We start from the raw sequence: 56,534 nt of genomic DNA, 5'->3' as shown, positions 1-56,534 counted from the left end.
GGCCGAGACCAAGTCCGCCGACGGCAACAGCGTCACCAACGACAACGGCACCGAGACCAAGCACGCCGACTACGCCAACATCATCAACACCGCCGAGGACAGCGGCGAGGATTGGCAGTCGACGACAACGACAAAGGCCACACGTGTCACGGGCGCCCGCGCCGCCTCGACCAAGCGAGTCCTGAAAGTCCGCTACGTGATGAACAAGTGTCCGGACGCGACCGGCGCCTCCCACGGAACGCTGGACATCAGCCAGCGCATCACATCGACGAGCGGCACCACGGTCATCGGCGAGACCGCGACGCTCAACGCCCAGGTCATCGTCCACTTCGGCGACAACGCGCAGTTCGCGTCGGTCGAGGTCATCGGCACGTGGAAGTTCACGTCGCACACGGCGCATTCCAATCGCTCGGTCAGCGGCAATGTCTCAGCAAGCAACGGCCAGGTGATCGAGGGCCGCGCCTACGTCGACCTCTCGACGACGGTCACGACCGGCACCGACGACAACATCGCGGCCGGCGGTGGTCTGCTCGGCGCCTACATCGCCCATATCGTCGGCCATGACTACGTCATCGACATGATCGGCGCCGCTCGGGGTCGCCCGGAGGGCGGCGGCTGCGTGCGCATCGTGCCCAACGCCGACACGGTGCACGTCAAGCTGGGTGGCAGCGTCGCGATCGTCGCCCACCTGACCGACCACCACGACCAGACGTTCTCCGGCCCCATGTCCGCCATCAACACCTCGGGCCGCGTGAATCCGGCCGACACCCAGGCCGACACCGACGCGACGTTCACCTACTACGCACCGCTGGACGCCAAGGGCGGCGACACCGACATCGTCCGGCTGACGCACGCCTCCAAGCGCGGCAAGGGCCACGACGCCATGGTCAACGTCGTCATCGATCCCCGCAGCGGCTTCCCCCACCAGTACGACGGCACCTGGACGCGCGTCACCACCTACCTCGGGATCACCGTGACCGTGCACGGAACGGCCACCTACGTCCACAACCCGGTGTTCCCGGCGTATCTCGACGGGACGACGTCGATCCCCTACGACGTGGTGAGCGCGAGCGTGACGTGGGCGGTGACCAATCCGGCCGGCCCGTGTTCGGGTGGGGGCAGCGCCGACGCCACGCAGAACGACGCGATCGGCGCGACGGCGATGACGCTCGAAGATGTCAGTGCCAACCCCTACGCGCCGCACCCCGAGCCCCGACCGTTCTACTACTCGCTGCGCGCGCACGGGGATGCGATCCATCCCCCGACCTACCCCTGTGGTCCGACGACCGAGTCGATCGGCACCGACTACCTCGACATCGGCCACGTCAGCCCGATCGCCCCAGAATCCTCGTTTGACGACGTCGTCAAGAGCGACAACATCAACCTGCTCCACGGACACCTGGAGCACGACGAGTCGGGCCTGCACGTCGTCGATGACTGGAGCTTCACGGGCTCGGGTTGAGCTCAGTCCTCGCTGGCCGCCGCGCCCTGGACCTTGTTGAACGCGCAGCGGAAGCGCTCGGCCAAGCCTCCGCCGGCGGCGACGCCATCGGTGCCGTTGCGCTCGCCGGCATCAAGCGCACCATCGTCGCGGCGACGATCAACCGCCTCAAGCGCGGCGGCGAGCTCGAGCCGTTCGGCGAGGGTGTGCGCGTGCCGTTTGTGGCGCGCGACGGCGCGGCGGCTTAAACGAGGCGCGCTAGCGCGCGAAGCTCGGGCTCCGCAGCGTCGCCAGCGGCACCGTGCCCTGCGGGTTGAGCAACTCGATGTCGATGGCGTAACGGCCGGGGCGCGGCGGCGCCGCGACCCAGACGGGCCAGTCACCCTCGTCCTCGTCAGACGTGCCCGTGATCGTGATCGCGCGCTGCTCCCCCGAGCTGACGACCGGCACGAAGGTCCCCGCCGGCTCACCGTGCACGCGCCATCATGCACACCAAGATCCTCGGCGTATAAATCAAAAAGCAGAGCAACATAGTGGTACTCACCTTTAGGCCAGCTGTCAGGACGCGCTCAACACTGACTGCGGCTCGTGAATGCTGCCCGTGGCATCCAGGAGACGACCGCCAGCGCGACCCCGGCGCACGGCGACGATCTCCGACATGATCGACAACGCCGTCTCGGCGCTGGTCTGGCCGCCGAGGTCGAGGCCGATCGGGCCCGAGATGCGCTCCAGCGCGGTCGCGGCGACGCCGGCCGCCAGCAGACGCTCACGCCGCCGCGCCTGCGTCCGGCGGCTCCCGATCGCCCCGATGTAACCGGCCTCCGAGGCCAGGGCCGCGACCAGCGCCGCGTCGTCAAGCTTGGGATCGTGAGCCAGGACGCAGATCGCGGTCGTGCGGTCGATCGGCTCGAGCTCGGCCAGCGCGCGTTCCGGCCAGGCCACGATGGTCCGCTCAGCCGCGGGAAACCGCGCCGCCGTCGCAAAGCGCGAGCGCGGGTCGATCACGAACGAGCGCCACTCGGCCAGCGCCGCGACCGCGGTCAGCGCCACGGCGATGTCGACCGCGCCAACGACGATCAGCCGCGGCGGCGGCGCGACCACGTCGACGAAGAGCGTCGCTCCGGCAACGGTGTGCAACGCTCCGCGCTCCGACCACAGGGCCGCATGCGCAACCTCCAGCGCCGCCACGTCGAGCGCCGGATCACCCAGCGTGCCCTCGGGCTCGCCATCGGCCGGCACGAGCAGCTTGGCGCCGACGCGCGGGGCGTCTCGCAGCGCGGTGACGAGGACCGCCCGCCGCCCATCGCGCGCAAGCGCCGCGCAGCGCGCCTGCAGGCCCTCAGGGTCATAGCCCTCGACCCAGACGGTGATCTCTCCCCCACACGGCAGCCCGATATCCCACGCCTCACCGTCGTCGAGCCCGTAGTGCAGCAACTGCGGCACGCCGCCGGCCAGGACCCGTTCGGCGACCTCGACCACCGCACCCTCGACGCAGCCGCCCGACACCGCGCCGACGACCGCCCCACCGGCGGTCAACGCCATCTTCGCGCCGACCGGCCGCGGCGCCGAGCGCCGCGTCTCGACCACCGTCGCCAGCGCGACACGATCGCCCCCGGCGACCCAGCGGGCGATCGTGTCGTGGACGCTGCCGGCGGTCATGTCGACCTACCGTAGCCGCGTCCTCCCCCCTTCGAGCTCAGCCGTCGACCGGGCGCAACAGGTCGGCCTGGATCTCGGCGCCGGTCAGCGCGTGGTCATAGACCCGCACCTCGTCGATGCGACCGCGGAAGGAGGTCGCGGTCGAGACGCCACCGCCGATGCGCAACGCGCCGGCCGCCGCGACGATCGAGCCGCTTGCCCTCCGCGAGGAGATCCACTCACCGTTGACGTAGATCCGCACGCGATCGCCGCTGAACGTCACGGCGACATGGCTCCAGCGGCCCAGCGGCAAGCCCGTCTTGGCGCGAGCGCGCGCAACCGAGCTGGCCGTCGCGGCCACCGCGGTCCGCACGCTGCCGGCCGGTCGCCGCAGGTCGCTGGCATATAGCCCGTAGGCGGTGCCCCTACCGCGTCCCTTGAGCAGCACCAGGCGCTGGCCGCTGGCCGAGGTCGGCCGGACCCATGCCTCGAGCGTCAGGCCGTCGGTCAGCCGCAGTTGGGCGGAGTCCGGAACCGTCACGCGATCGTTGATGCCGTCGAAGGAGAGCGCGCGGGCGAAGCGACCATGGGCGGTGCGCGTCGCGCCGATGCGGCGACCGTCGAGGCCGTGGCCCGAGGCGTCGCGCACGGTGGCGCCCGAGGTCTCATCGAAGCCGAAGGCCGCCACGAGGCCCGACGATGTGGCGGTTGCCACGGCGGCCCCGAGGCCCGGGTCGGCCCCCGGCCCACCGCCGGGGATCGGGGTGCTGCTGCTCGGGACCTTGCCGATCGGCACCTTCCCGCTGCCGGGCAAAGAGCCGCCGCCCGCCGCCGGCGTCGGCGTGCCGCCGGTGCCGCCCGGCGTGCCGGGAACGGGCTGACCGTTGCCCGGCGCGCTGCCCGAGCCAAGCTCGAACGCGCCCGCATCCGGGCCCGCGCCGACGAAGCGGTTGCCGCCGTTGAAGTCCTCGGACGGGAAGTTGGTGGTGTCGCCGGCGTCGATCACCGGGCTCCCGCTCAGCGGCGTCCCGTCGGCGGCGAGCTTCAGCGACGAGACCTGCTTGTCGGTGGAACCGCACTTTTGCTCGGTCCACACGTTGTGGGAGTACGTCGCGCGGATCGCACCGCAGGCGCTGCTCATGCCGTTGCCCGCGTTGCCGACCCACGTTTGGGACTGGCCGACGTCGGCGTCGTCGTCGACCTGCACCTCCTGGCGGCCCGGGAACGTGTTGTAGCGGACGGTGGCGTTGGCGTAGTAGACGTCAAGCGCATAGGCGCCGCAACCGCTGATGCCGGTCATCGTGTCGCCGAAGACGTTCTGCTCGACGAGGAGGCCATCGCGCTCGTTGGCGCGGATGTTCATGCACTCGTTGTCGTAGAAGCGGTTGCGCACGATCTTGATGTTCTGCGGCACCTGATCCGGATCGCCGCAGTTGCAGAGCTGGATCGCGTCGGAGTGCGCCGCGGAGGTCGGCGCGCGCAGCCCGTGGATGATGTTGTTGGAGATCGTCAGCCCGGTGTTGACCTGCGCGGTGCGCGTCTGCTCGTAGATGTCGATCATGTCGCCGTTGGACCACGACGTGCCGCCCGCAGCGGGCTCGATCAGGTTGCCGTCGATCGTCGCGTTCACGCTGCCCTCGACGTAGATCATGTTGTTGATCGTGGCGCCGCGGATCGTGACGTTCGTGGAGCGGAAGATCTGGGCCGCGCCTTCGCCGGCGCTGCCGGTGATCCGGCCGCCGGTTACGGTCGGGCCGTTGGCGCCCGAGAAGTCGAGGTAGGACAGCTGCGCGTTGGCGTCCAGCTGGAAGGTCACCGCCTTCTGACAGGTGAGCTGTTGCGAGCCGTAGCTGCCCGCGGGAACGGTGACGACGTCCCCCGCGGCCGCGGCCGCGCAGGCCGTGTTGAACGAACGGCCGTTGAGCGGGACGGTGGCGGCGATTGCGGTGCCCGCCACGGCAAGGGACAACAGCGCGACCAGGGTGGTCGCAAGGGCGGACAGAACGGCGCGGATGGTGGCGCGGGGACGCCTCCTTCTCAGCACGAAAATCCTCCGGGGATGGACAGCAGGTCAGCAGCAGCCGGCGCGCGCCGCACTCGCGACGGACGTGTCCCAGCCACCTTCGGACGGAATCGACGCCAGGGAGGTCTGGACCCCCTGCCCCGTGCGTCGAGACGGGGACGTTTCTACCACACCTGTCGGAAGTTCAAGCGTCCCGGTCCCTACAGGTTTCCGGGGCGCAAGCCAGTCTCCTCCTTGGAGATCGGCGCCAAGTCGCCGGATTATGAGCGCTGGCAAGGGCTCAATGCCGAGATTCTTGCTTTCCGGAGCGACGCGGGCGAGCATGGGCCATGGCGCTCGACGCGCGGAGCACTCCGCGGCCCTGGCATGCGCTCCCGACCGATCTCGGGGCGCTCGTCTGCGCGGCGATCCCGGCGATCGCCGACGAGCTGGTCGACGTGCTCGGCCCCGCGATCCCCGTGTACCGCTCTCTGGAGGGCCCGTTCGGCCGTGACGTCGTCGCGGCGGTCGCCGACGCGCTGCACGACTTCGCGGGCGTGATCGAGCACCGTCCACCGACCGTCGGCGCCGATCGCGCGCTGTACGTCGCCGTGGGCGAGCGCTGGTTTCGCTCTGGCCACAGCCTCGACGACCTGCAGTCGGGCTACCACCTCGGGGCGCGCGTGGTCTGGCGTCGCATCGCCGCGGTCGCCACCGACGCGGGCGCCGAAGCCGAGACGGTGGCCGTCCTGGCCGACGCGCTGTTCGCCTACCTCGACGAGATCGCAGCGGTCACGGTCGAGGGCTTCGTCGCCGCGCAGGCCGCCGCGGCCGGCGAGCTCGAGCGCCGGCGCGCGCAGCTCGTCGCCACGCTGGTCGCCGATCCGACGCCGGAGCGTGCGGTGCTCGAGCGGACTGCGGCAGACGCCTCGTGGCCGCTCCCGCGCTCCGTCGCGGTCATCACGCTCGCCGCTGACCACGGAGGCTTGCGCGATCGGCGACTTCCCGGCGACCTGCTGATCGGCAGCGTCGACGGCGCCGCCTGTCTGATCCTGCCCGACCCCGACGGCCCGGGGCGCCGCCAACAGCTCGAGCTCGCGCTGCGCGGCCATGCGGCAGCACTGGGCTCGACGGTGGCCGCTGAGCACGCCGCGCGCAGCTGGGCGCGCGCTCGGGCCCTGTGGCGCCTGCTCGACCCCGGCGTGCCCGGCCTGCTGGTCGCCGACGACCACCTGCTCGAGCTCCTCCTCGCCGAGGACCCCTCGCTGGTCGACGACCTCGCGCGGCTGCGCCTTGCCCCGCTCACCGCGCTGGCACCCCGCTCGCGCGAGCGCTTGGAATCCACCCTGCTCGCCTACCTGCGCCACCGCGGCAACGGCCCGCGTATAGCCGCCGCCCTGCAGGTGCATCCGCAGACCGTGCGCTACCGCCTCGCCCGCCTCCGCGACCTCCTCGGAGCCGCGCTCGACGACCCCGAAGCACGCTTCGAGCTCGAGGTCGTGCTGCGCGCTCGGAGCGCAGCACGACCGTGACGAGCTCCGCTTAGCCGATCACGGACCGGACCAACGGCTCGTAGCCCGACTTGTGCCCCGTGCGATTCGGGTGGTAGCTGTCGCTGACCGGGTTGGAGAGGCCGTTGAGCCACTCCGTCGACGAGCACACCGCATGGCCCGTGAACGACGGGATCGCGTCCTTGAACGTGAAGCCGTGGGCCGCTGCCCGCGCCGCCGTCACGTTCTTCAACATGTCGGCGGTCTGGTTGAGCTTGGTCATCTCGTCGGTGCTGAAGAACGTCCCCGCGTTGCAGTCCACGCCCATGAACAGGCGCGGGTAGCCGAGGACCACGACGGTCGCGCTGGGCGCTCGCGTGTGGATCTGCGTGTAAACGCTGTCGAGCTGCGCCGGCAACGTGTTGTTGATGTAGTTCTGCGCCGTGGTGATGTTGCTGTTACAGCTCACCAGCGGGAGCGCGCACTGCGTGATGACGTTCGAGAAGCCAGCGTCGTTGCCGCCGATCGTGATCGTCACGATGTTGGTGGACGTGCTCAGCGACTGCACCTGGTTGGCGAGCACGTCGGTCGTCTTGGCTCCCGAGCACGCCACGAACGTCAGCGTCGTGTTCGGCCGGTCGGCCTTGATCAGCGCCGGGTAGGCGAAGGGGCCGCGCTGGCAGCCCGAGTTCAGGGAGTAGTCCCTGGTTCCCGTTCCCGACGAGTAGCTGTCGCCAAGGGCGACGTAGTTGTCGGCGAGCGCCGCCGCGGTGACCCCACCGCTGCACGCACACACGACCATGACGACTCCGATGAGCCGCCGCGTGATGGACCGCACCTTCTCCTCCTGTGTGTCGATCGAAATACCGCGACCGACCCTACGGGCGGCTCATCACACAGATCTTGTCACCGCGAGCACAAAATGCTCACGGACTCCTTAGCGTTGCGGAACCTCTTCGAGCTCGAGCGCCAGCCGCGGGACGTCGCCCCAAAGCTGCTCGAGGCGGTAGAACTCGCGGACCTCGGGGACGAAGACGTGGACGACGATGTCGAAGTAGTCCATGAGGATCCAGCGCGACTCGCTGACGCCCTCGACGCGGCGCGGGAACTGGCCGTGGTCCTTCTTGAGGCCTTCGTGGATCGCGTCGTGGATCGCCTTGGCCTGGCGGTCGCTGTTCCCCGAGCAGACGACGAAGAAGTCGGTGTAGCTCGACACGCCGCGCAGGTCCAGCACGGTGATGTCGACGGCCTTCTTGTCGGCGGCGTAGGAGGCCGCGAGCTGCGCGAGGCGCTCGGGGCTCAGCTCTTCTGGTGACTGGGGATCGGACATTTCAATGGTCTGACTGGGCAAGAGGACGCTTCCTCCATGGTCATGCTGATGGTGATGGGCTACCGACCGGGCTCCGGTAGAGCCCGTGCTGTGCGATGTACGCGGTGACCGGATCGGGCACCAGGTACCGGATGGGATGTCCGGCGGCCACCCGCCGCCGGATCAGAGAAGACGAGAGGTCGATGCGCGGCAGGTCGAAGAACTCGGCGCGCTCTGCTGCGCCAGGGACCGTCGCCAGCCGTTCCAGGATATCGGCCCGGCGCGCGCCCTGGCGCTCGGCGACGGCGAGGCGTGCCAGGGCCGCCACCTCCGCGGGCTCGCGCCACGTCGGGAGGCTGGAGGCCATGTCGCCTCCGACGATGAACGTCAGGTCGACTCCCGGGTGCAAAGCATGCAGTGCGCGCAGCGTATCGGCCGTGTAGGACGCTCCCCCGCGCGCGACCTCGAGGTCGGACACGGCGAGGCGGTCGTCGCCGGCGACGGCCAGCCGGCAGAGCTCCAGCCGCACCTCCGGGCCCGGGTCGTCGGCCGCCTCCTTGTGCGGCGGCGTGGCGACCGGCATCAGCAGGACGCGGTCGAGCTCGAGCTGGTCGTAGGCCTCTTGGGCGGCGAGCAGGTGCGCGAGGTGCGGCGGGTTGAAGGTCCCGCCCAGGATGCCGAGGCGATCACCCGGAGCAATCGCCATCGGATCAACCGCGGACGTGTCCGTCTCCCCGCACGACGTACTTGAACGAGCACAGCTCGCGCAGGCCGATCGGCCCGCGCGCGTGGAGCTTCTGGGTCGAGTTGCCGATCTCGGCGCCGAAGCCGAACTCGCCGCCGTCGGTGAAGCGGGTCGAGGCGTTGACGTACACGCAGGCGGCATCGACGCCGAGCTCGAAGACACGTGCCGCCGGATAGCTACCCGTGACGATCGCCTCGGAGTGGCCGGAGCCGTGGCGGTTGACGTGGTCGACGGCCTCCTGCACGGAGTCCACGATCCCGACGGCCAGGGTCAGCGCGAGGAACTCGGTGTCCCAGTCGGCGTCGGTCGCAGGCGTGACCGCGCCGTCCAGCGCGCGGACGCGTTCATCGCCGCGCAGCTCGACGCCCGCGTCGCGCAGCGCGGCGAGCGCGCCGGGCAGGAACGCGCCGGCGACCTCGGCGTGGACCAGCAGCGTCTCGGCCGCGTTGCAGACGCCGGGCCGCTGCGTCTTGGCGTTGATGATGATCTCGCGGGCCATGTCGAGGTCGGCGGCCGCGTCGACGTAGACGTGGCAGTTGCCCGACGCGGCGAAGATCATCGGGACGGTCGCGACCTCGGTGAGCGCCTTCTTCAGCCCCTCGCCCCCGCGGGGGATGATGAGGTCGACGAGCTCGTCCTGGGTCGCGAGCTCAGCGAGCTCCTCGCGGCCGCCGCCGGCGACAAGGCCGATCGCGCCGTCGGGCGCGTGCTCGGCGGCGATCGCCGCGAGGATCGCGTTGGAGTGCGCAGCGCTCGAAGAGCCCCGCAACACGATGGCATTGCCCGACTTCAAACAGAGCGCGGCGGCGTCGATCGTGACGTTCGGCCGCGCCTCGTAGACGACCGCGACGACGCCGAGCGGGGTCCGCGTCTTGGCGACATCCAGGCCGTTGGGCAACCGGAATCCATCGATCGCCTCCCCCACCGGATCCGGCAGAGACGCGATGTCGCGCACCTGCGCAGCGATCGCGGCGATCCGCTCGGGATCGAGCAGCAGCCGATCCAGCAACGCATCTGACAGCCCCGCCTCGCGCCCGGCCTCCAAGTCCCGCGCGTTGGCCTCGAGGATCTCGACCGTCCGCGCCTCCAGCGCATCGGCGATGGCGTTCAGGGCAGCGTCCTTCTCGGCCGTCGGCAGCATCGCCAGACGGCGCGACGCGGCGCGCGCAGAGCGGCAGATGTCGGTGACGGAGGCGACGGAGACGGCCATGGCTTAAGCGTACGGCACCGATGACGTGGTCTCTTGTGTCTTCCGTGTCACCGGGCATGGGTTCAACCCGGCCGGTCCGGGTACCGCAGACGACGTCGGCGCCACGCAATGGGAGGGTCACATGCCGTCGTTCGCTCGCCTGCTCGCCGCAGGGATCGCAGGGGTCCTGCTCACGGCCGCGCCCGCCGCGGCGCACCAGCATCCGCATCCGCCGCGACCCATCACCGGTCCGGCGCCCGGAGGGCCGGGGACCGATCCTGGCTTCCTCGCCTCCGACAAATCCGGCGTCCTTACCTCGACGACCCCCGACAGCAAGCTCTGGGCGACCATCCAGAAGGAGGGCGGCCTCGGCGAGATCTTCTATCCCGACCTCGCCACGCCGAGCGCCCGCGCCCTGCGCTTCGTCGTCAGCGACCGCGCCGGCGGCACGGCGAGCGCCGGTGAGGTCACGACCCGCCTGCTCGATCCCAAGAGCCTCACCTACGCCCAGACGGCCACCGACCCCCAGGGCCGCTGGCGCCTGACCACCACCTTCACCACCGACCCGCAGCGCGCGACCGTCCTGGCCGACGTGCGCTTCGCCGCACACGGGCGCGGCCGCTACGCGGTCAACGCGATCTACGAGCCGACCCTGGCCGACACGCGCACCGACGACTCAGCCTCGACCCAGCAGCGTGGCACCGTCCTCGCCGCGAGCGACGGCACGAGCGCCAGCGCGCTGATCGGCCGGCCTGCGTTCGCCGCGACCGCCAACGGCTACCGCGGCACGAGCGACGGCGACACCGATCTGGCCGACGGGCGCCTCGACTGGCAGTACTCGTCCGCCGGGCCAGGGAGCGTCGTGCAGACCGCGCAGCTGAGCCTCGACCGCCGCGGCCACGCGTCCCTCGCGCTCGGCTTCGGCGCCGACCCGGGCGCCGCGCTCGGCAGCGCCCGCGCGTCGCTCTCCCGGCCGTTCGGCGCCACGCTCTTCTCCTACGCGCGCGGCTGGCAGGACTACCTCGACGGCCTCAAGCGCCCCCCGGCCTCGCTGCAGGGCGCCGACCAGCGCCGCCTCTACAACGTCTCGGCCATGGTCCTGGCGGCCAGCGAGGACAAAACCCACCGCGGCGCCTATGTCGCCTCCCCCACGATGCCGTGGCGCTGGGGCAAGGAGGCGCCCTCGGGGCCCTACCACCTCGTCTGGTCGCGCGACCTCTACCAGATCGCCACGGCGCTGATCGCCGAGGGCGACGAGGCCGGGGCCAACCGCGCGCTGGACTGGCTCTTCGACGTCCAGCAGAAGCCCGACGGGTCGTTCCCGCAGAACTCCAAGCCCGACGGGACGCCGGTGTGGACCGGCCTGCAGATGGACGAGGTCGCGTTCCCGCTGATCCTCGCCCACCAGCTCGGGCGCACCGACGCTGGCACGTGGTCGCACGTCAAGCGCGCCGCCGACTTCTTGGTGTCCTACAAGGATCCGGAGACCGGGAACACCGCGCCGTGGTCGCCGATGGAGCGCTGGGAGAACCAGGACGGCTACTCGCCGGCGACGATCGCCAGCGAGATCGCGGGCCTGGTCTGCGCCGCGGAGATCGCCAAGGCCAACGGCGACACCACGTCAGCCGATCAGTACCTCGCCACCGCCGACGCCTGGCAGGCCAAGGTCAAGGACTGGACGGTGACCACCAACGGCCCGTACTCCAACGACCCCTACTTCCTGCGCCTGACCAAGGACGGCAACCCGAACGCGGGCACGCCCTACAGCACCGGCGACGGCGGCCCGTCAGCCGCCGACCAGCGCACGGTCGTCGACCCGAGCTTCCTCGACCTCGTGCGCCTCGGCGTTCTACCGGCCGACGACCCGACGATCACCAACTCCATGAAGGTGGTCGACGAGCAGCTCGGCGTCCAGACCGACCGCGGCTTCTTCTGGCACCGCGCCGCGTTTGACGGCTACGGCGAGTTCCGCGACGGCTCCGGCTGGGACTTCGGCCAGGAGCCGGACTCGCGCACGACGATCGGCCGCGCGTGGCCGCTGCTCAACGGCGAGCGCGGCGAGACGCTGATCGCCGCCGGCGATCTGGCGGGCGCGGGCACGCAGCTGCAGACGCTGGCCAACGCGGCGGGCCCGGGCGACATGCTGCCCGAGCAGGTCTGGGATCAGAACCCGCCGGCTGGGCAGCCGGGCTTCGCGCCGGGGACGCCGACCTTCTCGGCGACGCCGCTGGCCTGGACGCACGCCCAGTTCATCCGGCTGGCCTGGGATCTGCAGGCCGGCAAGGTCACCGAGCAGCCGGAGGTCGTCGCGGCGCGCTATGCCAGCACGAAGTAGTCGCGGTGCACGGCCTCGGCGGCCGCGCGCGGGAGGACCTCGCGGACCTGCGCGGACTGGAGACCCTGCACGCGGCGCAACTCACTCGCCGAGAGCGTGACGATGCCCTTGCCCAGCAGCGTTCCGCCGTCGGCGTGGATCTCGACGGCGTCGCCGGCGGCGAACTCGCCGTGGACGTCGGCGACACCGACGGGCAGCAGCGAGGTGCCGCCCTCACGCAGCGCTCGAGCCGCGCCGTCGTCGACGACGACCGTGCCGGCGGCGGGCTTGGCGTAGCGCAGCCAGAGCTTGAAGGAGGAGATGCCCAGCGCGCGTGCGGGGAAGTGGGTGCCCTCGTCGGTCGCGCCGGCCAGCACGGCGCCGAGCGCCTCGTGGCGCAGCCCGTTGACGATCGCGGCGGGGATGCCGGCCGCCGTCGCCATCTCGGCGGCCACGACCTTGGAGCGCATGCCGCCGGAGCCGAGCGCCGAGGTCGAGTCGCCGATCGCGGCTTGGGACTCCAGCGTCGCGAAGTCGGTGATCTCGCGGACGATCGCGGCCTGCGGATCGCTGCGGGGGTCCGCGGTGTAGACGCCGTCGACACCGGTCAGCAGCAGCAAGCGGTCGGCCTCGACGAGGATCGCGACCTGCGCCGCGAGGAAGTCGTTGTCGCCAAAGGAGATCTCGTCGGTCGCCGTCGTGTCGTTCTCGTTGATGATCGGGACGACGCCCCAGTCCAGCAGCCGCCGCAGCGTCTGGCGCGCGTTGAGGTAGTGCGTGCGGTGGCTGAGGTCATAGAACGTCAGCAGCACCTGCGCCGCGGTGACGCCGCGAGCGGCGAGGAGCTCGTCGTAGAAGCGAAACAGCCGCCCCTGCCCCACCGCGCTGGCGGCCTGCAGGTCCTCGATCGCGCTCGGCCGGCCGACGATGCCCATCGTGTCCAGCCCGCGCACGATCGCGCCGCTGCTGACGATGACGACGTCGTCGCCGGCGCGCCGTCGCGTGGCGACCTCGTCGCAGATCGCGGCGAGCACCTCGGTGCGGAGCGTGCCGTCGTCACCGGCGGTGATGCCGGAGCCGAGCTTGATGACGTGGCGGGCCATGCGGCGCCGAAGACTACGACGGGTGGAGTTCAAACACGATGCCGCCGATTTCGACTCGACATCGGCGCCACCGTCATGACGGATCGAGCTCAAACACGACGCCGCCGATCTCGACATCGTCGCCTGGAGCGAAGCCTTCGGCCTCCAGCGCGCGGATGACGCCCATGCGGTGCAGGCGGCGCTCGACGTGCGCGAGCGCGTCCATGTTCTCCATGTCGTGGCGTGCGATGAGACGGTCGACGCCCTCGCCGGCCACGCGCCACAGACCGTCCTCGACCTGCTCGACCTCGAAGTCCTTGCTGCGCCGGCCCGCGGCCGGCCGGAAGACGCGGTGCTCCTCCAAGCTCTCACCCGCGTCGAGGCCAGGCGGCAGCGGCGCGTCGACCAGGACCGGCACGCGACGGAACAGCTCGGCCTTGAGCTCCTCGAGGCCCAGGCCCGTGGCCGAGGAGGTGATCAGCACCGGCGTCGCCTCGACCGGCTCCTCCCACTCCTCCAGCTCGGGCAGCTCGGCGGCGAAGCGCTCGCGCCAGACCTGCGCGGTGACCTCGGCCTCTTCAGGAGAGACGAGGTCGGCCTTGCTCAGGGCGAGGATCCGCGGCAGCGTCGCGAGCCGCCCGTCGTACTCGGCGAGCTCACGCTCAATCGTGGCGTAGTTCTCCTCCGGGTCGCTGCCGTCCAGCGGCGCGAGGTCGAGGACATGGACGAGGAGCCGCGTGCGCTCGACGTGGGCGAGGAACTCGTGGCCGAGGCCGGCGCCGTCGGAGGCGCCTTCGATGAGGCCCGGGATGTCGGCCAGCACGAGTTGGCGCTCGTCGCCGTCGAGCGTGCCGAGGATCGGCTCGAGCGTCGTGAAGGGGTAATTGGCGACCTTCGGCGCCGCGCGCGTCATCCGGCCCAACATGGAGGACTTGCCCGCGTTGGGAAGGCCGACGAGGCCGACGTCGGCCAGCAGCTTGAGCTGCAGGTCGAGCCAGCTCTCCGCGCCGTCCAGGCCGCGTTCGGCGAAGGTCGGCGACTGGTGCGTGGCGCCGGCGAACTTCTTGTTGCCGCGGCCGCCCGAGCCGCCCGCGGCGATGGTGATGCGCGTGCCGGGCACGACGAGATCGTGCAGGATCGTGCCTGTCTCGTCGATGACCTGCGTGCCCGGCGGCACGCGGACGATCAGATCCTCACCGTCGGCGCCATGGCGCTGGTTGCCCTCGCCGTGGCGGCCGCGCCCGGCCTTGTAGTGGGCCCGGCGCTTGAAGGACTGCAGGTCGCGGAACGAGTCGTCGCAGAGCAGGACGACGGCGCCGCCGTGTCCACCGTCTCCGCCATCGGGCCCGCCCTTGGGCACGTGCGCCTCCCGGCGGAAGCTCATGCAACCGTTCCCGCCACCGCCCGCCTGGACGAAGATGCGCGCCTTGTCGTACAGCATGTGTGCCTGAGAAGGTAGCCGGACGCGGCGCTGGCGGCCGGCCGGGTGGCAGCGTCAGTGCGCGGCGGGCTGGCCGGCTGCGGCCAACGCCGCGCGGGCAGCGCCCGCCACCGCATCGCGGTCATCGGGCGAGAGCTGCATCCACCGCACGCCCCGCACCGCACCCTCCAGCGCGAGTAGCGAGCACAGGCAGTCCTGCGACCCCACGGCGTTCATCCGCAGCCACGCTTCCTGGGCGCCGACATCGCGCAACGCCTCGACATCGGGCACGCCGACGGCGCGCAGATCATGCGCCAGCGCGGGACCGATGTTGACCACGTCCTCCAGGCGGTCGGACATGCGTCAAATGATACGTGTCATAGCGCGCGGGCGTCCACTCCGGCTGGGGGTGCGGGCGTCGATGGCAGGCAGTTCGCGGCGCTGGTCGTGCTGCACGGCGTGGTGTGTCGTCACCGAAGAGAGCGAGCGGGGCCGGTGGCGCGTGGCGTTGGCTCGTCGTCCGCTCGCGCCCGGGAAGGGCTGGGCCCGTTTGCCGCGATGGGCTCGCGCTCAACAGGCCCACCTCCACGCAGACGCCCCCGGCCACCGGTGGTGCGGTGCCGATCGCGCGGAACCCGCGTATATCGCGGGTTGTACGCGATCGACCAAACTGAACGACACCAAACCCGCGATATACGCGGGTTCGATGTCGTTGAGCGAGATTCGGGCCCGAATTGCCTGCCCGAGGCGCCAGCGGACGACCGACCCGACCGCGAAGCGCCTATCCCGCTCGCTCTCCTCGGTGCCGACAGACCCCGCCGCGCAGCACGACCAGCGCCGCGAACTGCGCGCCAGCAGCGCCCGCGCAACGCCGCCCTACGCCCCCGCGCTCTCCGCCCGCGACCGCGCCTCCGCAGCCGCCCGCGCCCCGGCGCGCGCCAGCGTCGTCGCGCTGATCACGGCGCCGATCGCCGCGAAGCCCGCGCCCACGAGGAAGGCCCGCTGGAAACCCTCGGTCAGCGCCACCTCGTGCGAGACGGTGCCCGCGACGTCGGCGGTGTGCTGCGTGGCGATCGTCGCCAGCAGCGCCAGGCCGATCGAGCCACCAACTTGGCGGAAGGTGTTGACCAGCCCGGACGCCAGCCCGGCCTCGGGCCCGCGCACCCCGGTCGTCGCCGCGATCGTCACCGACACGAACGCGCAGCCGAGGCCCGCAGCCGTCACGATCGACGGCCCAAGGACCTGCACCGCATAGCTGCCGTCGGCCGAGACGCGACTCAGCCCGAGCATCCCGAGCGCCAGCAGCACCATGCCGATCGTCAACACGACGCCGGCCCCCAGGCGACCGGTGAGCCTGCTGGCCACCTGCGAGGTGGCGATCAGCGCAAAGGTCATCGGCAGGAACGCCACGCCGGCCTCGATCGGGTCAAAGCCCTTGACCTGCTGCAGGTAGAGCGACATGAAGTACCACATGGCAAACGCCGAGGCACCGATGCAGAAGACCACCAGGTTGGCCGCCGTCACCGGGCGGTTGCGGAAGATCCGCAGCGGCACGAGCGGCGCGGTCGCCAAGCGGCCCTCGATCAACGTGAAGGTCGCCAGCAGCGCCAGCCCGAGCGCGATCGTCACCAGCGTGCGCGTCGAGCCCCAGCCGTGCGCGTCGGTCTCGACGATCCCGTAGGTCAGCACCACCAGGCCCGCGGTCACCGTCAGCGCGCCCGACAGGTCAAACGAACGCGCCGCGCCGACATCGCGCCGGGCACGGGTGACGACGCGCAGTCCGGCGATCGCCGCGACGATCCCGATCGGCACGTTGATCAGCAGGATCCAGCGCCACGACAGCGTCTGGGTCAGGATCCCGCCCAGCAGCGCGCCGGTCGCGCCACCGACCCCGCCCATCGCGCCCCAGAGCCCAAGCGCCCGGTTGCGCTCACCACCCTCGGTGAAGGTCGTCGTGAGGATCGACAACGTCGCCGGCGCGACAACCGCGCCACCGAGACCCTGGACCGCCCGCGCCGCGATCAGCTGCCCGTCGGTCTGCGCGATCCCGCCGAAGAGCGAGGCCAACGCGAACAGCAGCAACCCACCGGCGAAGACCTCACGCTGGCCGATCAGGTCCGCTGCACGCCCGCCGAGAAGCAGGAAGCCCGCGAACGTCAAGGTGTAGGCGTTGACCACCCACTGCAGTCCCGTGGCCGAGAAGCCGAGGTCGCTGCGGATCGACGGCAGCGCGACGTTGACGATCGCGACATCGAGGATGACCATGAACTGCGCCAGGCAGCAGAGGGTCAGGATCAGCGTTTTGTGGCGGGCGGCATCGGCGGAGCTCACACCCCACACTGTTGCACACGCAATCACCGCCTGCGCGCCCGCGTCCCAAGAACGACAACGGCCGGCGCATACGCGCCGGCCGCAGCCGATCAGTCTCTAAGGAAAGGGTAGCCGCTAGGCCGCGGCGTCCTCGTGCGGCAGCACCGACACGACGCGCCCGCGGCGGCCGGTCTTGAACTCGAGCGTGCCGGGCGCCTTGACGAACAGCGTGTCGTCCTTGCCCATGCCGACGCCCGCGCCCGCCTTGAAGCGCGAGCCGCGCTGGCGCACGATGATCTCGCCGCCGGTGACGACCTCGCCGGCGAACCTCTTGACGCCGAGGAACTGGGCGTTGGAGTCGCGGCCGTTCTTGGAGGAGCCGAGGCCCTTCTTATGTGCCATAAGTCGCTCAGCTCCCCTTCGAGATCTTGGTCACGCGGATGCGCGTGAGCTCCTGGCGGTGGCCCATCTTGCGACGGTAGCCCCGCTTGGGCTTGAACTTGTTGACGCGCAGCTTGGGGCCACGCAGGTGCTCGACCACCTCGGCGGCCACGGAGACCTTGCCCAGCTTGTCGCCGAACAGGGTGTCCTCCCCCGCGAACAGGAGGGGCTCGAGGTCGAGCTTGGCGCCGGCGTCGCCAGGCAGCCGCTCGACGAGGAGGGTCTGGCCCTCTTCGACGCGGTACTGCTTGCCGCCGGTCTTCACGATTGCGTACATGGTCTCTCGTTACTCCGAAGTCGCCTCGGCCTTGACAGCCGAACGGCGCCGTCCACCTCTGCGGCCGCGGCGCCTGGGCTTGGATTCTAGCGACTCACCGTCCTCCCCGCCTTCTTCCTCGCCGTTGTCGATCAGGGTGGCCACCGCGGCAGTTCGCCCGGCCTCCTCGATGCGCACGAGCTTCTTGGTTCCGACGAACCGCCCGCCGTTGACCACGGAGATGATGTAGCCGTCGATCTTGGCGACCGCGTCGTCGACCTCGTACATGTGCGGCTCGATGATGTTGACCAGGACCTCGTCGCCCTCCTTGAAGGGGATCGCGCGCTCCTCGATGTCCTGCGAGGCCCCTTCCTGGGTGATCGCGAAGTGGTCCAGCGGCAGGCCCTCAGAGCCCTCGAAGTGGAAGATCTTGCCGGTCTCGGCCTCCAGCGCGTGCAGCACGCGGGCGCCCTCCCCGGTGAACTTCGCGCTCACGCGCGGGTTGACCTGGACCAGGAACGCCTCGGTCCCGCGCTTGGCGCGCGCCGCGATCTCGCGCAGCTGGCGCTCGAACTCGATCGCGATCGTCTCCTCGGACTTGATGACGCCCTCGCCGTGACAGGTCGGGCACGGCCTGGACATGATCTCCCGGACGCCCTCGGTCACGTTCTGGCGCGTCATCTCGACGAGGCCGAGCTTGGAGATCTCGGCGGTGAACGTCTTGGTCCGGTCCTCGTCGAGCGCCTTGCGCAGCGTCTTCAGCACGGCCTCGCGGTTCTTGGCCCGCGCCATGTCGATGAAGTCGATGACGATGATCCCGCCGATGTCGCGCAGCCGCAGCTGCTGGACGACCTCGTCGGCGGCCTCCAGGTTGGTGCGCGTGATCGTGTCCTCCAGGCGCGCCTGCTTGCCGCGCCCGACGAACGACCCGGAGTTGACGTCGATGACCGTCAGCGCCTCGGCGTACTCGATCAACAGGTAGCCGCCGCTGGGGAGGTCGACGCGCTTGGACATCAGGCCGTCGATGACCTTCTCGACGTCCCAGGACTCAAAGAGCGGCTTGGACTCCTGCCAGAGCTCGACGCGGTCGACCAGCTCGGGCGCCGTGCGGCTGAAGAACGAGACGAGCCGGTGGAACTGCTGCTCGTCGTCGACGATCGCCTTCTCGAAGTCCGCGCTGAAGATGTCGCGCACGACGCGCACCGACAGGTCGGCCTCTTGGAAGACCATCTCGGGCGCGATGGTGTCGGCGACGCGCTTGTCGAGGACCTCGTGGAGCTTGAAGAGGTACTGCAGCTCGCGCTCGAAGTCCTGGCGCGTGGCGCCGTGAGCCGCGGTGCGGACGATCGCGCCGCCGCCCTTGAGGTCCAGGCCCTTGGCCTCGCGGCGCAGGCGGTCGCGCTCCTTGTCGTCGAGGCGCTTGGAGACGCCGACGCCCTCGCCGGTCGGGGTGTAGACCATGTAGCGACCGGCGATCGTCAGGTCCATCGACAGGCGCGCGCCCTTGGTCTTCAAGGGGTCCTTGACGACCTGGACGACGACCTCCTGACCGGGCTTCAAAAGCTCACCGATCGACTTGCCCTTGGAGCCGGCGCGCCCGCGGCGCGCGACCTCCACGCCGGGGATGACGATCTCGTCGACGTGCAGAAAGCCGTTCTTGTCGAGGCCGATGTCGACGAACGCGGCCTCCAGCCCGGGCAGGACGTTGTCGACCTTGCCCTTGTAGATGTTGCCGACGATGGAGCGGTTGCCGCGGCGCTCGAGGTAGAGCTCGGCGACGCGCCAGCCGTCGTTGGCGGCCTTTGTCCTGGGAGCGGCCTTGGTGGCAGAGGCGTTGCCGCTCGCGGCGGCGTTGCCCCCACGGCTTCGGTTCCGTCGCGGACTCGCGGCGGCCGGAGCTCCGGTGGCTTCCATCAACGCCACGCGGGTTTCCCCGCGGTCCACGCTGACGAGCACTTGCTTTCTCACGATAAGTAGGTCCTTACCAATTCAGTGGCCCATGATGCGGCCCTTCGTCGCAGCCGACGCACGTCCTTGGACGTAGATCGCCTGGAGAAGGCCGATGGCCAAGAGGGTGGACACCACCGAAGAGCCGCCGTAACTCATAAGCGGCAGCGGGATTCCGGTGATGGGCATGATCCCGAGGGCCATGCCAACGTTCACGAAGACCTGGAAGAGCAGCATCGCGACGATGCCGCCGGCGACCAGCGCGCCGAACAGGTCCTTCGCCATGGTCAAGATCCGCAGCCCGCGCCAGATCAACAGCGCGTAGAGGGATAAGACCAGGGCGGCGCCGACGAAGCCCCAGCGTTCACCGACAACGGCGCTGATGAAGTCGGTGTGGTGCTCGGGCAGGAAGTTCAGTTTCGTCTGGGTCGCCCGTTCGCCGCGCCCGGTCTTCTGACCGGAGCCGAAGGCGATGATGGATTGGTTCTGCTGGTAGCCCGCCCGATTCGTATCGGCAGACGGGTGAAGGAACGACGTCAGTCGATCCTCCTGGTACCCGTGCAGCACCGAGACTCCCGCGGCGGGTGCGGCGACCAGCACGATGCTGATCGCCACCGCGCCAAGCGCGATGAGCGCCAGGAAGTGCCGTGCCGGGGTACCGGCGAAGTAGAGGATGGCCAGCGCGATCGCGCCGTAGACCAGGCTGGAGCCGAGGTCGGGCTGGACCATCACGAAGGCGGCCGGGATCAGCGCGAGCAGCATGATCCGGGCGGTGGTGTCGCGCTCCTGCAGGCGCCGGCCGCGGTCGGCGGCAAAGCCCGCCAGCACGACCACGATCAGGACCTTGCCGAGCTCGGAGGCCTGGAACTGGAAAGGACCGAGCGCGATCGAGCGCTGCGCGCCCTTGGCGACCGACCCGATGAGCTTGACCGCGAAGATCGAGGCCATCAGGAAGCCGTAGATCCACCAGCGGGCGACGCGCAGCCGGGAGTAGTCGAACTTGATGAGCGCGAGCGAGAGCACGCCGCCGACGGCGAAGAAGATCGCCTGGCGCTTGAAGTAGTACGTCGGGTCCCCGGTGATGTCGTCGGCGGTCGACGAGCGGATCGCCACCAGCGAGCAGGCGGCGAGGCCGATGACGCCGAGGATCAGCACCAGGTCAAACGGCAGCGCCATGCCCTGCGGGCGGGCGCGATCGCGCGGCGGCGCGTCGTCGATGTCGCGCAGCGGTGTCGAGGCAGCGCTCATCGGTCGTTCGAGCTTCCGCGCACCAGCTTGGACGTGACGCCGAACCACTTGGACATGATCAGGCGCACCGCGGGCGCGGCGGCTTCGGCGCCGAACCCGCCGCCCTCGATCGTGCAGACGACGAGGATCGGCCGGTTGGTCGGCGACCCGTCATAGGAGTAGCCCACGTACCAGGACTGGTCGGCCTGGCCGTTGCGTTCGGCCGTGCCGGTCTTGCCGAAGATGGGGTACTTGGTCCGCGGCCAGCCCTGGTCCCAGACCGCCTTCGAGGTGCCGCCGTTCTCGTTGGCGGCCGCGTGCAGGCCGTTCATGATCGTGGTGCGCCAGGCCGGATCGATCCGGATGCCGCGCCGGGAGGGCTTGTCGATCTTGGTGACGATCCCACGGCTGTCCTCGACCTGCGCGCCGAGGTGCGGCGTGGGGACGCGGCCGCCGTTGACGATCGTCGAGTAGGCGACGGCCATCTGCAGCGGCGTGGCCTCCAGGCCGCCCTGGCCGACGGCGAAGTTCTCGTTGTCGCCCGGGTTCCAGAGCGCGTTGCCGCTGCCGATCTGGCAGTTGCCCTTCGGGTGCTTGCGGACGCAGGCCTGCTGCAGCTCGTTGATGCGCCGGACCTCGGACGGGCTCGGGATCAGGCCCGAGCGCTCGCCCGGCAGATCGATCCCCGACTTGCGCGCGACGCCGAGCTTGTGGGCCCACTTCTGCAGGTTGAGCGTGCCCTTCTCGTAGAGCTTCTTGCCCAAGTTGTAGTAGTACGTGTCGGACGAGACGCGCAGCGCGTCGACCATCGCGATCGGGCCGTATGGCGTCTTGTTGGTGTTGCACGCCACGTCGATGTCCTTGCGCGCGCCGGTCTGGTAGCAGCCCGTGTCGGTGAAGACGGTCGACGTGCTGATGACCCCGGCGTCGAGCGCGGCCAGCGACGTGATCGGCTTGAAGATCGAGCCGGTCGGATAGGCGCTCTCGTCCGCGCGGTTGATCAGCGGGAAGCTCGTGCTCGCGTCGATGAACTTGGCCTTGTAGGCCTTGGTCGTCGAGTAGCGGCCAGGGGCGGCGTCGCGCGGGTTGTAGCTCGGGCTCGAGCCCATCGCGTAGACCGCGCCGGTGTCGGGGTTGAGCGCGACGAAGGCGCCCGGCTTGCCGCCGCCCGCCTGCCTGAGCGCCGCCTCGCCGGCATCCTGGACGTCCTTGCGGAGCGTCAGCATGAGCTGCTCGCCGGCCTTCGGCGCCACGGCGGTGGCCGCCTGGCTGCGCTCGCCCGCGGCGTTGACCTCGATGCGGTAGCGGCCGTCGGTGCCGCGCAGGAAGTTGTCGTAGGTGTACTCCAGCCCGCTCTGGCCGACGTCGGTGCCCGCCACGACGCCCTTGAACTTCTTGGACGCCAGCTCGGTGCCGTTGATCTGGCCGATCGTGCCGAGCACCTGGGCCGCCATGTCGTGGTTGGGATAGGTGCGCTCGTAGACCGAGTCGACCGTCACCCCCGGGAACGCGTCGGGCCGCTCCTCGATGAAGTTGCGCTGCGGCGCCGGCACGTCGCTGCGGATGCGCACGTTGGCGTAGGGCACCTGCACGATGCCGTCGACCACGCGGTCGTTGATCGTCTTGGCCGACATCTGCAGGACGGTCGCCAAGCGCCGGTAGCGCATAAGCAGGTCCCCACCGGCCCTCGGTCGCGCGGGCGCGGGCGGCAGCTTTGCGGCCTTGGCCCGTTGCTTCTTGCTGAGCTTGGCCAGGCGCCTGTCGTACTGCTTCTTGCGCAGCGCCCAGCGGCCGGCCGCCTGCCCGTAGGCCGAGATCGCCTCGCGCGTCGTGGCCGGGATGCTCGCGGGGTTGATCGCCACGACGGTCGCCTTGCGGTTGTCGACGAGCGTCACCTTGTTGGCGTCCAGGATCTGGCCGCGGGGCGCCGCGATGCGCTCGGTCCGCACGCGGTTCTCCCGCGCCTGGGCGAGGTACTTGTCGCCATCGAGGACCTGCAGGTACCAGAGGCGAAAGAAGATGATCCCGAACAGCACGAAGGCGACGACGCCCGCGCCCGCGACGCGAATCGCGAGCTGCGGCGTGATCGGCGGGCGCCGGTCGTTGGCGGGATCGAGCGGCATCAGGCGCGCGTCAGCGGCGAGAGACCGCCCGTGGTGTAGGCGCGACGGCGGCGACGGCGCCGCGGATCCTCCGGCAGGACCGGCCCGAGCCAGCGGCGCACGAGCGCGAAGACCGGCAGCGAGATGATCGCGTTGAGGATGATCGTCGCCAGGATCACGCGTAGCAGCAAGAAGCTGACCGGCGTGTCGTTGCCGAGCATGAAGCTCATCAGGCCGTAGCCGAAGGTCGAGATCGCGGTCGCCAGGGCGCCGACGATCATCGGCACCACGACCGCCTGGGGATCGCGCAGCTCGCGCAGGCGGCCGGCCCCGTAGCCGACGAGCACGAACACGAAGCTCGTGAGGCCCATCGTCTGCAGCAGCGCCGCATCGAAGAACAGGCCGACCGAGAATCCGAAGATCGCACCGGTGATCGAGCCGCAGAGCAGGCCGACGCCGGCGACGACGAGCGGCGTGAGGTCGGCGCTCGCGCCGAAGATCACGATCTGCGACACCGCGGCGACCTGGAGCAGGACGACGCCGAGCCCGAGGAGGACGATGCGCAGCAGGAGCTTTGGCGTGACGGCGGGCATCAGCGGTTGTCGTTCACCCGCTTGGTGAGGACCTGGACGTAGTCGACGTGGCGGGTGTCGACGAAGAGCCGGAGGTGCGGGGTCTGCTCGGAGGTCCCGGCGTTGGCGACGCGGGTGACGCGGCCGATCTGCAGGTCGGGCGGGAAGAGCGACGGGAGGTCGGTGCGGGTGGAGACCGTCCCCTGCGTGACGATCACGGCGTTGTCGGCCACGGTGTCGGTCTTGGCGACCGACTCCATGATCAGGTCGCGCGGGTTGCCGGGACTGGGCTTGACGACGCCCGTGGCCTCCTCGTCGGCGGTCTTGGCCGGCACGGCCACCGAGGAGTCGGTGATGAGCCGGACGACGGCCGCATCCCCGGTGGCGCTGTCGACGACGCCGATCAGCCCGCGGTCGTCCTGGCCGCTGCCGTCGGAGGCGATCACGGGCATGTTGGCGCGGATGCCCGACGAGGTGCCCTTGGAGATCGTGATCCGTGCGTACCAGAGCGTGGGCGAGCGGACGAGCACCCGCGCCGTGACCGGCTGGTAGGGCGAGAGGTCGACCGGGGTCTTGTCGAGGCTCAGCAGCCCCCGGAGCTTCTCATTCTCAGCGGCGGCTCGCTGGTTGTGAATCGCCTGGGTGCGCCACCGGTCACGATCCGTGCGTGCGTTCTTGAGGTCGCCCTTGGCCGAGACGGTGTCCCCCACCCACCCGAAGAGATCGCGCACGGGCTTGAGCGCGCGGCTGGCCCCTTCCTGGATCGGAGACACGACCTCGAGGATGCCGCGCTGCACGTTGTGCAGCGCGCCCCCGGCGGGCTCGCGGAAATAGGCGGTGAGGAGGATCAGGGAGCTGGCGACGAGCAGCCCGAGAACTGCGCGTCGTCGGCGAACCGTCTTGTCGTACATGTTGTACGCGACTCCAAAGCTTGGTCTCCGGGCGCGGCGCTAACGCGGCCTGCGCCGGTTCCTTGAATGCTTGTTGGTCCGGTGAATGACCTCGAACTCCTCGAGCGAGCGGCCGGAGCCCACCGCCACGCAGGTCAGCGGTGACTCGGCCAGATGGGACGGCATCTGCGTCTCCTCCCGCAGGCGCTCATCGAGCCCCTGCAAGAGCGAGCCGCCGCCCGCGAGCATGATGCCGCGATCCATGATGTCGGATGCGAGCTCCGGAGGGGTCCGGTCCAGCGTCTCCTTGACCGCGTCGATGATCTGCGACAGCGGCTCTTCGAGCGCCTGGCGGATCTCCTCGCTGGTCAACACGACGGTCTTCGGCAGGCCGGAGACCATGTCGCGGCCGCGGATCTCGGCCTGGACCTCTTCCTCCATCGGATAGGCCGAGCCGATCTCCAGCTTGACCTCTTCGGCCGTCTGCTGGCCGATCAGCAGCTTGTACTCGCGCTTGGCGTAATTGATGATCGCTTCGTCGAGCTCGTCGCCACCCACGCGGATGGACTGCGAGACGACGATGCCGCCCAGCGAGATCACGGCGACCTCGGAGGTGCCGCCGCCGATGTCGACGATCATCGAGCCCGTGGGCTCGCCGACCGGCAGTCCGGCCCCGATCGCGGCGGCCATCGGCTCCTCGATCAGGTAGGCCTGGCGGGCGCCGGCCGAGAGGCAAGCCTCTTCCACCGCGCGCTTTTCGACACCGGTCACGCCGCTGGGAACACAGACGACGACGCGGGGATGCGCCCAACGGTTCTGGTGCACCTTCTGGATGAAGTGACGGAGCATCTCTTCCGTCACGTCAAAGTCGGCGATGACGCCGTCCTTGAGCGGGCGGATCGCCTGGATCGTGCCGGGCGTGCGGCCGAGCATGCGCTTGGCCTCGATGCCCACGGCGTGGACCTCGCCAGTTCGTGAGTCGATCGCGACGACCGAGGGTTCGCTGAGCACAATGCCGCGGCCACGCACATAGACGAGCGTGTTCGCGGTGCCCAGGTCGACCGCCATGTCGCGGCCACCGAAGCCGGTGAGGTAGCTGAAGAAGCCCATGCCGGAGAGAGCGGACCGCCCGTTTGACTGCGTGCGCCCCGCGGATGCGGGGCGGACGGACGGGCCACGCGGCGCAGTGTAGCGGAGGGGCGGCCGGAGCCCTGTGGTGCGAATGCCACATTGCAGCGGCGAAAACGCTGCAAAACGCACGTGCGTCGTTACGGAGAGCTCTCCATTCAGGCTCAGGCTGAGGGTGAGGCTTGTCCGGGCGCCGATCGCGGGCGCCGCCGGGTGGCGACGGCGCCCGCGAGTCGATCCCTCAGGCTCAGCCTGCGCCGAGCGCGCTCACCGCGTCCTTGACGAGCGTCGCCCGCGTGTCGGCCCCGGTCACGCCCTCGAGGCCGAAGCCCCAGTAGATCGTGTCCTTGGTCGCCACGCCCGGACCGTCGACGTAGCCGACCGATGTCGTCGAGATCCAGTCGTTGGCGTTGCCGCCGCTGCCCTCGGGGGCACCGGGGACGTCCCAGCCGCCGAGGCCGTCCTCGAAGGACGTCTCGGCCAGCGTGGCGCCGTCGGCCGTGATCTTCGTGTCGTCCACGAACACGCCGAGGCCCTGGAAGCCCTCGTCGCTGATGTAGGTGATCGACAGCTCGACCTGCTTGCCCGCGTAGGCGCTGAGGTCGAACTTGAAGGGCACAAAGCCGCCGGAGTTGCCGTTGGCCGCGTTGAACGTGCCCGTCGTCCCGCCGTTGTCGCACGTCGCGTCGCCGGCCCCGGGACTGCTCTCGGGATGCAGCGTCACGTAGTGCTCCATGAACGGATGTTCGTCGGTGATCGGGATCTGCGGACAGCTGGCGTCCGTCGACAGGTCGTCGGACGTGTGCCCGTTGACGTCGGGCAGCGTCGTCCAGTCATCCTGGCCCACGGTGTGGGCCTCGACCACGAGGTAGTCCCAGCCGGGCTCGGTGTCGTAAGACGCCGTGAACGACAGGTCCGCCGCCGTCTTGCCGGTCAGGTCGATCGTTCGCGACAGCCGCTTGTAGCTGTCATCGGCCGCCTGGGAGAACGCGTAGTGCGTGCCCGTCGGCGGATCGAACGACGGCGGGCGGTCGAACTTGACCGCCTGGCGGCTGTCGAACTGCGGGTAGGTCGCCGTCGGCAGGATGCTCGACGTGGTCAGGAACGAGTAGATGTTGTCCTGGTTCTTGGCCGAATCGTCGCCGTTGACCGTGAACTCCGCGGTGCCAAACGGCGCACCGGCCTCTTGGAACGGCAGCGCCGCCGCCGCGTCGGTGTCGGCCGCCGCCGTCACGGGCAGATAGGCCCCGAGCCAGTACTGCTGGAAGTCGTTGGACTCCACGACGCAGTTGAAGTTCTGGCCCGGCGGGTCGTCGTTGCCGCTGGGGTCGGCCTGGTTGCTCTTGCAGAACGGGTTCGGCGGAGCGCCGAGCGGGTTGAACAGGAACTGGTCCCAGCCGCCCTGCAGGGCGAACTTGCCGGCCACGAGCGCCTTGCCGCCGTCGTTGAGGTAGTCGCGGACGCCGAGGATCTCGTCGTCGGCGAGCCTGGACGTGCCGGTGGCGCCCGGCTGGCCGGGCTCACGGACGTACAGGTCCTCCCCGGTCTCCCAGATCACGGCCTTGTAGTGCGACAGGACGCCGAGCGCCGAGGCCGCGGTGCGGCCGTTGGCATCGACGTCATAGGTGTCGTACGGGATGCCGGCCGTCGTCAGCGCCTGGGCATAGTCGTCTTGATAGAGCGGGCCCGCGTACGGCGTGCCGTCCAGGTCGTCGCTGTTGCCGGTGTAGTCCTCGGCGACCATCAACAGGACCTTGTTGTTGGTGTTGGACTTCAACGTGTAGGTGAACGGGTCCGACGTCTTGTTGCCACGGCCGAACCACACCTTGACGGTGTCCCCCGGCTGGGCTCCGCTGACCTGCCCGCGGAGGCGGTGGTAGTAGGTGCCGGGCTTGCCGTAGCGCTCGCCGCCGGCGTATTCGCCGAGGCCGCCACGCTGGACGCGCCCGCCGTTGACCTGCCAGAACACCTTGACGTCACCGAGCGAGCGCTTGGCGTTGACCTCGACGGTCTGCGGGTCGCCGTGCGAGATCGAGAACGTCGTCGGCACGAAGTCCGGCGCCGTGTTGCCCAGGTGGGACTTGGGCTGGTCGGGCCGTGCCGCCGACTTGGCCAGGTCGAGGGCGAAGTCCAGGTTCTTCTGGAACTCGGCCTGGACGGCCGTCTCGTCGTCCTGGAACACGAAGCCGCCGGGCGGCAGCGAGTCGGGGCCGTCGACCGTGCCGCCGACCCCGTCGCCGGAGCCGCCGTCGAGCTCGACCGTGTAGGCCTGCGTGCCCCAGTTGTTGTAGGCGTCGCCGGTGACGTCGCCGTTGGTGGTGTAGAGCTCAGCCGAGACGTCGGGATCGAAGCCTTCAACGGCCGGATGGTCGTCGTCGCCGGCCAGCGCCTTCATCAGCGGCGCGTCGGTCGCCTCGGTCTCGACCTGCCAGCCCTCCGGGTACAGGATCAGCTGCGCGAAGGAGTGGTAGTCGATGAGGAACTTCGGCTTGAGGCGCTGATGGAGCTTGCGCGAGGCCTGGACCTCGGGCTCAGAGCCGGGCCCGGAACCGTGGTAGGTCTCGTTGGCCGGATCGTCAGAGGCGCCCTCGAGGTCGTAGTTCCACTTCTCGGGCCAGTTGCGGTTGGTGTCGACCCCGTCGTGGGCGGGGTCGATCACGCCGTCGCCGTTGACGTCGCGCAGGTTCTTGCGCCACAGGCGCGTGCCCTTGGCGGTGAAGGTGTAGTCGTAGCCGTCGGGGTTCATCATGGGGATGAACCAGACCTCGTTGGTGCGCAAGAGTTGCTTGATGTCGCGGTCGCGGCGGTGGTCGATGAACCACGAGAAGAGGCGGCGGTTGACCTCGGCCGAGATCCACTCGCGCGCGTGCTGGGTGGACTCGAAGAGCGTGACCGGCTTGGCGCCGTCACGGGTGTGCTTCGCGCCTTCGGTGATCTTGTAGGCCTTGATCGGCTGCCCGAGGACGGACTGCCCGATCGTCTCCTCCTTGACGATCTCCGGGTAGCGCGAGGCAAGGTCCTGGTACCACTTCTTGAGCGGCACGTTGGGTGTCGCGCAGCGGTCCGGGCAGGGCGCCGGCTTCAGGCTCCAGGGCCGGAAGACGTCGTAGCCGTGGGTCGGATCGGTCAGCGGCGACGGCGGTGCGGCCATCGCACGGGCTTCGGAGAGCGCCTCCACGGTGGCGCCCTTGTCGCGCAAGGACTGCGCTTGGGCGGGCGTGGCGACGATGCCGAGCTTGCCGGTCTTGCCGATGGCCTTGACCTCGTTCAGGTCGTAGCCGGCGCGCGCGAGCTGGTCGGTCGTGACACGACCGCTCACGGCGTACTGGTTGAGCGGCTCGACCGTACGGTCGGCAGCGTGCGCGGCGCCGGCCCCGAGGACCGTCGACGCCGCAACGCCCGCGAGCAGGGCGCGGGCCGTTCTGGTGATCTGCATGGAACCTCCCTGGGGGCCGACACGACCCCGCGTTCGCATGATGGACGCGCGCGCTCACCCCTGAACCACGCACGAGTTGTTGGCGTCGACTCTATGGTCCTCTCACCGGACCACGCAAGGTCTGGAGAGCAACGTTGTCCGATGTGGCATGCAAACGTGACAAGAGGTCTGACCGAGGTGTGGAAGATCGAGCCCTAGGTGCGAGATCGGTCGAGCGCCACGCCCGTCTCAGGGGTATGCGCTCTCGACTGCTGCTCTTGCTCTTGGCCCTGACGGCCCTTGGCGTCGCCCCCATACCCACGGCCGGCGCGGCTGACACCCACGCGCCCAAGGGCGCGCGCCTGGACTGGCTGCCGACCGACACGTGGGTCATGTCGGGCTGGATGCCGTTTGACGAGGCGCGCCTGGATGTCGTGGTCAAGACCGACCACGACGAGCTCGCCACCTGGCTGGATGATCACCGCACGCTGCTGGCGCTGGCGCGCAAGCACGGTGTTGGCGGCAGCGCCGCGCAGTTGGCCCATACGTTGGTCGCGCCACGGCTGGCGCAGGTGCGGCCGGCGATGCGGCCGGTGCTGGAGCGCCGCGCGCAGACGATGCTGACCCAGGCGCATCTCAGCCGCCATGTGATCTTCCACGTCTTCCACACGCCGGCGATTCCGCGCAACGCCCGCGCGATCTTCGGCGTCTCCCCCGGCCGTTTCCGCGCGCTGCGCAACAGCGCGATGACGCCGCTGGCGATCGGCGCGCGTGGCGGGCGCAGCGCCGCCCATGTGCGCGGCGCGCTCTGGGCGCTGCTGGTCGCCCGCGCAGATCGCGGCGTGCGCGGTGGCGCGATGAGCCGCGCCGAGGCTCGCTATCTGCTTGCCGAACAGAGGGAGCAACTGCCGGTTTACGTGGGCCGCGCGTTCCGGACGCCCGAGCAGCAGGTGGCGTTTTTGTGCCGGGTGCATTGAGGTTGCGGGTGCTGTCGTCGGTGGCGATTCAGTGCAAGCGCTGGTCTGAGCGCGCGACGTGGTTTGTTTGGCGGCGAGGAGTGAGCGGGGTTGGCGCGTCGGGGCGCTGGCTCGTCGTCCGCAACGCTCGCGGGCGGCGATTCGGTCCGTGTCGTCTCACCCCCACATGTGAGGGGTAGGACGACACGGACTTCGAGCAACCGCGATGAGACGCACGGAACCCGCGATATCCGCGGGCTACGCGCGATCGACTCCGCGACACAAGGGTGGGCCTGTTTGCGGACTCATACCGGCCGCAAGGGGACCCACCCCGCTCGCGGCAACCGGCAGTCGACCGTCGTGGGCCCGTGAGCGGACGTATGACGTCCGCAGACAGGCCCACCCTCCGCCGGGGCGACGGCGGACGACGAGCCAGCGCCCCGAGGTGCCAGCCCCGCTCACTCCTTCGCCGCCAAACAGACCGCATCGCGCGCCCAGACCAGCGCCCGCGCTGAATCCAGATGGCGCCCGCGCCGCGCCGACCTAAGCGGTGCGCGCGGCGAAGTCGCGCATGAGCTGCGGCTCCAGCGCCAGCAGCGCCGCCACCGGGAGGCCGACGACGTTGAGGTAGTCGCCCTCGATGCGGCTGACGAGCACGGCGCCGCGACCTTGGATCGCGTAGCCGCCGGCGCGGCCCTCCCACTCGCGGGTGGCCAGGTACCAGTCGATGGTCGACTCGTCGAGCGCGCGGAAGGTCACCAACGTGATCTCGGTGGCCTCGCGAACCTCGCCGTCCTGCACGAGCGCCAGGCCGCTGACGACCTCGTGCGTGCGCCCGGAGAGATGACGCAGCGTGTCGCGCGCGGCCGTCTCGTCGGGCGGCTTGCCCCAGATCTGCTCGCCGGTGGCGACCAGCGTGTCGCAGCCGATGACCAGCTCGTCGATGCCGTCACCAGCCACCGCCAGCGCCTTGCGTCGCGCGTTCTCGGCCGCCACGACGACCGGCGGCCCGGCTTCCTGCTCAGCGACGTCGGAGACATGGACCTCGAAGGCGAGGCCCAGGTCACCGAGGATCGCGCGCCGTTGCGGCGAGCCGCTGGCCAGGACGAGGCGGATTACAGCTCCGGGAACCAGATCCCGATCTCGCGCTCAGCCGACTCATCGGAGTCCGAGCCGTGCACGAGGTTCTGGCCGACCTCGATCGCGAAGTCGCCGCGGATCGAGCCGGTGTTGGCCTCGAGCGGGTTGGTCGCGCCGATCAGCTGGCGCGAGGCCTTGACGACGCCGTCGCCCTCGAGCACAGCCGCGACCAGCGGCGCGCTGGTGATGAAGTCGACGAGCTCGCCGAAGAACGGGCGTTCGGCATGCTCGGCGTAGTGGGTCTCAGCGGTCTCGCGCGGGGTCTGCACGAGTTTGAGGGCGGCGATCGTGAGGCCCTTGCGCTCAAAGCGCGCGAGGATCTCGCCGGTGAGGCCACGCGCGAACGCGTCGGGCTTGACGAGGATGAGGGTCCGGGACACGGACGGGCTCCTTGGGAGTCGGGATTCGGGAACTGCGAGGAAGCGACCGGGGACTCTACGAGCCCGGCTCGCTGACCGCCGCCTGCTCGAGGTCGGCGGTGGGACGCCGGCGGCGGCGCCGGGGCGGCGGCGTGACGCCGGGGATCTCGGCCTCGCAGTACGGGCAGATCTTCCAGCTTGGATCGAGCGGCTTGGCACAGGTGCCGCACGGGTCCTTGAGCTTGCGCAGGCAGTGCGGGCAGCGCAGGAAGTCGTCCTTGACCTCGTTGTCGCAGTGCGGGCAGATCAGGTAGCCGGCGCCGTGCAGCCTCGCCTCGGCGGCCTGCATCTCCAGCTCACGCTCGCGGACGTCGTCCAGGAACTCGGGCGGCCGGACGATCATGTAGACGATCGTCCCCACGAACGGAAACAGCGCGGCGATCGTCGCGCAGCCGATCAACATCGGATCCTCGATACGCCGCCGCGCATCGGCGAACGTGTAGTAGATCAACGCCACGTAGATGACGACGAGGAAGAGGACGAGCAGCTTGACGGCCGTGTTGAGGCCAGAGCTGTCGATCCCGAAGACCGCTTCGATCGGCATGTGCCTTCAAATCCTAGAGAACGCGGCGGCTTGCGGCGCGGTCAAGCCGTTGCGATCAGACGCTCATCGGCGACGCGCGCGCGACCGAACAGCGCCTCGACCTCTTCCACGGCCTTCTCGACGCGCCCGAGCTCGGCGTTCAGCTCGGTCCGCCGGGCGCGCAGCGCGGCTGCTTCCACGCTCGGCCCGTGCGCGGCCGCCGAGTCGCGGAGCTCGCGCTGGAGCTCGGAGAGACGCGTGTGGAGACGAGCGACGGCGCCGCGGTCAAGCTCGTACACGCCGGGCTGGGTGCTCTTGCTCACCGCCGGCGAGCGGCTGAGCTGGGTGAGGAACGTGGCGAGCGGATCCTTGCCGGCAACGGCGAAGCCCGCGTCCTGCAGCAGCCCGTACCACTCCCGGTAGTGCAACGCCTCGGGACGATCGGGATGGGCGAGCAGCACCCGCACGGCTTCACGGCGGATGTCGGGGCCTCGCAATACCGGCAGCGCGCGCTGCTCATCGCCGGAGGTCCGCCGTGCCAACGCTTCTCCCGTCTCGGGCTGGGGGCCGGCCGTCGGTCCGACGAGGCGGTCCAGCAGCGTCTGGCGCTCGTCGACCTCCTCCAAGGAGCCATCGATGCGCTCGAGCTCGGTACGCAAGCTCTCACGAGCGTTGAGGAGCTCGCGGCGATGGCGCGCGAGCTGCTCGCGCTCGGCCTTCGCGGCCTTGAGCAGACGGAGAGATGGGGTGGGCGTCGGAGGGACCATCGAAGCGACGGAGGTGGTTCTACAGGTCGCGAGCAGGATCGTCTGTGGACAAGCTGTTCATATGTGAGCACGCGTAGCGACTCGGGCTTACGTAGCTGTGGATAACCGTGCGGACAACTGCTGGAAGTCGCCGCAAAGTGCAGGTCAAAACGGCGGAAGCCCACGATGTGGACGAGATACAGAAGGTGCCGCAGAGCTCAGCGGGACGCGGGTTCCGTCCGAGCCGGAAGCCAAAGTCTTCTCTACATCAATCTGCGTAGCGCTCAAAGGACACCTCACATGCCCCGTCATATCGCCCATCGCGTCGCCCATCCAGACGGCCCTGACCCCCGGCCCAAGCGTCACCGGGCAGCCCGCCCGCTGCCGCTGCTGGGCACCGTGCCCGACGAGCGCACCGCCGAGGCCATGGACGACGAGCACGCAGCCGAGCAACTCATCGCCGACCTGCTCGCGCTGGAGGACGCTGGGCTCATCGAGACCGTCGAGCTCGAGGGCGCTCTCCGCTACGCGCCGACCGCTCCCGACGACCCCGACGCGGAGACCTAGAGAAACAGACGGCCGAAGCCGTAGCCGATGCCGAAGAAGATCAAGATGACCAGCGCGACGCTGAGCGCGACGACCGCGATCATGACGCCGACCCGGGGGCCGTCTTCCTCGTCGTTCACAGGGTGCTCCGGGCCGCGCCGGCGGGGCGCAGCAGGTCGGCGATGAGGTAGATCGAGCCGGTGGCGAGCGCGACGCCGTCGGGGCCGGCCAGCGTGCGGGCGCGCTCCAGCGCGGCGCGGGCCTCGCCGACGATCTCCACCGCGCCGGTGTAGCCGAGCTGGTGGCAGAGCGAGGCAAGCGTCGCCGGCGGCAGCGCCCGCGGCGTCTGCGCACGCGTCGTGACGACCGCGTCGCAGAGCGGCAGCAGCGTGCGCAGCATCCCGGTCGCGTCCTTGTCGTCGAGGACGGCGAGGCACGCAACGAGGCGGCGGCCGGCGACGAAGCCAGTGAGCGCTTCGGCGAGCGCGGTCAGCCCGCCGGGGTTGTGGGCGCCGTCGAGGACGGTGTCCGGATTGCTCGCCACCACCTCGAAGCGCCCCGGCACCAGTGTTGACGCCGCCGCCGCGCGCACGGCGGCATCGTCGAGCGGACGGCCAAGCGTCCCCAGGTAGGCCCGCGCCGCCTCGATCGCCAGCGTGAAGTTGCGCCGCTGAAACGGCCCGCGGGCCAGGATCTCCAGCCCCGCGCCGGGATCGGTCGGCGCCACGCGCAGCGTGGCATGGCGCTCGCGCGCGGTCTGCTGCGCCAGCGCCAGCGCGTCGGGGTGGAGATCGGTACCGACGATAAGGGTCGCGAAGTTCTCCACGACATCGAGCTTCTCGGTGGCGATGTCGGCGACGGTCGGGCCGAGCCAGCGCGTGTGCTCGAGGCCGACGTTGGTGAGCACGGCAACCGACGACGGCAGGACGTTGGTGGCGTCGAAGCGCCCACCGAGCCCCGCTTCGACCACGGCCACATCGACGCTCGCACGCGCGAAGCAATCCAGCGCGGCCGCGGTCAGCAGCTCGAACTGCGTCACGTGGTCGTCGCTGGGCGCCGTGCGGTCGACCTTCTCGGCGGCCGCCGCCGCACGCTGGATCGCGGCGGCGAACTCCGCGCCCGAGACGTCGGCGTCGTCGATCCGCACGCGCTCGGCGAAGGAGACGAGGTGCGGCGACAGGTAGGAGCCGACGCACAGCCCGTGGCGGCGCAGGATGGCCGCGGTCATCCGGACCGTCGAGGATTTGCCATTGGTCCCGACCACCTGGATCGAGGCGAACTGCTCTTGGGGCGAGCCGAGCGCCGTGAGCAGGCGGCGCATCCGGTCCAGCCCGAAGCGCATGCCGAAGAGCTCCAGCGAGAGCAGGAGCCGCTCGGCGTCCTCCAAGCGCATGGCCGAATCGCGCCCCCGAGCCATCTACAACGCCTCGAGCTCCGCCTTGAGCCGGGCGAGCTTCTCGCGCTCGGCGGCCACGACGGCGTCGGGGGCCTTGTCGACGAAGCCCGGGTTGTTCAACTTGCCCTCGGCGCGCGCGATCTCGGCCGCCAGAGACTTCCGCGCGGCCGCCACCTTCGCGGCAGCCTCGGCAGGGTCGACACCCTCCAGCAGCTCGACCTGGCAGCCGCGGACCGGGATGACGGTGACCGGTGAGCGGTCGTCGTCGGTGACAGGCGTGAGGCGGGCGAGGCGGGCGACCAGCGCGACAAGATCATCATCAAGGCCGTCAATCCGCGCCGCCAGGAACGCGCCGGGCTTGACGCCCCCGGCATCGCGCCAGGAGCGCACGGCCTGGACCGTGGCGATGACGCGCTCGATGTCGCCTTCGGCCTCGGGGTCACGCGGCGCCACGACGTCGCCGGCCACGTGCGCGGCCAGCAGGCCCTCGCCGCCGACGTGCGGCCACAGCTCCTCGGTGACGAACGGGATGATTGGATGGGCGAGGACGACCGTCTCGCGCAGCACGTGCAGCAGATGCGCGCTCAACTTGTCGTCGAACTCGCGGCCCTTGATCAGCTCCAGGTACCAGTCGCACAGCTCGCCGTAGACGAAGTCATACAACCCGAGGGCGGCCTTGGAGAAGTCGAAGGTCTCGACGCGCGCGGCGAAGTCGGCGCGGGCAGCGCCGAGGCGGCTGAGGATCCAACGGTCTTCCACCGTCTGTGGCGCGGCAGCAGGCGCCGTCCCCTCGGCGGCGTTGGTGATCACAAAGCGCGTCGCGTTGAAGAGCTTGTTGGCCAGCGCCTGGCCCTGAGCCACCTTCTCCTCGCTGAAGCGCACGTCCTGGGTCGAGGACATGGCCAGCAGGCCGAAGCGCACGCCGTCGGCGCCGTGGGCGTCAATCAAGTCCACCGGGTCGATACCGGTGCCGAGCGACTTGCTCATCCGCCGCCCGTCGGGCGCCTGGATGACCGAGTGGATGTAGACGTCGGCAAACGGGGTCTCCCCCGTGAACTCGATGCCCATCATCACCATGCGCGCGACCCACAGGAACAGGATGTCGCGCGCCGTGGAGAGCACGTCGGTCGGGTAGAAGGCGCCCAGCTCGGGCGTCTGCTCGGGCCAGCCGAGCGTCGCGAACGGCCACAGCGCCGAGCTGAACCAGGTGTCCAGGACGTCGGGATCTTGCGTCCAGCCCTCGCCCTCGGGCGGCGTGGCGCCGCAGTAGACCTCCTCGTCGCGGTACCAGACCGGGATCTGATGGCCCCACCACAGCTGCCGCGAGACACACCACGGCCGGATGTTCTCCAGCCAGTCGATGTAGCGGCGTGACTGCGACTCGGGGTGGATCCGCAGCTTGCCGTCCTTGACGACCTGCATCGCCGGCGCGGCCAGCTCCTCCATCTTCATGAACCACTGCAGCGAGATCAGCGGCTCGATGCGCTGCCCGCTGCGATGGCTGAACGGGACGGTGTGCGTGTAGGGCTCCTTGGCCCGGATCGCGCCCGCGGCATCAAGTGCGCCAACAACGGCCGCCTGCGCCTCGGCGACCGGCAGCCCCGCGTACTCCGGCACGAGGTCGGTCATCCGCCCGTCCTCGCCGATCACGCTGAGCTCGGGCAGGCCATGGCGGCGCCCGATCTCGAAGTCGTTGGGGTCGTGACCGGGCGTGATCTTCAGACAGCCGGTGCCGAAGTCGGTCTTGACGTACTCGTCGGCGATGATCGGCAGCTCGCGACCGACCAGCGGCAGCGTCACCGTCTTGCCGACGAGGTGCTTGTAGCGGTCGTCGTCGGGGTGCACCGCGACGGCGACGTCGGCCAGCATCGTCTCGGGCCGCACGGTCGCGACGACGACCTCGCCGCTGCCGTCGCTCAGCGGGTAGGCGATGTGGAAGAGGGTGTCGTGCGCCTCGCGCTCCTCCACCTCCAGGTCGCTGATCGCCGAGCCGGAGCCCGGATCCCAGTTGACCATGTAGTTGTCGCGGTAGATCCAGCCCTTGTTGTAGAGGTCGACAAAGACCTTCAACACGGCCTTGACGTAGCGCTCGTCGAGCGTGAAGCGCTCGTCCTCGTAATCCAGCGACGCGCCGAGGCGCTTGAACTGCTCGATGATCGTGCCGCCGAACTCCGCGCGCCACTCCCACGTCTTCTCGACGAACGCCGCGCGACCGATCGCCGCGCGCGAGCTGCCCTCGGTGACGAGCCGCTTCTCGACCTGCGTCTGGGTCGCGATGCCGGCGTGGTCGGTGCCCAGGATCCACTTCGCACGCCGGCCGAGCTGGCGGTTGAAGCGGATCAACGTGTCCTGGACCGAGCCGTTGAGCGCATGGCCCATGTGCAACGCGCCGGTGACGTTGGGCGGCGGGATCGCGATCGAGAAGTTCTCGGCCGGCGAGCCCTCCGGCTCGGGATGAAACAGCCCCGACTCCAGCCAGCGCGCGACGATGCGCGGCTCGACTTCGGAGGGCTCGAAGCGCTTGCGGTCCTTCAGGCTCGACATGAGAGGATCGGAGTCTATGGACGACGATGATGTCGACCCCGCCCGCCCGCGCGAGTGGGACGCTGGCAGTTACCACGCGGTCGCAACCCCGCACCAGGGCTGGGGCACCGAGATCCTCGACCGCTTGGCGCTGCGCGGCGACGAGACGGTGCTCGACCTCGGCTGCGGCACCGGCCGTGTTACCGCACAACTCCTGGAGCGGCTCGGTCCGGACGGCCACGTCATCGGCATCGACGGCTCGGCCGCGATGGTGGCTGAGGCGCAGCGCCAGCTCGGCGGCGAGCGCGCGCACTTCGTCCAGCAGGACTTGCTCGAGCTGACCGTCGAGAACCCCGCCGACGCCGCCGTCTCCAGCGCGACCTTCCACTGGATCGCCGACCACGACCGGCTCTTCGCGCGCATCCGCGCAGCGCTGAAGGACGGTGCGCCGTTCGTCGCTCAGTGCGGCGGGCGTGGGAACGTCGCGTCGATCGTCGCGGTCGTGCGCGAGGTGGCCGCGCGCGAGCCGTTTACACCAGCCTTTGCCGGCTGGGCCGGACCGTGGAACTTCGCCGGCCCCGAGGAGACGGTGCCGCGCCTCGAGCGTGCGGGCTTCGTCGTGCAGCGCGTCTGGCTCAACGCGTCCCCGCAGCGGCCGCCCGAAACCCGCGAGTTCCTCCGCACGGTCTCGCTCGGCTCGCATCTGCTGCGGCTGGCGCCCGAGCTGCACGAGGCATTCCTCGACGCGGTCGTGGAAGGGTTGGGCCCGGACCCCGTCCACGACTATGTGCGGCTGAACATCGTGGCGACGGCGCGCTGAACCACGCCGCTCAGTCGCGCCGGTGGCGGTCCAGCAGGATCGCCACGACGATCGACGTCGCGGTCGGCACGAGCGCCACGCCGAAGATCATGACCACGGTCGCCACCAGACGGCCGCTCGTCGTGTGTGGCGTGATGTCGCCGTAGCCGACGGTCGCGACGGTCTGGGCGCCCCACCACCACGCCTTGCCATAGCTGGTGAAGGTCTCGGGCTCGACGAGGCGCTCGACCAGCGCCGCGAACAAGGTGAACGTCGTCGTGACCGCGACGATCGCCATCATCGCCCGCACCAGGGTGATGCGCTCGACAAAGCGCCCACGGCGACGCATCCGCCTTTCGGTGCCCGGCATATGCTCGGCAGCGTCCACCGGCGTCGGGTGAGGCACCCTCGCCCACACAAGGTGATCCCGTCACCCCCGCCGGGTGATGATCGCTCACCCAAGCTGCGCGCAGAGTCCGACCATGCCCGCCACCGAAGCTCGGCTCTCCGACGAGTCGCTCGTCGAGATGCTCTCGTTGATGCAGGGCTCCGACAGCGTGGAGCTCAAGCTGACGATCCCTGAGTCCGCCCAGCGCTCGGCCGTCGAGGCGCTCGGCATGGATCCGCTCGGCGCCCAGGTCCGGATGGTGTACTTCTTCGACACCCCGGAGCTGGCGCTGGAGCGTGAGGGCGTGGTGGTGCGCGCGCGGCGCGTGGCGCAGAAGGGCGACGACACGGTGGTCAAGCTCCGGCCGATCGTGCCCGCCAACCTCTCGCGCGACGTGCGCGAGTCGCCGATGTGCATGGTCGAGGTCGACGCGATGCCCGGCGGCTACGTCTGCTCGGCGTCGCTGAAGGGCGTGCCGAAGCCGGCGGTCCTGGACGTCGCCGGCGGCTCCGCGCCGCTGCGCAAGCTGTTCTCGAAAGCCCAGCGCGCGTTCTTCGCCGACCACGCTCCCGACGGCGTCGACTTCGGTGATCTCGTCCTGCTGGGCCCGATCTTCGTGGTCAAGATCAAGGCCTCACCGCCCGGGTTCGCCCGCAAGATGGTCGTCGAGCTGTGGCTCTATCCCGACGGCACGCGGATCCTCGAGCTGTCGACCAAGTGCGCGCCGTCGGAGGCGTTCCAGGTCGCCGCCGAAAGCCGCGCGTTCCTCGCCGAGCGCGGCATCAAGCCGACCGGCGCGCAGACGACCAAGACGCGCAAGGCGCTCGAGTTCTTCTCCAAGCAGCTGCGCGCGAGCTAGCGCCGGCTGGGCCGCACGCCGCCGTGGAACGGCATCAGCTTGCGTCCCGCGGTGATGAGGTCCAGGCGGCGGACGAGGCGCGCCAGCTCGGCGCGCTCGTTCTTGGTGAGGTGGTTCGGGAGGCCGTGGGACTTCTTGACGATCCGCGTCAGCTCGCGACGGTCGCGGTCGTCGAGGCGGCTCCAGTGGGTGCGCATCACCAGCGCGGCCTCGATCAGGAGCATCCAGGGAACGGCCTTGCGGCCAGGCATGCGCGGCATCTGGTTCGAGGCTACCCGGCTACTGCGCGATCCAGCGGTCCAGCAGCGTGCGGGCGATCGCCGTGGGCGGCGGCACCATCAGCCCCTCGACTCCGGGGCCGTCGATCCAGTCATCGCTCCCGCTGATCGCCGCGACGATCTCCTCGCGTGAGTACCAGCGCACATCCTCGAGCTCGCCGTCGCCGGGCACCGGCTCGCCGCTGACGTAGGTCGCGAAGAAGCCGAGCATCAGGGAGACCGGGAACGGCCACGGCTGGGACTCCAGGTAGCGGACGTCGTCCACGACGATGCCGGACTCCTCCAGCACCTCGCGCGCGACCGCGTCCTCCAGCCGCTCGCCCGGCTCGACGAACCCGGCCAGCGCGCTGTAGCGGCCGGCCGGCCACGTGGTCTGGCGGCCCAGCAGGCAGCGGTCGCCGTCGGTGACGAGCATGATCACGACCGGGTCGGTGCGCGGGTGGTGCTGGTGGCCGTTAGCGCAGACGCGGACGTGGCCGCCGTCGCGCGGCTCGGTGGCGGTCCCGCAGTTCCCGCAGAAGCGCGTCGCGCGCGCCCAGTTGGCCATGCCGGTCGCGTAGGCGACCGTGCCCAGCTGCGCGCCCGGCAGCGAGGCGGCAAGATCGCGCAGGCCCGTGAGCTCCACGCCCTCGCGCTCGATCGCGAAGACCGCGCCGCCGTCCGGGCCGATGCCGAGAAAGATCGCCTGGCCGTCGTCGTGGTCATCTTCGCGCAGCGCGAGCGGCTCGGGATGCGCGCCGGCGCGACCGACGACGATCGCCCGCGCCGCCGGGTCGCGGCGCGCCGCGTCCAGCCACGCGGCGTCGGTGCGGCGCAGCCCGGCGCGATCCAGCGCGCCGCCGGCGAAGGCGATGGGATCGGGAGAGGCGGGCGTGGCGCCGGCGCTACGCCGACTCGGCGGCGACGGGCTCTGAGCCGTCGTCGTCAACGGCCTCGGTGACGAGCGTGGGCGTGAGGCCCTTCTCGATCGTCTCCTTGGTCACCACGCACTTCTTGACGTCGCGGCGCGAGGGCAGCTCGAACTGCACGTCGAGCAGCGTCTCCTCGATGATCGAGCGCAGGCCGCGGGCGCCCGTCTCGCGCTCCAGCGCCAGGGCCGCGATCGAGCTGAGGGCATCCTCGGAGAAGACCAGCTCGATGCCGTCGAACTGGAAGAAGCGCTGGAACTGCTTGACGAGCGCGTTGCGCGGCTCGGTCAGGATCGTGATGAGGTCCTCGCACGAGAGCTGGTGCACCGCGCTCATGACGGGCAGGCGCCCGATGAACTCCGGGATCAAGCCGTAGTTGACGAGGTCCTCGGGGAGGCACTTCTGGAAGACCTCGCCCTTGTCGTGGTCGGCCTTGACGTGGATCTCGGCGCTGAAGCCGATGCCCTTGTGGCCGATGCGCCGCTCGATGACCGTGTCGAGGTTGGCGAACGCCCCGCCGCAGATGAACAGGACGTTCGTCGTGTCGATCGACAGGAACTCCTGATGGGGATGCTTGCGCCCGCCCTGAGGCGGCACCGAGGCGGTGGTGCCCTCGAGGATCTTCAGCAGCGCCTGCTGTACGCCCTCGCCCGACACGTCGCGCGTGATCGACGGGTTGTCGGCCTTGCGGGCGATCTTGTCGACCTCGTCGATGTAGATGATCCCGGTCTCGGCCTTCTTGACGTCGTAGTCGGCGGCCTGGATCAGCTTCAACAGGATGTTCTCGACGTCCTCGCCGACGTAGCCGGCCTCGGTCAGCGCCGTGGCGTCGGCGATCGCGAACGGGACGTTGAGGATCCGCGCGAGGGTCTGCGCGAGCAGCGTCTTGCCGCAGCCGGTCGGGCCGAGCAGCAGGATGTTGGACTTCTGCAGCTCGATGTCGGTCTCGGTCGACTGCATCATCTGCACGCGCTTGTAGTGGTTGTAGACCGCCACCGACAGCGTGCGCTTGGCCTCTTCCTGGCCGACGACGTACTCGTCCAGGACGTTGTAGATCTCCCGCGGCTTGGGGAGGTTCTCCAGATCGAACGACGGCGGGGCCGTGAGCTCCTCGTCGATGATCTCGTTGCAGAGATCGATGCACTCGTCGCAGATGTAGACGCCGGGACCGGCGATCAGCTTCTTGACCTGCCGCTGCGACTTCCCGCAGAAGCTGCAGAGGAGCTGCTCGTTGGAGTCCGTGGGACGCGCCATCTACATCCGCCTCTTCTTCTCTTCTCGCCTGACCTGCCGAGCCTAGTGCTCGGAGATCACCCTGTCGATGATGCCGTACGCGACGGCTTCCTCGGATGACATGAAGTAGTCACGCTCCGTGTCGGTCCGGACCTTCTCGTAGTCCTGCTTGGTGTGCTCGGCGATGATGTGATCGAGCCGCTGGCGGATGTCGATGATCTCCTTGGCGTGGATCTCGATGTCCGTCGCCTGGCCGGAGAAGCCGGAGGAGACCTGGTGGATCAGGATCTTGGCGTTGGGCAGCGCCATGCGCTTGCCCGCGGCGCCGCCGGCCAGCAGCAGCGCGCCCATCGACATCGCGATGCCGACGCAGATCGTCGACACGTCGGGCTTGATGAACTGCATCGTGTCGTAGATCGCCAGCCCGGCGTACACGCTGCCGCCCGGGGAGTTGATGTAGATCGAGATGTCCTTGTCGGGATCCTCAGACTCCAGGTGCAGGAGCTGGGCCACGATCAGGTTGGCGATCTGGTCGTCCACGGGCGTGCCGAGGAACACGATGCGCTCGTTGAGCAGGCGGGAGTAGATGTCGAACGCACGCTCACCACGCGACGTCTGCTCGACGACCATCGGAACCAGTGGACTCATGTGACCTCGTGCTCGTTCTCTCTCGGCGGGCGGAATTCCTGCACCAGAACCGACAGTCGGTCACAGTGCGGAAGGTCCGTGGAGGCTAGCACCCGGCCAGGAGCGCTCCCTGGGCTTTCAGGTCGGTTGTAGACGCCCGTCCTGAAGGGCGCTCGACGCTCGTCCTAGGACGCCGCAGGGGTGCCGCCGGCACGCTCGGCGAGCAGCTCGACGGCCTGGCGCTGGGCCAGATCCTCCTTGAGCTCGTCGAGGCGGCCCTGCTGCTCGAGGCGCTTGCGCAGCTTCTCGGGCGCGACGCCCTGCTGGAGGGCGGTGTCCTGGAGTGCGTCGAGGATGTCGCCGTCGGAGGGCTCGATCGCCTCGGCCTCGATGACGGCGGCCAGGACGGCCTCGCGGCGCAGCGCCTGCTCGGCGTCCGGGCGGGCCTCGGCGAGGAGCTCCTCCTCGGTCTTCTGGGCGATCCGCAGGTAGGCGTCCTTGGTGATGCCGCGGTGCGACAGCGAATGCAGCATCTGGTCCCAGAGCTCTTGCGCGCGGGCCTCGACGAGCGAGTCGGGGATCTCGACGGTGGCGCCCTCGACGACGGCGTCCAGCGCCGCCTCGCGGAACTCCGCCTCGATCTTGCGCTCATCGGCCTCGCGCATGCGGGAAGCGATGTCCTCGCGCAGCTCGTCGATGGAGTCAAAGCCGCCGGCCTCGGTGGCGAAGTCGTCGTCGAGCTCGGGCAGCTGCTTGGCCTTGACCTCGTTGACGGTGACCTCGAACTGCGCGGGCTGGCCAGCGAGGTGCGGCGCGGAGCCGTAGTCCTCGGGGAACGTGAGCTCGACGACCTTCTCGTCGCCGGCCTTCAGGCCGACGAGCTGCTCCTCGAAGCCGGGGATGAACTGGCCGGAGCCGAGCTCGAGCAGGTGGTCGCGGCCCTCGCCGCCGGAGAAGTAGTCGCGCTCGTCGTCTTCGCCGTCGATCGAGCCCTTGAAGTCGATGACGACGAAGTCGCCGTTCTCGGAGGTCTTCTCGACCGTCTCGAGGCGACCGAGCTGCTGGCGCAGCGTCTCGACCTGCTCGTCGACGGCGGCGTCGTCGACCTCGGGCTCGCGCTTGGTGACGTCGAGCTTGGCGATGTCGCCGATCGTGGCCGTCGGGCGCACGCCGATCTCGATCGTGAAGGTCAGCGGCTGGCCCTCGGCGGGCAGGTCGCCCAACTCGACGTCGGGCTCGCCGACCGTCTTGAGGCCGGCCTCGTCGATGGCCTCGACGTACCAGCGGGGCAACGTGGCGCGGACGGCATCGTCGAGGACGGCGTCGCGACCGACGCGCTGGATGACGACGGGCGCGGGGACCTTGCCCTTGCGGAAGCCGGGCATGCGCAGGTCGCGGCCGAGCTTGCCGGCGGCCTCGTTGACGCGGCGCTGGACCTCCTGCGGGGCGACCTCCGCGGCAACTCGGACCCGGGACTCGGGGAGCTCTTCGACGGTGGTCTTGACGTTCGTTGCAGCGGCCATTAGGCAAGTGAAGATAGCGTCAGGGGACCGATGGCCGCCCGCCGCCTCTCCCCTTCCACACGCGTGCTCGCATGGATCTACACGGGACCGCTCGGCCACCTTTACGGCGGGTTGGCCGACTGGATCACGCTGCTGTCGCGCCTGGCCTTCGCACGCGCCCGCAGACGCGTGCGAAGAACCTAGGCGGTCAACTCAGCAGTTGACCGTGATGTGGAACGGCCGGTTGGCCAGCGCGCCCGCGTCGTCGCGGGTGCTCACGTTGACCGTCTTCTTGTCGGTGGTCAGCTCGGCCGCCGCGGCGCCCGCAGCGGTGACCGTGGCCTCCGTGACCTGAATGGCGCAGGCCGAGATGTCGTTGGCGAACGCCACCGTGTAGGTGCCGGTGCCGGTCGTCGCCGACGTGCTGGCCCCGCGCTTGCCGCCGAGCGTGCCGTCGGCCGCCACCGCGGCGAACGAGGTCAGGCCTTGGGCGGTGGTCAGCGCGTCGTCATGGGCGGCCTTGGCGATGTCGTCGGCGCCCTTGCCGTCGACCTGGTCGGCGTTCAGCCCGGTCGCGACGCCGTGCGCGTTGGTGGTGAACGGCGCGGCGTTGGCGTTGCCCGAGGTGATCGCGCCGACCTCGGTCCCGCCGTTGGCGGAGAACTCGAACGCCCGGCCGTTGGCCAGGTTGCTGGCGCGGATGCACGGCGCGTTGCCCGTCGTCGAGCCGCCGAGCGCTGAGCGACAGCCGTAGATGGCGCCACCGCCCTTGGCGGACTTGTTGGACTGGCGGGTGCCATAGGTGCCGTTGTTGGCGATGATCTGCGTCTCGCTCGTCAACGCCGCCGAGTTGTTGGAGCCCGGGTTGCGCTTGCCGAGGATCAGGTTCTTGCCCTCGCCGGACGCGACCGCGAAGGAGCTGGCGAGCAGGCCGATGATCACCGCGGACGCGAGGACCAGCGAGCCCTTGGAACGGAGCTTGCGGAACATGGGGTGGAAAGCCTCCCTGTCGGTTTCCTTTCCCTATGACAACTGGGCCGATGGGCCAAGGTTGCGGTGGGCCGTTCGCGATGGCGTGAAGCTGCAACGCCTCGTGCTGCTGAGCGATCAGCCGTTCAATGCGAAGATCGGCCAGGGTCCCGGGACACCGCGCAGCAGATGCGCCCCGCGCGCCTCGAAGTCCAGGCCCGAGCCGACGACCGTGCCGAAGACGGTGCCCGAGGTCAGGATCTCCTCGGGGCCCGCCATGTCACACACGCGCGCGGCGATGTGCACGGCCATCCCGCCGACGTCGTCGCCAATCAGCTCGCACTCCCCCGTGTGGAGACCCGCGCGGATCTCGATGCCCAGGCCGCGCACCACCGCGACGACCGTGCGGGCGCAGCGCAAGGCGTCAGACGGCGGGCCCTCGAACGCGGCGATGTAGCCGTCGCCGACGGTCTTGACCTCCCGGCCGCCGTAGCGCTCCACCTCCCGGCGGATCGCGCTGTCGTGCGCTGAGAGCAGATCGCGCCAGCGCCCGTCGCCCATGCGCGCGGCATGGCCGGTTGCATCGACGATGTCGGTGAAGAGGATCGTCATGAGCCGCCGCTGCAGGCCGCTGGTCGACGTGCGGCTGCCGGTCAGGAACTCCTCGATCTCCCCCAGCAGCGCCTCGGTGTCGCCGATCATCGGCAGGCTGTCGACCCCCGGCAGTTCCACAAGCCGTGCGCCGGGGATCTGCTGGGCGGCCAGCCGCGAGTGGCCGACGTTGATCAGGCGATCGCCGGTCCGATGCAGGATCAGCGTCGGCACGCGGAGCGTGGGCAGGCGGTGGCGCACGTCGATGCCGCGCAGGTTGGCGGCGAGGCGCAGCATGCCGGCCGGCGTCGCGGACTGACGCTCCAGCTTCCCGAGCCAGGCGCGGATCCGAGCGTCGTCGACGACGCTCGGCGCCATGTCGTCGAGGTTGGCACCGGTGCCCCAGCCCTCCAGCAGGCCGGCGAGGCGCTCCTGACGTGTCTCGTCGGAATCGGCGAACGGCACCTCGTCGTCGCGCTCGGTGGCCAGCACCGAGGCATAGAGGATGAGCGCGAGCGTGCGGTCCGGCCGGGCGGTGGCGTACTCGATCGCTAGCGGGCCACCGGCCGCGTAGGACTGCACGACGACGCGGTCGCAGCCCGCCGCATCGAGCACCGCGTCGATGTCGGCGACCTCGTCGGCCAGCGCCAGCGTCCCGTCGAGCGGGTCGGAGAGGCCGAGGCCGCGGCGATCGACCAGGATGACGCGCGCGATCGAGCCCAGACGCTCCCACCAGCGCCGCAGGCCGGGCTCCTCGAGCAGCACCTCGATGTGCGACAGGAAGCCGCCCAGGAAGAGGAGGTCGACCGGCCCGTCGCCGAGCACACGGAAGGCGATGTGCGACTCGCCGCTCTGCGCCCAGCGGACGCGCCCCTCCTCCATGCCCGCAGCGTACTCGCGGGCGCGCGGCTAGGCCTGGGCCGGGGCGAGCAGGCGCTCGGTCACCGGATCGACCAGGTGCGCGGGATCGCCCCGCAGCAGCCAGCCCTCCTCGGTGCGCTCCAGCAGGTGGTCGCGGGCCAACTCGCCCAGCGCGGAGGTCACCGACGGGCGCCGGGCGCCGACCAGGCGCGCGAGCGCGCTGTGGGTCAATCCCATTGGAACCAGGACGCCGTCGGGCGTGACGCGGCCCCAGCGCTCGGCCAGCGTCCACAAGGCGAGGGTCAGCCGATCCTCGAGGCGGACGAGCTGGTTGACCACCAGCCGCACCGACAGCCCGCGCTGGCGCCGGGAGGCACGGGCAAAGAGCGCATCGATGACCGCTGGGTAGTGCACGGCCGAGTACAGGAAGCGCTCGTCGAGGACGGCGAGGCGCAGCGGCTCGAGGACCGTCCAGCGCGCGACGAACGGCAGGTCGGAGTTGGCGCTGTCGGTGTCCCACGGGCGCAGGATGTCGCCGAAGCCGAGGACCTCGGTCGAGGCGCGGCGGCCGAGGTCGAGGTCACGCAGCAGCAGGCCGTCCAGGAGCAGCAGGCCCAGCGGGGTTCCGCCGGGCTCCAGGACCCCCGCGGCATCCCAGCGGCCGGTCGGCACGCGGCGCGTCTCGGCGACGAGCTGATGGCGCGCCCGTTCGACGTCGTCGGGCGCCACGCGCTCTCCGAGCTCCGGGTCGGCGTCGAGAAGGCGAACGAGGTCATGGGCTGCCACGGCCCATCGAATACTGCCCCACCGGGAGACGAAATAACCCCGACAGACGTTAAGACGACGCGTTTGTTGGGTATATCGGCCCGTTTAACGCCGCCGCGGGCCGATCATCCCCGGCGCATGAGGCGACCAACCGCTGCCATCAGCTCATCGGTTCGGTCCGTCTGCAGTGCTTCCGGGCCGCCGGTGACGCAGTGCCGCGCGTGGCCGTCGAGCAGGCCGAGGGCGACCTTGTCCAGCGCCGCCTGCACCGCGCTGATCTGGGTGAGGACGTCGATGCAGTAGCGATCGTCTTCGACCATCCCCTCGATGCCGCGAACCTGCCCCTCGACGCGACGCAGACGCTTGAGCAGCTGATCCTTGGAGGCGGTGTAGCCGCGGGCGGCGGGAGCTTCGGACATCGATCCACGATACCGCCCCGGGGTACGCCGAACCCTCGCCCGGTTAGTCTGCGCGGCGTGGACCAGCCCATCTTCGACGGCCATCACGACGCGCTGACCCGCGCGAGCGCCGATCGGCTCGTTCCCGGCCGGCCCGATGGCCACCTCGACCTCCCTCGTGCCCGCGCCGGCGGGCTGGTCGCGTCGATCTGGGCGATCTTCGTCGATGGCCCCGGCGCCGAGCTGGACTTCGAGAACGGCGCCGGCGGCGGCTATGACCTGCCGCTCGCGGAGGAGATCAAATATGCCGACGCAGCCGGCGACGCGACCGCGGCGGCAGGGCGCCTGCTGGCCCTCGAGCGCCAGGGCCACCTGCGCGTCGCGCGGACGATCGAGGACGTCGACGCCGCGGCCGACGGCGGGCTCCCGGCCGCGATCATGCACCTGGAGGGCGCGGAGGCGATCGACCCCGACCTGGAAGCCCTCGACCACTGGCATGCCGCCGGCCTGCGGTCGCTCGGCCCGGTCTGGAGCCGCCCCAACGCATTCGGCCACGGCGTGCCGTTTCGCTTCCCGTCGACGCCCGACACCGGAGAGGGGCTGACCGCTGCCGGGCGGGCGCTGATCACGCGCTGCAACGACCTGCGCATCGCCGTCGACGTCAGCCACCTCAACACCCGCGGCTTCTGGGACGTCGCCGAGATCACCGGCGACCCGATCATCGCCTCGCACTGCGGCGCCCACGCGCTGGCGCCGGCCTCACGCAATCTCACCGACGACCAGCTCGATGCGGTCGGTCGCTCGAACGGCATCGTCGGCATCCCCTACATCGTGGACTTCCTGCGCGCCGACGGCGCCCTTGACCGCTCGACGCCGCTGAGCACCATCGTCGCGCACATCCGCCACGTTGCCGACCGCATCGGCGTGCGCCACGTCGGCTTCGGCTCGGACTTCGACGGCGGCGACATCCCCGACGAGCTGGGCGACGCCGCGGGGCTGCCGCGGCTGCTGCACGCACTGGCCGACGATGGCTTCACCAGCGAGGAGATCGCCGCAATCGCCTGGGGCAACTGGCGGCGCGTTCTCGCCGCAACGTGGGCCTAGCCGAGGGCGACGGTGCCGTCGGCCGCCGGCGCCGACGTGCCGAGCCGGCGATCGAGCTCGGCAACGACGGCCGGGATCTCCTGCGGCGGCACGGGCCGTGCGTAGAGGAAGCCCTGACCGATGTCGCAGCCCAGCGCCTCGACGACCTGACTCTGGGCGCCGGTCTCGACGCCTTCGGCGACGACCGAGAAGTTGAGCGTCCGGGCCATGTCACAGACCGCGCGGACGATCGCGGCCGACTGGCGGCTGGAGGCGAGGCTCGTGATGAAGCCACGGTCGAGCTTGAGCGCGTCGAGCGGCAGGTCGCGCAGACAGGCGAGCGAGGACTGGCCGACGCCGAAGTCGTCCAGCGCGATCCGCACGCCGGCCTGCGCCAGCGCGTCGAGCGTCGCGTTGGCCACCGCGGGATCATCCATCACGGCCGACTCGGTGACCTCGACGACGAGCTGCCGGGTCGGGATCTCGCGCTCGGCCAGCACCTCGAAGATCTGCTCGGCCAAGCCGCGCCGACTGAGTTGGACGCGTGAGACGTTGATCGACATCTCCATCTCGCCCATCGGCAGGCCGGCGTCGCGCCAGCGGCGCAACTGGTCGACGGCCTCGTGCAGGACCCAGCGGCCCAGCGGCTCGATCAGGCCGTGCTGCTCGGCCAGCGAGATGAAGCGATCGGGCGGGATCTCGCCGCGCTCGGGATGGGTCCAGCGCGCGAGCGCCTCGACCGCGTGCGCGCGACCTTCGGCGAAGCGCACCATCGGCTGGTAGACGAGCCGCAGGTCGCCGTCCTCGATCGCACGGCGCAGGTCGCGCGTCAGGGCCACGCGCTCGACCGTCTCGGCGCGCATGCGATCGTCGAAGATCTCGTAACGGCCATGGCCGCCGGCCCGCGCGCGGTACATCGCGACGCCGCCATCGCGGAGGAGATCCTCCCCGTCGTTGACCGCGCCCGGCCCGGTCAGCGCGATGCCGATGCTCGCGCTCGGGAGCAGCTGCACGCCGGCGATCTCGACCGGCTGAGCGACGACGGCGAGCAGCCGCTCGGCGATCGCGGCGCTCTCGGTCACCTCGTCGAGGCCCTCGCAGAGGATCGCGAACTCGTCCCCACCGAGCCGCGCCAGCGTGTCGCTGGGTCGCAGCACCTGGCTGAGGCGTGGCGCGAGCGTACGGAGGAACTCGTCGCCGGCCGCCTGGCCGAGGCTGTCGTTGATGCCCTTGAAGTCGTCGACGTCGAGATAGAGGACCGCGACCCAGGTCTTTGCGCGCCGGCGGCGGGCGACCGCGAGGCGCAGCCGGTCCAGCAGCAGCGCGCGGTTGGGCAGCTGGGTCAGCGGGTCGTGCAGGGTCTGATGGCGCAGGCCCTGTTCAGCAGCCTCGGCGCGCGCCTCGGCGGCTTGAAGACGGATGGCGGCCTCCCGCAGCTTGTCGCAGTCGTGCTCCGTTGTGCGAACGTCGTCCACCAGTGAAGGTAGTCGGCTGTTCCTACTCGAGCTTGATCATCGCGTGCTTGACGCGCGTGTAGTCCTCGAGGGCGTAGACCGAGAGGTCCTTGCCGTAGCCCGACTCCTTGAAGCCGCCGTGCGGCATCTCCGAGAGGAACGGCAGGTGGTCGTTGATCCAGACGCAGCCGAAGTCGAGCTGGCGGATCGCCTCCATCGCGGTGCCGGTGTCGCGCGTCCAGACCGAGGCGGCCAGGCCGTAGGGCACGTCGTTGGCCAGCGCAAAGGCCTCGCTCGCGTCCCGCAGTCGCTGGACCGTGACGACCGGGCCGAAGACCTCGCTCTGGACGATCTCTGACTGCTGGCCGACGCCAGCGACAACCGTGGGCTCGACGAAGAAGCCGCGATCGTGGCCGGCACTGCCGCCGGTCAGCAGCTGCGCACCGGCGCTGGTCGCGCGATCCAGGAAGCCCAGGACGCGCTGCTGTTGGCGGGCGGAGATGACCGGGCCCATCTCGATCTGTGCGCCGGCCGCAGGGTCGCCGACGTTCAGCGACGCCACGGCCGGGACGAGCTCCTCCAGCAGCGCCTCGTAGATCCCGGGCGCGGCGAGCACCCGCGAGGCGGCGGTGCAGTCTTGGCCGGAGTTGAGGAAGCTCGCGACGCGCAGGCCCGCGGCGACGGCTTTGGGGTCGGCGTCCTCGAAGACGATCACCGGCGCCTTGCCGCCCAGCTCCAAGTGCACGCGCTTGAGCGTGTCGGCCGCGGCGCGGGCGATGGACTTGCCGGTCTGCACGCTGCCGGTGAGCGAGACGAGCGCGATCTCCGGATGACGCACGATCGCCTCCCCCACGCCGGGCCCGTCACCGGTGACGACGTTGAGCACGCCGGGCGGCAGGATGTCGGCGACCAGCTCGGCGAAGCGCAGCGTGGAGATCGGCGTCAGCTCCGACGGCTTCAACACCACCGTGTTGCCGCCGGCCAGGGCAGGCGCGATCTTCCAGATGGCCATCATCAACGGGTAGTTCCACGGCGCGATCTGCCCGACGATGCCCAGCGGCTCGCGGCGGACCATCGACGTGTAGCCGGCGCCGTATTCACCGGCGGCGGGCCCGTTCATCGTGCGCGCCGCGCCCGCGAAGAAGCGCAGCTCGTCGGCGCAGATCGGCAGCTCCTCGGCGGCGAGCGCGTGCGGCTTGCCGACGTTGAGCGACTCCAGCGCGGCGAGCTCCTCGCCGTGACGATCGATGGTGTCGGCGAGCGCGAGGAGGAGCTCCTGGCGGCGTCCGGGGGTCGCGTCGCGCCACGGAATACGCGCGGCGCGTGCGGCCGCGACCGCACGCTCGACGTCGGCGGCGCTGCCCTCGGGCACGCGCGCGATGACCTCGCCGGTGGCCGGGTTGAGGATCTCGCGCGTGGCACCGTCGACGGCGTCGAGCAGCTCGCCGCCGACGAGGTTGCGCTGTTGCAGGACGGCCGTCGCGCTCATACCAGGAGCTCCGCCTCAGGGATCCGCGATGCGGCCTGGCGGTTGAGCGCCTTGCTCACGCCGTCGCCCGCGCGGGCGCCGTTGCGAGGCCCATGTGGACGCCCGCGTCGCTGAACACGTCGTGCAGCCGGGCGACGATCTCGTCCAGCAGCGCCTTGTCGGCGATCAGCGGCGGCGCGATCTGCAAGACGGCGTCGCCGCGGTCATCGGCGCGCGCGATGATCCCCGCCTCCCGCAGGCGACCGGGCAGGAAGCCGCGCAGCAGCTTGTCGCGCTCAGCCTGATCGAAGGTCGAGTTGTCATCGTCCTTGACCAGCTCCATCGCCCAGAAGAAGCCATCGCCGCGGACGTCACCGACGATCGGCAGGTCGGTGAGCGTGCCGAGCGTCTCGGCGAGGTGGGGCGTCAAGGCCTTCACGTTCTCCAGGACGCCGTCGCGCTCGAAGATCTCCATGTTCTTGAGCGCGATCGCGCAGGAGACCGGATGGCCGCCGAAGGTGATGCCGTGGCGAAAGACCACGCCGTGCTCGACGATCGGCGCGACGACCGACTCGGCGGCGATCACGGCGCCCATCGCCGCGTACGCCGAGGTCAGGCCCTTGGCCAAGGACACCAGGTCGGGCGAGATCCCCTCGCGGCTGGTGGCGACCCATTCCCCGAGGCGCCCGCAGCCGCAGATGACCTCATCGGCCATCAGCAGCGCGCCGTACTTGTCGGCCAGCGCGCGCAGCCCCTGCCAATAGCCGGGTGGGGCGACGAGGCAGCCGCCGGCGTTCTGCACCGGCTCGGCGATGATCAGCGCGACCTCGTCGGGGCCGGCGGCGAGGATCGCGTCCTCGATCTCGGTCAGCAACATGGTGCAGAACGCGGCGGGGTCGGTCACCGGACCGCCATCGGGACCGCGGAACATGTTGGTGTTGGAGACGTGGGTGACGTCGATCGCTGGGCGGCCGAACGGCTCCTTGAAGCGCTGCACACCGGTGAACGACAGTGCGCCGAGCGTAACGCCGTGGTAGGCGATGTCACGGGCGATCGCCTTGGTGCGCTGGGGCTGGCCGATCGCGAGGAAGTGCTCGCGCGTGAGCTTCCACGCCGCCTCGACGGCCTCCGAGCCACCGCTGGTGAAGAAGACGCGCTCCATGCCCGGCGGCGCGACGCTCGCGAGCTTGGCCGCCAGCTCGATCGACGCCGGGTGTGCCGTGCCCCAGTTGGTGTTGAACGCCAGCGTCGTCAGCTGCGCCGCCGCCGCGGCGGCCATCTCCTCGCCGTGGGAGTAGCCGATCTGCGCGCAGAACAGGCTCGACAGGGCATCGATGTGGCGCTTGCCCTTGGTGTCGAAGACATACGGGCCCTCGCCGCGCTCCAGCACGAGGAGGTCGTCGATCGACTGCTTGGAGAAATGCAGCAGCAGGTGGTCGCTCGCGGCCTGCTGCAGCTCGTCGTGCGTCATGAGGCCCATCGTGACGGGTCCGCGGCCGCCCGAAAACCCGCGAGACGTCAGAACCTGTCAGGGGACGATGGACAGGTCGTCTAGGAGCCCGCGGGCGAGCGGGCTACAGGTTGTCGCCGCCGAACGCCTCGGCGACCGAGTCGTCGACGAAGATCCGGTGGATGGTGTCGGCCAGCAGGTCGGCGCAGCTGACGACGCGCAGGTAGTCCGGCGCGCCGGACGGGACGCCGACGGTGTCGGTCACCAACAGCTCCTCGAGCCCGAGCGCGCCGACGCGCTCCAGCGTCCCCGGGCTGAGGACCGGATGCATCGCGACCGCGCTGATCGACGTCGCCTGCGCATCGCGCAGCGCGCCGACGGCGGCCGTCAGGGTGCTGCCGGTGTCGATGATGTCGTCGACGACGACGGTCTTGCGGCCGGCGACCTCGCCGATCACGCGGTGGCTCTCGTGAATGGCCTCGGGGTCCAGGATCGCGAGCTCGGCGCCAAGGTGGGTCGCGAACTTCTTGGCCAGCTTCACGCGGCCGGCGTCCGGCGCGACGACGACGGCATCGGCCGGCAATCGCTCGCCGAGGTCCTGGGTCAGCGTGTGCAGCGAGGTCATGTGGTCGACCGGCACGCGGAAGAAGCCCTGGGCCTGGCCGGTGTGCAGATCGACGGTCAGCACGCGGCTGACGCCGACGGACTCGAGCATCCGGGCCACGGCGCGGGCGCTGATCGGCTCGCGCAGCCGCGACTTCATGTCCTGACGGCTGTAGCCGAACCACGGGATCACGGCGATGACGCGGTGCGCCGACGCACCGACCGCCGCGTCGATCATCAGCACCAGCTCCATCAGCGCATCGTTGAGCGACAGCGTGCCGTCGCGGGTGCCGGCCAGCGATTGAATGACGAAGACGTCGGCGCCGCGCACCGACTCCTCGTAGCGGCAGTACATCTCGCCGCTGGCGTAGGTCTGAAGGTCGACGGGCCCGGCTTCCACACCGAGACGCTGCGCGATCGCGCCGGCCAGCTCGTTGGAGGCGCGCCCCGCGAAGAGCATCAGCCGCTTGTCGTAGTCCAGAGGCAGGTGGGTCGGCACGGACCGACGATTCTCCCGGGAACGGGGCGCGGGTGCCGTCTGGCCCGTTGGCGGACAATCGCGCCCGGAAACGACCCATCTTTGTGCACCTTTCGCTCTGAAAGGTAGTTCGTCCGTCCACCAGCCTGTTTGAATGCTCGAGGAGGCGGAACCACTCAGCGGACATGGCTCGTCTTCTCCCCCACCACGACCGGTTCGAGCGCGGGCGTGACGACCTCGCGGCCCTGGCCAGCGAGGCGCTGCGCGCCAGCCAGGCTGAGCGCCAGCTCGCGCTCACGCTGAACGCCAGCGTCCAGGCGCTCGCCTCGCTGCTCGACCTGCGCGACGGCTACACGGGCCAACACAGCGGGACCGTCGTGGCGCTCTGCGAGCAGGTCGCGCGCCGTGTCGGCGTGACCGGCGATGAGCTCGAGCACCTCCGCATCGCCGCGCACCTCCACGACCTCGGCAAGATCGGCGTACCCGACGCGATCCTGCACAAGCCCGGCCCGCTCGACGACACCGAGTGGTCGATCATGCGCGAGCACCCGGTCTGGGGCGCCCGTGCGCTGGAGTCCATCCCCGGCTTTCGCCCCGCCGCACGCGCCGTGCGCCACCACCACGAACGCTGGGACGGCGACGGCTACCCCGACGGCCTGGCGGGCGAGGACATCCCGATCGGCGCCCGCATCATCGCCGTCTGCGACGCCTACGAGGCGATGACCTCGACGCGGCCGTATCGGCCGGCGCTCGCCGAGCCGCTGGCCCGCGAGCGCATCGTCGCGGGGACCGGCACGCAGTTCGACCCGGCGGCGGCGTGGGGGCTGCTGGACGCCGTCAATCCCGCCGCTCGATCAACCGCGACATGATGATCTGCGAGCGTGTGCGCACGACCGAGGACTCGCGCTGGAGCTCCATGATCACGCGCTCGAGGTCCTGAGGGTCGGTGGCGCGGACGCGGACGATGCAGTCGGCGTCGCCGGTAACCGACCATGCCTCGACGACCTCGGGTAGCGGACGCAGCGACTCGCGCACCGCGTCGAGGCCGATGCCGGGCGCGTAGAAGAGCTCGATCAGCGCCTCGGTCGTGGCGCCGAGCGCGGCGGGGTCGACTAGCGCGGTGAAGCCGCGCAGGACGCCGCGCTCGCGCAGGCGATCCACCCGGCGCTTGACGGCGGGAGCCGACAGCGCGACGCGCTTGCCGACGTCGTCGTAGGTCGAGCGGCCGTCTTCGATCAGGCACGCAAGAATTCGGCGATCGACGTCGTCTGTGCGCAAGAGATCGCTCATCAGCCGCACGATAACGGGGTTGAGTGCGGTTCGCGAGAGGCGTAGCCTCAATGGATGGCCCCTCTGCGACCAGTGGTCCGCGTGCTCTTCGACGAAGCCCACGCCCAGGCGTGGACGATCCGGCCGGAGCTTGCGGCGCGGATGCAGCCTTCGCACCCGGCCGACGTCTCCTACGCGCGCGCGGCTGACATCCTGCGCGCGCGGCGCATCGCGGTCGATGCGCACGCCGAGGGCGCGCTCGACGCGGGGGCGCTCGACGGCGTTGACGTCGTGGTCCTCGCCCATCCCAGCGAACCCAAGTGGGAGGCGACGACCGGGGTCGGATCGCCAGTGCTCAGCAACGCCGAGCTCGACGCGCTGGAGGCGTTCGTGCACGCCGGCGGCGGGCTTGTCGTCCTCGGCGAGAGCGAGCAGGACAAGTACGGCAACAACCTCAACCTGCTGCTCGCCCGCTTCGGGGTCACGATCGAGCACGACACCGTGCAGGACTACGAGCGCAACCTCAACGCGACGCCGTCTTGGGTGCGCGCGCAGCTGGGGCGCGGCGAGCGCGGTGCGGGCGGCGACCTCTTGGCCGGTGTGACTGACGCTTGCTTCTACCGCTCCGGCACGCTGACCGTCGCCGGCGGCACCGACGCGCAGGTGCTCGCACGCACCGCGCCGAGTGCCTCGACGCCGGGCGCGCCGCTGGCTGTCGCCGTCCGCCACGGCGCGGGCCGCGTCGTCGCGCTCGCCGACTCCGACCTCTTCGGCGACGACTGTCTCGGCGACCTCGGCCATGAGGCGTTGTGGACCAACATCATCGCCTGGGCCGGCGCCGCCGCGTACGCGCGCCCGGCGGCCGGGGGCGCCTCCGAGGCCGCTGCCGACCCCGCCTGGATCGCGCTGCGCAACGCCACCGACGCGCTACGCGTCCTGCAGGAGCCCGACGGCTCGCTCGACGTCACCGCCCACGACGAGGTTGCCGTACGCGCGCATGTGGAGACGATGGCCGGCGCGGTCGAGGCGCTCGTGTCGCGCTTCGCCCATCAGGACGAGTACCTGCGCGCCGCCGTCGCCGACCTCCGCGCCTGGGCCGACGACAACTTCCCCAAGCCGGACTTCGCCACGTCGCTGGAGCTGTTCCGCCCCGAGCGCGACCGCGCCAACGGGATCGAGCATCTCGTGCTCTTTCCCATGTACACCCAGAACGGCTCGCGCGACACGCGCTTCGAGGCGCTGCTCATCGCCGGACCGTGGCCGGCGTGGATCGCCGACCTGGAGGCCGACCGCTATGACAACCCGAAGTTCGTCGCGGTCACGCTGACCGACCACACCGCGGGCTATGACTCCGAGTGCGCGGTGCTGTTCCCGGAGACCGTGA

At 70.3% G+C, this 56,534-nt stretch carries 53 protein-coding genes (1 of these 53 running past the window's edge); 11 read left to right on the top strand and 42 right to left on the bottom strand.

Features of this window, described 5'->3' with window-relative positions; translation table 11 throughout:
• Positions 1-1,462, top strand: partial view of a hypothetical protein gene (locus VGO10_RS16385; RefSeq protein WP_327470286.1) — the 3' portion only. The gene continues 410 nt to the left of window position 1, outside the view; only the last 1,462 of its 1,872 coding nucleotides appear in the window; the start codon falls outside the window, past its left edge; it ends in the stop codon at positions 1,460-1,462.
• A complete protein-coding gene (locus VGO10_RS16380) occupies positions 1,459-1,689 on the top strand; it encodes a hypothetical protein (RefSeq protein WP_327470284.1) in 231 nt (76 codons plus the stop codon). The genes VGO10_RS16385 and VGO10_RS16380 overlap by 4 nt, the downstream gene beginning before the upstream one ends.
• Before the next feature lie 10 nt (positions 1,690-1,699).
• Here VGO10_RS16380 and VGO10_RS16375 read toward each other — a convergent pair whose 3' ends face one another.
• The 3 genes from VGO10_RS16375 to VGO10_RS16365 all read right to left on the bottom strand — a co-directional run bounded on the left by VGO10_RS16375 (position 1,700) and on the right by VGO10_RS16365 (position 5,036).
• Positions 1,700-1,918 (bottom strand): hypothetical protein, encoded by a 219-nt coding sequence (locus VGO10_RS16375; protein WP_327470283.1) that lies wholly within the window; start codon positions 1,916-1,918, stop codon positions 1,700-1,702.
• A gap of 81 nt (positions 1,919-1,999) precedes the next feature.
• Positions 2,000-3,100 (bottom strand): XdhC family protein, encoded by a 1,101-nt coding sequence (locus VGO10_RS16370; RefSeq protein WP_327470281.1) that lies wholly within the window; start codon positions 3,098-3,100, stop codon positions 2,000-2,002.
• A gap of 37 nt (positions 3,101-3,137) precedes the next feature.
• A complete protein-coding gene (locus VGO10_RS16365) occupies positions 3,138-5,036 on the bottom strand; it encodes a LamG-like jellyroll fold domain-containing protein (protein WP_327470279.1) in 1,899 nt (632 codons plus the stop codon).
• Between the two features lie 395 nt (positions 5,037-5,431).
• On the opposite strand from VGO10_RS16365, the gene VGO10_RS16360 reads away from it, so the two are divergent.
• Positions 5,432-6,613 carry a helix-turn-helix domain-containing protein gene (locus VGO10_RS16360; protein ID WP_327470277.1) on the top strand — a complete coding sequence of 394 codons (1,182 nt, stop codon included), beginning with the start codon at positions 5,432-5,434 and terminating at the stop codon, positions 6,611-6,613.
• A 10-nt stretch (positions 6,614-6,623) separates the two neighbouring features.
• On the opposite strand, the gene VGO10_RS16355 is transcribed toward VGO10_RS16360, so the two are convergent.
• The 4 genes from VGO10_RS16355 to VGO10_RS16340 form a co-directional block, all read right to left on the bottom strand.
• Positions 6,624-7,409: an SGNH/GDSL hydrolase family protein gene (locus VGO10_RS16355; protein ID WP_327470275.1), complete on the bottom strand. Its 786-nt coding sequence runs from the start codon at positions 7,407-7,409 to the stop codon at positions 6,624-6,626.
• A 99-nt stretch (positions 7,410-7,508) separates the two neighbouring features.
• Positions 7,509-7,901, bottom strand: a complete 393-nt coding sequence (rsfS, locus tag VGO10_RS16350; protein ID WP_327470273.1) for a ribosome silencing factor — start codon at positions 7,899-7,901, stop codon at positions 7,509-7,511.
• A 40-nt stretch (positions 7,902-7,941) separates the two neighbouring features.
• Positions 7,942-8,586: a nicotinate-nucleotide adenylyltransferase gene (gene nadD / locus VGO10_RS16345; protein WP_327470271.1), complete on the bottom strand. Its 645-nt coding sequence runs from the start codon at positions 8,584-8,586 to the stop codon at positions 7,942-7,944.
• A 4-nt stretch (positions 8,587-8,590) separates the two neighbouring features.
• On the bottom strand, positions 8,591-9,835 hold the full coding sequence (locus VGO10_RS16340) for a glutamate-5-semialdehyde dehydrogenase (protein ID WP_327470269.1): 1,245 nt from the start codon (positions 9,833-9,835) through the stop codon (positions 8,591-8,593).
• A gap of 121 nt (positions 9,836-9,956) precedes the next feature.
• Between VGO10_RS16340 and VGO10_RS16335 the strand changes: the two genes are divergently transcribed.
• On the top strand, positions 9,957-12,149 hold the full coding sequence (locus VGO10_RS16335; protein WP_327470267.1) for a glycoside hydrolase family 15 protein: 2,193 nt from the start codon (positions 9,957-9,959) through the stop codon (positions 12,147-12,149).
• Here VGO10_RS16335 and proB read toward each other — a convergent pair.
• The 13 genes from proB to VGO10_RS16270 form a co-directional block, all read right to left on the bottom strand.
• Positions 12,131-13,231 (bottom strand): glutamate 5-kinase, encoded by a 1,101-nt coding sequence (proB, locus tag VGO10_RS16330; protein ID WP_327470265.1) that lies wholly within the window; start codon positions 13,229-13,231, stop codon positions 12,131-12,133. The genes VGO10_RS16335 and proB overlap by 19 nt on opposite strands.
• Positions 13,232-13,304: 73 nt before the next feature.
• Entirely contained in the window at positions 13,305-14,651 is a 1,347-nt protein-coding gene (gene obgE, locus VGO10_RS16325) for a GTPase ObgE (RefSeq protein WP_327470263.1), read from the bottom strand.
• Between the two features lie 54 nt (positions 14,652-14,705).
• Positions 14,706-14,990 (bottom strand): TfoX/Sxy family DNA transformation protein, encoded by a 285-nt coding sequence (locus VGO10_RS16320; protein ID WP_327470261.1) that lies wholly within the window; start codon positions 14,988-14,990, stop codon positions 14,706-14,708.
• A 516-nt stretch (positions 14,991-15,506) separates the two neighbouring features.
• On the bottom strand, positions 15,507-16,961 hold the full coding sequence (locus tag VGO10_RS16315) for an MFS transporter (RefSeq protein ID WP_327470259.1): 1,455 nt from the start codon (positions 16,959-16,961) through the stop codon (positions 15,507-15,509).
• Between the two features lie 114 nt (positions 16,962-17,075).
• A complete protein-coding gene (gene rpmA, locus VGO10_RS16310; protein WP_327470257.1) occupies positions 17,076-17,342 on the bottom strand; it encodes a 50S ribosomal protein L27 in 267 nt (88 codons plus the stop codon).
• A 7-nt stretch (positions 17,343-17,349) separates the two neighbouring features.
• The gene (rplU, locus tag VGO10_RS16305) at positions 17,350-17,658 is read right to left on the bottom strand and encodes a 50S ribosomal protein L21 (RefSeq protein WP_327470255.1); all 309 of its coding nucleotides are present in this window, start codon (positions 17,656-17,658) and stop codon (positions 17,350-17,352) included.
• A gap of 9 nt (positions 17,659-17,667) precedes the next feature.
• A complete protein-coding gene (locus tag VGO10_RS16300; RefSeq protein WP_327470253.1) occupies positions 17,668-19,605 on the bottom strand; it encodes an Rne/Rng family ribonuclease in 1,938 nt (645 codons plus the stop codon).
• Between the two features lie 21 nt (positions 19,606-19,626).
• Positions 19,627-20,832: a rod shape-determining protein RodA gene (rodA, locus tag VGO10_RS16295; protein ID WP_327470251.1), complete on the bottom strand. Its 1,206-nt coding sequence runs from the start codon at positions 20,830-20,832 to the stop codon at positions 19,627-19,629.
• Positions 20,829-22,934, bottom strand: coding sequence for a penicillin-binding transpeptidase domain-containing protein (locus VGO10_RS16290; RefSeq protein ID WP_327470249.1), 2,106 nt, complete (start codon positions 22,932-22,934; stop codon positions 20,829-20,831). Before VGO10_RS16290 ends, rodA begins: the two co-directional genes overlap by 4 nt.
• Complete coding sequence (mreD, locus tag VGO10_RS16285) at positions 22,934-23,506, bottom strand: rod shape-determining protein MreD (RefSeq protein WP_327470247.1); 573 nt, start codon at positions 23,504-23,506, stop codon at positions 22,934-22,936. The genes VGO10_RS16290 and mreD overlap by 1 nt, the downstream gene beginning before the upstream one ends.
• Positions 23,506-24,396, bottom strand: a complete 891-nt coding sequence (mreC, locus tag VGO10_RS16280) for a rod shape-determining protein MreC (RefSeq protein ID WP_327470245.1) — start codon at positions 24,394-24,396, stop codon at positions 23,506-23,508. Before mreC ends, mreD begins: the two co-directional genes overlap by 1 nt.
• Before the next feature lie 39 nt (positions 24,397-24,435).
• Positions 24,436-25,485: a rod shape-determining protein gene (locus VGO10_RS16275; RefSeq protein ID WP_327470243.1), complete on the bottom strand. Its 1,050-nt coding sequence runs from the start codon at positions 25,483-25,485 to the stop codon at positions 24,436-24,438.
• A gap of 265 nt (positions 25,486-25,750) precedes the next feature.
• On the bottom strand, positions 25,751-28,939 hold the full coding sequence (locus VGO10_RS16270) for a M14 family metallopeptidase (protein ID WP_327470241.1): 3,189 nt from the start codon (positions 28,937-28,939) through the stop codon (positions 25,751-25,753).
• A gap of 263 nt (positions 28,940-29,202) precedes the next feature.
• Between VGO10_RS16270 and VGO10_RS16265 the strand changes: the two genes are divergently transcribed.
• Positions 29,203-29,895 (top strand): hypothetical protein, encoded by a 693-nt coding sequence (locus VGO10_RS16265; RefSeq protein ID WP_327470239.1) that lies wholly within the window; start codon positions 29,203-29,205, stop codon positions 29,893-29,895.
• A gap of 522 nt (positions 29,896-30,417) precedes the next feature.
• Here the strand turns inward: VGO10_RS16265 and VGO10_RS16260 are convergent.
• The 4 genes from VGO10_RS16260 to VGO10_RS16245 are packed head-to-tail and all read right to left on the bottom strand — an operon-like array spanning position 30,418 to position 32,723.
• Complete coding sequence (locus VGO10_RS16260; RefSeq protein WP_327470346.1) at positions 30,418-30,978, bottom strand: Maf family protein; 561 nt, start codon at positions 30,976-30,978, stop codon at positions 30,418-30,420.
• Between the two features lie 11 nt (positions 30,979-30,989).
• Entirely contained in the window at positions 30,990-31,394 is a 405-nt protein-coding gene (gene ndk / locus VGO10_RS16255) for a nucleoside-diphosphate kinase (protein ID WP_327470237.1), read from the bottom strand.
• A 55-nt stretch (positions 31,395-31,449) separates the two neighbouring features.
• Positions 31,450-31,977 (bottom strand): zinc ribbon domain-containing protein, encoded by a 528-nt coding sequence (locus tag VGO10_RS16250; RefSeq protein ID WP_327470235.1) that lies wholly within the window; start codon positions 31,975-31,977, stop codon positions 31,450-31,452.
• Positions 31,978-32,018: 41 nt separating this feature from the next.
• Positions 32,019-32,723 carry a hypothetical protein gene (locus tag VGO10_RS16245; RefSeq protein WP_327470233.1) on the bottom strand — a complete coding sequence of 235 codons (705 nt, stop codon included), beginning with the start codon at positions 32,721-32,723 and terminating at the stop codon, positions 32,019-32,021.
• A 279-nt stretch (positions 32,724-33,002) separates the two neighbouring features.
• On the opposite strand from VGO10_RS16245, the gene VGO10_RS16240 reads away from it, so the two are divergent.
• The gene (locus VGO10_RS16240) at positions 33,003-33,269 is read left to right on the top strand and encodes a hypothetical protein (RefSeq protein ID WP_327470231.1); all 267 of its coding nucleotides are present in this window, start codon (positions 33,003-33,005) and stop codon (positions 33,267-33,269) included.
• Here the strand turns inward: VGO10_RS16240 and VGO10_RS16235 are convergent.
• From VGO10_RS16235 to VGO10_RS16225, 3 genes are read right to left on the bottom strand one after another with little or no spacing between them, the layout of a single operon-like run.
• Positions 33,266-33,388 carry a hypothetical protein gene (locus tag VGO10_RS16235; RefSeq protein WP_327470229.1) on the bottom strand — a complete coding sequence of 41 codons (123 nt, stop codon included), beginning with the start codon at positions 33,386-33,388 and terminating at the stop codon, positions 33,266-33,268. The genes VGO10_RS16240 and VGO10_RS16235 overlap by 4 nt on opposite strands.
• On the bottom strand, positions 33,385-34,641 hold the full coding sequence (locus VGO10_RS16230) for a bifunctional folylpolyglutamate synthase/dihydrofolate synthase (protein ID WP_327470226.1): 1,257 nt from the start codon (positions 34,639-34,641) through the stop codon (positions 33,385-33,387). Before VGO10_RS16230 ends, VGO10_RS16235 begins: the two co-directional genes overlap by 4 nt.
• 24 nt (positions 34,642-34,665) lie before the next feature.
• Entirely contained in the window at positions 34,666-37,188 is a 2,523-nt protein-coding gene (locus VGO10_RS16225) for a valine--tRNA ligase (RefSeq protein WP_327470224.1), read from the bottom strand.
• A gap of 16 nt (positions 37,189-37,204) precedes the next feature.
• Between VGO10_RS16225 and VGO10_RS16220 the strand changes: the two genes are divergently transcribed.
• Positions 37,205-37,987, top strand: a complete 783-nt coding sequence (locus VGO10_RS16220) for a methyltransferase domain-containing protein (protein ID WP_327470222.1) — start codon at positions 37,205-37,207, stop codon at positions 37,985-37,987.
• Between the two features lie 10 nt (positions 37,988-37,997).
• On the opposite strand, the gene VGO10_RS16215 is transcribed toward VGO10_RS16220, so the two are convergent.
• Entirely contained in the window at positions 37,998-38,336 is a 339-nt protein-coding gene (locus VGO10_RS16215) for a potassium channel family protein (protein ID WP_327470220.1), read from the bottom strand.
• Positions 38,337-38,448: 112 nt separating this feature from the next.
• Between VGO10_RS16215 and VGO10_RS16210 the strand changes: the two genes are divergently transcribed.
• Positions 38,449-39,213, top strand: coding sequence for a hypothetical protein (locus VGO10_RS16210; RefSeq protein ID WP_327470218.1), 765 nt, complete (start codon positions 38,449-38,451; stop codon positions 39,211-39,213).
• Here the strand turns inward: VGO10_RS16210 and VGO10_RS16205 are convergent.
• The 9 genes from VGO10_RS16205 to VGO10_RS16165 form a co-directional block, all read right to left on the bottom strand.
• Positions 39,210-39,473: a hypothetical protein gene (locus VGO10_RS16205; RefSeq protein ID WP_327470216.1), complete on the bottom strand. Its 264-nt coding sequence runs from the start codon at positions 39,471-39,473 to the stop codon at positions 39,210-39,212. The genes VGO10_RS16210 and VGO10_RS16205 overlap by 4 nt on opposite strands.
• 19 nt (positions 39,474-39,492) lie before the next feature.
• A complete protein-coding gene (gene nudC, locus VGO10_RS16200) occupies positions 39,493-40,419 on the bottom strand; it encodes an NAD(+) diphosphatase (RefSeq protein WP_327470214.1) in 927 nt (308 codons plus the stop codon).
• Positions 40,376-41,653 (bottom strand): ATP-dependent Clp protease ATP-binding subunit ClpX, encoded by a 1,278-nt coding sequence (clpX, locus tag VGO10_RS16195; RefSeq protein WP_327470212.1) that lies wholly within the window; start codon positions 41,651-41,653, stop codon positions 40,376-40,378. The genes nudC and clpX overlap by 44 nt, the downstream gene beginning before the upstream one ends.
• 42 nt (positions 41,654-41,695) lie before the next feature.
• Positions 41,696-42,280 carry an ATP-dependent Clp endopeptidase proteolytic subunit ClpP gene (gene clpP, locus VGO10_RS16190; RefSeq protein ID WP_327470210.1) on the bottom strand — a complete coding sequence of 195 codons (585 nt, stop codon included), beginning with the start codon at positions 42,278-42,280 and terminating at the stop codon, positions 41,696-41,698.
• Positions 42,281-42,444: 164 nt separating this feature from the next.
• Complete coding sequence (tig, locus tag VGO10_RS16185) at positions 42,445-43,782, bottom strand: trigger factor (RefSeq protein WP_327470208.1); 1,338 nt, start codon at positions 43,780-43,782, stop codon at positions 42,445-42,447.
• A 192-nt stretch (positions 43,783-43,974) separates the two neighbouring features.
• Positions 43,975-44,751 carry a hypothetical protein gene (locus VGO10_RS16180; protein ID WP_327470206.1) on the bottom strand — a complete coding sequence of 259 codons (777 nt, stop codon included), beginning with the start codon at positions 44,749-44,751 and terminating at the stop codon, positions 43,975-43,977.
• A 117-nt stretch (positions 44,752-44,868) separates the two neighbouring features.
• Entirely contained in the window at positions 44,869-46,203 is a 1,335-nt protein-coding gene (locus VGO10_RS16175; RefSeq protein ID WP_327470204.1) for an adenylate/guanylate cyclase domain-containing protein, read from the bottom strand.
• A 27-nt stretch (positions 46,204-46,230) separates the two neighbouring features.
• Positions 46,231-46,968 carry a Crp/Fnr family transcriptional regulator gene (locus VGO10_RS16170; RefSeq protein WP_327470202.1) on the bottom strand — a complete coding sequence of 246 codons (738 nt, stop codon included), beginning with the start codon at positions 46,966-46,968 and terminating at the stop codon, positions 46,231-46,233.
• A 104-nt stretch (positions 46,969-47,072) separates the two neighbouring features.
• Positions 47,073-47,366, bottom strand: a complete 294-nt coding sequence (locus VGO10_RS16165; protein ID WP_327470200.1) for a metal-sensitive transcriptional regulator — start codon at positions 47,364-47,366, stop codon at positions 47,073-47,075.
• 57 nt (positions 47,367-47,423) lie between these two features.
• Between VGO10_RS16165 and VGO10_RS16160 the strand changes: the two genes are divergently transcribed.
• Positions 47,424-48,449 carry a dipeptidase gene (locus VGO10_RS16160; protein ID WP_327470199.1) on the top strand — a complete coding sequence of 342 codons (1,026 nt, stop codon included), beginning with the start codon at positions 47,424-47,426 and terminating at the stop codon, positions 48,447-48,449.
• On the opposite strand, the gene VGO10_RS16155 is transcribed toward VGO10_RS16160, so the two are convergent.
• The 4 genes from VGO10_RS16155 to VGO10_RS16140 all read right to left on the bottom strand — a co-directional run bounded on the left by VGO10_RS16155 (position 48,446) and on the right by VGO10_RS16140 (position 53,884).
• Positions 48,446-49,903 carry a bifunctional diguanylate cyclase/phosphodiesterase gene (locus VGO10_RS16155; protein ID WP_327470197.1) on the bottom strand — a complete coding sequence of 486 codons (1,458 nt, stop codon included), beginning with the start codon at positions 49,901-49,903 and terminating at the stop codon, positions 48,446-48,448. The genes VGO10_RS16160 and VGO10_RS16155 overlap by 4 nt on opposite strands.
• A gap of 22 nt (positions 49,904-49,925) precedes the next feature.
• Positions 49,926-51,371 carry a gamma-aminobutyraldehyde dehydrogenase gene (locus VGO10_RS16150; protein WP_327470195.1) on the bottom strand — a complete coding sequence of 482 codons (1,446 nt, stop codon included), beginning with the start codon at positions 51,369-51,371 and terminating at the stop codon, positions 49,926-49,928.
• Positions 51,372-51,426: 55 nt separating this feature from the next.
• Complete coding sequence (locus tag VGO10_RS16145; protein WP_327470193.1) at positions 51,427-52,821, bottom strand: aspartate aminotransferase family protein; 1,395 nt, start codon at positions 52,819-52,821, stop codon at positions 51,427-51,429.
• A gap of 103 nt (positions 52,822-52,924) precedes the next feature.
• Complete coding sequence (locus VGO10_RS16140; protein WP_349258956.1) at positions 52,925-53,884, bottom strand: ribose-phosphate pyrophosphokinase; 960 nt, start codon at positions 53,882-53,884, stop codon at positions 52,925-52,927.
• 182 nt (positions 53,885-54,066) lie between these two features.
• Between VGO10_RS16140 and VGO10_RS16135 the strand changes: the two genes are divergently transcribed.
• Positions 54,067-54,750: an HD-GYP domain-containing protein gene (locus VGO10_RS16135; RefSeq protein WP_327470189.1), complete on the top strand. Its 684-nt coding sequence runs from the start codon at positions 54,067-54,069 to the stop codon at positions 54,748-54,750.
• On the opposite strand, the gene VGO10_RS16130 is transcribed toward VGO10_RS16135, so the two are convergent.
• Positions 54,719-55,159, bottom strand: coding sequence for an Lrp/AsnC family transcriptional regulator (locus tag VGO10_RS16130; RefSeq protein ID WP_349258955.1), 441 nt, complete (start codon positions 55,157-55,159; stop codon positions 54,719-54,721). The genes VGO10_RS16135 and VGO10_RS16130 overlap by 32 nt on opposite strands.
• Positions 55,160-55,225: 66 nt before the next feature.
• On the opposite strand from VGO10_RS16130, the gene VGO10_RS16125 reads away from it, so the two are divergent.
• Positions 55,226-56,534, top strand: a 1,309-nt coding sequence (locus tag VGO10_RS16125; protein ID WP_327470185.1) for a DUF6421 family protein, incomplete at its 3' end; no start/stop codon positions are given.

The sequence above is a fragment of the Baekduia sp. genome, from assembly GCF_035996765.1.
GTDB lineage: Bacteria > Actinomycetota > Thermoleophilia > Solirubrobacterales > Solirubrobacteraceae > Baekduia.
This window is presented reverse-complemented; position numbering and strand designations above follow the sequence as displayed.

Excerpts from the sequence above, each read along its gene's own strand:
- VGO10_RS16370 (WP_327470281.1), bottom strand. The coding sequence starts at position 3,100 with ATGACCGCCGGCAGCGTCCACGACACGATCGCCCGCTGGGTCGCCGGG.
- VGO10_RS16360 (WP_327470277.1), top strand. The coding sequence starts at position 5,432 with ATGGCGCTCGACGCGCGGAGCACTCCGCGGCCCTGGCATGCGCTCCCG.
- rsfS (WP_327470273.1), bottom strand. The coding sequence starts at position 7,901 with ATGTCCGATCCCCAGTCACCAGAAGAGCTGAGCCCCGAGCGCCTCGCG.
- nadD (WP_327470271.1), bottom strand. The coding sequence starts at position 8,586 with ATGGCGATTGCTCCGGGTGATCGCCTCGGCATCCTGGGCGGGACCTTC.
- VGO10_RS16340 (WP_327470269.1), bottom strand. The coding sequence starts at position 9,835 with ATGGCCGTCTCCGTCGCCTCCGTCACCGACATCTGCCGCTCTGCGCGC.
- VGO10_RS16335 (WP_327470267.1), top strand. The coding sequence starts at position 9,957 with ATGCCGTCGTTCGCTCGCCTGCTCGCCGCAGGGATCGCAGGGGTCCTG.
- proB (WP_327470265.1), bottom strand. The coding sequence starts at position 13,231 with ATGGCCCGCCACGTCATCAAGCTCGGCTCCGGCATCACCGCCGGTGAC.
- obgE (WP_327470263.1), bottom strand. The coding sequence starts at position 14,651 with ATGCTGTACGACAAGGCGCGCATCTTCGTCCAGGCGGGCGGTGGCGGG.
- VGO10_RS16320 (WP_327470261.1), bottom strand. The coding sequence starts at position 14,990 with ATGTCCGACCGCCTGGAGGACGTGGTCAACATCGGTCCCGCGCTGGCG.
- rpmA (WP_327470257.1), bottom strand. The coding sequence starts at position 17,342 with ATGGCACATAAGAAGGGCCTCGGCTCCTCCAAGAACGGCCGCGACTCC.
- rplU (WP_327470255.1), bottom strand. The coding sequence starts at position 17,658 with ATGTACGCAATCGTGAAGACCGGCGGCAAGCAGTACCGCGTCGAAGAG.
- rodA (WP_327470251.1), bottom strand. The coding sequence starts at position 20,832 with ATGAGCGCTGCCTCGACACCGCTGCGCGACATCGACGACGCGCCGCCG.
- VGO10_RS16290 (WP_327470249.1), bottom strand. The coding sequence starts at position 22,934 with ATGCCGCTCGATCCCGCCAACGACCGGCGCCCGCCGATCACGCCGCAG.
- mreD (WP_327470247.1), bottom strand. The coding sequence starts at position 23,506 with ATGCCCGCCGTCACGCCAAAGCTCCTGCTGCGCATCGTCCTCCTCGGG.
- mreC (WP_327470245.1), bottom strand. The coding sequence starts at position 24,396 with ATGTACGACAAGACGGTTCGCCGACGACGCGCAGTTCTCGGGCTGCTC.
- VGO10_RS16275 (WP_327470243.1), bottom strand. The coding sequence starts at position 25,485 with ATGGGCTTCTTCAGCTACCTCACCGGCTTCGGTGGCCGCGACATGGCG.
- VGO10_RS16270 (WP_327470241.1), bottom strand. The coding sequence starts at position 28,939 with ATGCAGATCACCAGAACGGCCCGCGCCCTGCTCGCGGGCGTTGCGGCG.
- VGO10_RS16250 (WP_327470235.1), bottom strand. The coding sequence starts at position 31,977 with ATGCCGATCGAAGCGGTCTTCGGGATCGACAGCTCTGGCCTCAACACG.
- VGO10_RS16245 (WP_327470233.1), bottom strand. The coding sequence starts at position 32,723 with ATGGTCCCTCCGACGCCCACCCCATCTCTCCGTCTGCTCAAGGCCGCG.
- VGO10_RS16240 (WP_327470231.1), top strand. The coding sequence starts at position 33,003 with ATGCCCCGTCATATCGCCCATCGCGTCGCCCATCCAGACGGCCCTGAC.
- VGO10_RS16230 (WP_327470226.1), bottom strand. The coding sequence starts at position 34,641 with ATGCGCTTGGAGGACGCCGAGCGGCTCCTGCTCTCGCTGGAGCTCTTC.
- VGO10_RS16225 (WP_327470224.1), bottom strand. The coding sequence starts at position 37,188 with ATGTCGAGCCTGAAGGACCGCAAGCGCTTCGAGCCCTCCGAAGTCGAG.
- VGO10_RS16220 (WP_327470222.1), top strand. The coding sequence starts at position 37,205 with ATGGACGACGATGATGTCGACCCCGCCCGCCCGCGCGAGTGGGACGCT.
- VGO10_RS16215 (WP_327470220.1), bottom strand. The coding sequence starts at position 38,336 with ATGCCGGGCACCGAAAGGCGGATGCGTCGCCGTGGGCGCTTTGTCGAG.
- VGO10_RS16210 (WP_327470218.1), top strand. The coding sequence starts at position 38,449 with ATGCCCGCCACCGAAGCTCGGCTCTCCGACGAGTCGCTCGTCGAGATG.
- VGO10_RS16205 (WP_327470216.1), bottom strand. The coding sequence starts at position 39,473 with ATGCCGCGCATGCCTGGCCGCAAGGCCGTTCCCTGGATGCTCCTGATC.
- clpX (WP_327470212.1), bottom strand. The coding sequence starts at position 41,653 with ATGGCGCGTCCCACGGACTCCAACGAGCAGCTCCTCTGCAGCTTCTGC.
- clpP (WP_327470210.1), bottom strand. The coding sequence starts at position 42,280 with ATGAGTCCACTGGTTCCGATGGTCGTCGAGCAGACGTCGCGTGGTGAG.
- tig (WP_327470208.1), bottom strand. The coding sequence starts at position 43,782 with ATGGCCGCTGCAACGAACGTCAAGACCACCGTCGAAGAGCTCCCCGAG.
- VGO10_RS16180 (WP_327470206.1), bottom strand. The coding sequence starts at position 44,751 with ATGTTCCGCAAGCTCCGTTCCAAGGGCTCGCTGGTCCTCGCGTCCGCG.
- VGO10_RS16175 (WP_327470204.1), bottom strand. The coding sequence starts at position 46,203 with ATGGAGGAGGGGCGCGTCCGCTGGGCGCAGAGCGGCGAGTCGCACATC.
- VGO10_RS16165 (WP_327470200.1), bottom strand. The coding sequence starts at position 47,366 with ATGTCCGAAGCTCCCGCCGCCCGCGGCTACACCGCCTCCAAGGATCAG.
- VGO10_RS16150 (WP_327470195.1), bottom strand. The coding sequence starts at position 51,371 with ATGAGCGCGACGGCCGTCCTGCAACAGCGCAACCTCGTCGGCGGCGAG.
- VGO10_RS16145 (WP_327470193.1), bottom strand. The coding sequence starts at position 52,821 with ATGACGCACGACGAGCTGCAGCAGGCCGCGAGCGACCACCTGCTGCTG.
- VGO10_RS16135 (WP_327470189.1), top strand. The coding sequence starts at position 54,067 with ATGGCTCGTCTTCTCCCCCACCACGACCGGTTCGAGCGCGGGCGTGAC.